Source organism: Limnohabitans sp. 2KL-1, from assembly GCF_003063435.1.
Taxonomy (GTDB): domain Bacteria; phylum Pseudomonadota; class Gammaproteobacteria; order Burkholderiales; family Burkholderiaceae_C; genus Limnohabitans_A.
In genome coordinates this window covers 114,502-161,732 of the sequence record NZ_NESL01000007.1, presented here as the reverse complement: position 1 = coordinate 161,732, position 47,231 = coordinate 114,502, and the positions used below count along the sequence as shown (strand labels likewise).

Genomic DNA, 47,231 nt, shown 5'->3' with positions numbered 1-47,231 from the left:
TACAAATGTTGGTCAAACACGAATTCATAACCAGGCCAATCTGATCAGAACACGTGGCGGTCAACGGCGCTGGCCTTCGCCGAGGCCAGGCACAGGCTTGTCTGCAGTTGTTGTTCTTTCACGTTAAAGCCGTTCTATGACCCACGGCATGGGGGCAAAAAAAGGGGCCTCAGGGCCCCTTGTTGGGATGCGGCAAGCGCCTCTCAGCCTTTGAGGGCCACCAGCACCTCGTCGAGCATCTTCTTGGCATCGCCAAACAACATGCGGTTGTTCTCTTTGTAGAACAACGGGTTGTCCACGCCCGCATAGCCGCTGGCCATGGAGCGCTTCATGACGATGCTGGTGCGGGCCTTCCAGACTTCGAGCACCGGCATGCCGGCGATCGGGCTGGTCGGGTCGTCCTGCGCGGCAGGATTCACAATGTCGTTGGCACCAATGACCATGACCACATCGGTGTCCGAGAAGTCGTCGTTGATCTCGTCCATCTCCAGCACGATGTCATAGGGCACCTTGGCCTCGGCCAGCAGCACGTTCATGTGGCCGGGCATGCGACCCGCCACCGGGTGGATGCCAAACCGCACGGTCACGCCCTTGTCGCGCAGTGTCCGTGTGATTTCATTGACCGTGTGCTGGGCCTGGGCCACGGCCATGCCGTAACCGGGCACGATGATCACGCTCTTGGCATCGCGCAGCAGCTCGGCCGTGTCGATGGCACTGACGGGCACCACCTCGCCTTGCGGCTCGGCAGCCGCGCCGTCGGCCTTGGGCGCAGCGGGTGCGCCGCCACCAAAGCCACCTGCGATCACGCTGATGAAGTTGCGGTTCATCGCGTTGCACATGATGTAGGACAGGATGGCACCGGACGATCCCACCAAAGCGCCGGTCACGATCAGCAAGTCGTTGCCGAGCATGAAACCGGTGGCCGCTGCAGCCCAGCCTGAATAGCTGTTGAGCATGGACACCACCACCGGCATGTCAGCGCCACCAATGGCCATGACCATGTGGATGCCGAACAGCAGTGCGATCACGGTCATGACGATCAGCGGGGTCATGCCGCTTTGCACGTCGTGCGCGTTCACGAACTCACGGCCAAACCAGATCACGACCAACAGGCCCGCCAGGTTAAGCCAATGCCGCGCAGGCAGCAAAAGCGGCTTGCCGCCGATCTTGCCGTTGAGCTTGCCAAACGCGATGAGCGAGCCCGAGAAAGTGACCGCACCGATCAGGATGCCGATGTAAATCTCGACTTCGTGGATGGCTTTTTCAGCGCCAGTGAATTGAACCGAAGTGTCCACGTAACTGGCAAAGCCCACCAGGCAGGCCGCCAAGCCCACCAGGCTGTGCATGAGCGCGACCAGTTCGGGCATCTGGGTCATCTTGACGGTTTTGGCCGCATAAAGGCCAATGCCGCCACCGATCACCAAGGCCGCCACGATCCAGGGCACGCCTGCGGCGGCCACACGTGGGCCCACGATGGTGGCGATCACGGCCAGCGCCATGCCGATGACACCGTAGAGGTTGCCACGGCGCGAGCTTTCCGGGTTGGACAGGCCACCCAGGCTGAGGATGAACAGGATGGCCGCGCCAATGTAGGCAACGGTGGCCAGGCTGGGAGAGATGAGACTTTGTGACATGTTCGTTATTCCTTGTTCTAGTGGTCTCGGTTCACTTGCGGAACATGTCGAGCATGCGGCGGGTCACGGCAAAGCCACCAAACATGTTGACGGCCGTGAGCACGATGCCGGCAAAAGCCAGCCACTGGATCAGCTGATCAGGTCGACCATTCATGCCGGCCTCGGGCGGCAGGATTTGCACCAGCGCACCAATGACGATGATGCTGGAGATCGCGTTGGTCACGCTCATCAGCGGCGTGTGCAGCGCAGGCGTCACGTTCCACACCACCATGTAGCCGATGAAGCAGGCCAGCACGAACACCGTGAAGTGGCCCAGGAAAGCGGCCGGGGCGTAAGCGCCGATAGCCCAGAAAGCCAAAGCGCCCACGCCAAACACCATGGCCAGCGTTTTGACCGGCATGGGGCCGCTGCTGCCATGCCCGTGTCCGCCTTTTTTCTCGGCCACCGCTGCTGCCGGCTTGGGGGCGGGTTTGGGCGGCACCACCAGCGGTGGCGCGGGCCAGGTGATCTCGCCATCCTTGATGACCGTGAGGCCCCGAATGGCGTCGTCTTGCATGTTGACGTTGATGATGCCGTCCTTGGTCTTGCACAGCTCTTCGATCAAGCGGAACAAGTTGGTGCCGTACAGCGTGGACGACTGGCGCGCCATGCGCGAGGCCAGATCGGTGTAACCGACGATGGTCACGCCATGCCTGACCACGGCTTGGCCGGGCTCGGTCAACTCGCAGTTGCCGCCTTGTTCGGCGGCCATGTCAACGATGACGCTGCCGGGCTTCATGCTTTGCACCATCTCGGCCGTGATCAGCTTGGGCGCGGGTTTACCGGGGATCAGCGCGGTGGTGATGATGATGTCGCACTCTTTGGCCTGCTTGGCGTACATCTCGCGCTGCGCGGCCTGAAAGCCTTCGCTCATGACCTTGGCGTAACCGCCACCGCCCGAGCCTTCTTCTTCGTAGTCCACTTTGACGAACTCGCCGCCGAGTGAAACGACCTGGTCAGCCACTTCGGCCCGGGTGTCGTTGGCGCGCACGATGGCGCCCAGACTGGCGGCCGCGCCAATGGCGGCCAGGCCTGCCACACCGGCACCGGCGATGAACACCTTGGCCGGGGGCACCTTGCCCGCGGCCGTGATCTGGCCATTGAAGAAACGGCCAAAAGCATTGGCCGCCTCGACCACGGCGCGGTAGCCGCTCACACCCGCCATGGAGGTCAGCGCGTCCATCTTCTGGGCGCGGCTCAAGGTGCGGGGGAGTGCGTCAATGGACAGTGCCGTGACCTTTTTGGCCGACAGCTGCTGCATCAAATCCGGGTTTTGGGCAGGCCATAAGAAACCGATCAAGGTCTGGCCTTCGTGCATCAACGCGACTTCGTCAAGGGTAGGCGCACGCACTTTGAAGACGATGTCGCTGCCGCTCCACAGCGCAGCGGCGCTGGGTGCCACTGAGGCACCGGCCTCGACATAGGCCTCGTCCGACAGATCAGCAAGCGCACCCGCGCCTTGCTCCACGACCACCTCAAAGCCAAGTTTGACCAGTTTGGTCACCACATCGGGCACGGTGGCCACCCGTTTTTCACCGGGGTATATCTCTTTGGGCACGCCTATGCGCATGGCTTATCTCCTGGGAATGATGAAATCAGTGGACTCGCCGGTCAGGGTGCAAGTCGATGACCGAATATATACCGAAACTTACACACGCCGCCCGACCTGCCCCGAGCACACATTGCGGGCGCAGCACCGATAATCACCAGATGGACACACGCTGGAAACCCAATGTCACCGTCGCCGCCATCATTGAAAAGGATGGCCGATACTTGTTGATTGAAGAGCACACCCAAGAAGGATTGCGCTTGAACAACCCTGCGGGGCACTTGGACCCAGGCGAATCGCCTGCCGAGGGTTGTGCACGCGAAGCGCTTGAAGAAACCGCCCACCCCTTTACCCCAACGGCGTTGGTGGGCATTTACCTGTCACGCTTCCAACGCCCGGCGACACAAGAAGACATCACCTATGTGCGCATGGCTTTTTGCGGCGAAATCGGTGAGTTGCAAGCACATTTGCAGCTGGATGAGGGCATCGTGCGCACACTGTGGATGACGCCCGAAGAAATACGAGCCAGTGCCGAACGCCATCGCAGCCCCTTGGTTTTGCGCTGCATTGAAGACCATCTGGCAGGTCAACGCTACCCTCTGAGTGTGATCCACACCGATCCGGCTGTCGCCCATCTTGCGCCTTTGCAAGGATGAGCGGCCCCATCCTCCCTGAAGCCGTTTGGTTGCTCACCGGAGGGGCTGCCTTTGCCGCTGGTGTGCTCAACGCCATCGCTGGAGGCGGCAGTTTTCTGACCTTTCCCGCACTGGTTTTTGCCGGCGTTCCGCCCGTGTCGGCCAACGCCACCAGCGCCATGGCGGTCAGCCCCGGTTATCTGGGCAGCCTGCTGGGTTTTCGAGAAGAATTGAAAGCCTTGCCGCGCGCGCTGCTGTGGCGGGAAGTGAGCATTGCGGCTGTAGGCGGTCTGATCGGTGCCGGCTTGCTGCTGGTGACGCCATCCCGGGTATTTTCAGGCTTGGTGCCTTGGCTGTTGTTGCTGGCCACTGCACTGTTTGCTGCAGGCCCCCACATGGCCCAACGCAACGGAAACAAAGGCCAGCCCGCCTGGCGTTTGCCCGGCTTGATGGGTGTGGCCATTTATGGCGGCTACTTCAATGGCGGCCTGGGCATCTTGTTGATGGCGCTGTACACCCTGACGGGCGAAACCCGGTTGAACACCGTCAATGCGCTGAAAAATCTCAATTCGTTCGTGTTGTCCTTGCTGTCAGTGACCGCTTTTGCAGCGGCTGGCGTGATTGTCTGGTCACAAGCGATCTGGATGATGTCACTGGCGACAGCAGGCGGCTGGGCAGGTGCCCGACTGGCCAAACGCATGCCCGCGCAGAAGGTGCGCTGGCTCGTCATCGCTGCCGGACTGACGATGAGTGGCGTATTTTTTGCGCGCTTGCCCTGACATCAACGCCGTGCAGGTGGGGGCCCACTTTGAAACAACTCGGCATTCCACCCCAGATCCTGCGCCATCAGTTGCGCCAGCCGCTGGTAACCGGGCACGGTGAAATGGATCAGATCCCGCGCCATGAGGGGAGGGGTTTGACGCGCCCACCGGTAGGCACCACCGGCTCCGCCCATGGCGTCGAACATGCTCCAGAAATGACAGCCGTGGGCCCGTGCGACCTGTTTTTGAACACGCCCGATCTCGGCATGCACACGGGTAAAGCGCAAGAAATCGGGTGCGCGCGAAGGTGGCGACCTGTCGGCACCTTGGCCAGCAGGCTTTGACGCGCGCGGCACCAAGACCCCTCTGTCCCCGGGCGCGATCAGCAAGCAAGCCGTCCCCGGAAAAGCTTGACGCCAGGATGCCACCGCCGCTTGCAGCATATGGGTATAGGCCACGCCATCAAATGGCTGCACATTGCCTTCATTGGTGCCAAAAGCCAACACCACCACGTCATAAGCCGATGGTTCGCGCCAGGCCAACAGGTCTTGTGCATCGACTTGACGCCAACCGGCCACCGTGGCCCCCGGATAACCGAAAACATCCATCTGCAAACGCACCTCCGAGGGCACGGCCCACTCCAGACCATGCAAGCGCCATGGCCCCTGAATCACCCGCACATAAACGGTAGACAAGGGCTCGTCGCTGACCAGGTCCAATTTGGCCGGACCCGCCGTACCTTGCAACTCAACCCGCTGCTCGGCCGCATCGTCCACCCGAATGGCCAGCAAGATGGGTTGGGCAGTTTGCTGGTACAAAAAACGCACGCTTTTCTTGTCGGACTGACCCGCAGCATTGCGGACATCCAAAGACAACCAAGCCCCGTCATGACGGGTCGACACATTGACCAGCCCCGGCCCCGGCTGGGCGGCGCCCATGGCCCCCGCATGCGCAGGCTCGTACTCCCAATTCGGACCCAGACAGCTTTTGCGCAGAGGCAAACGCACCCCAGGGCGATTCATGCTGGCCGGGACAAACCGGGACCGCATCTGCTCAGAGGAGAGTTTGGACAAGCGCTGCAGCTCCTGGGTGAAAAACGCAGCCGCCAAATGGCTGTCACCCCAAATGCCGACCCGCAGTGGCTGACCGCGTAGCGATGGCCAGATGCCCCGGTCTGCCGTCTGACTCGAACGACTGGATCGCCCTTCAGGGGAAGCAAGAAACGCCTGCAACTGGCTTTTGACGTCCTCTTCGTCCGGCACATCGGGCGTGTCCGCCTCCGCGGGGCGCTGGGGACGGGCGGGGGGGCGTTTGACCTGGCACTGCAAATCGGGCGCCCCCTCATTGGCCTGCACCCGCAAGGTGGTGGTCTGCAAGGGTAAGTTTTGCGCATGCGCCGCCACCCCGAAGCAGACAAAGACCCACACCACAGCGCAACGCAAACGAGGGTGAATCATGGTGGTGTCGCCTTTTGAATGTGTTCAAGCAAAGCCTGCTTGATCAAGCGCAGCCCCGATGGGGTCAGGTGAATGCCATCTTCGGCGCGCAAATTGAGGGCTGTTGCCCCGGGTTCTTGCTTGAACTTTTTGAAGGGTGCCGACAAGACGCCAATCAGGGGTTCGGTGGCCAGATAATCGGTCCCCCAATTCAGGGCTCGTTCATGAAAAATGTGGTTTTGCAAAACCGCGCCATCCCTGACACGTCCCTCACGCATGGAGGGCAAACCCATCCAGATCACCCGAACCTGGCGCTCGGCAGCAGCTGACACGATTTCGTCCACTCGCTTGGCATAGTGCAAAGCCCAACCTGACGAGGGAAACACATGACGCTGACCATCGACCACCATGTCCCAAGGGTCGTTGGGGCCCAAAAAAATCACCACCAAAGTCAAATTTCTGGCATCCATTTCATCCACGATCCGTGCCGGCCAGTCAAAGTAACGGCGCACGGTCAAACCCGTGCTCTGGCGGCTCAGGTCTTGCACTTCCCAATCGGGGTGCAAACGCGACAGGTCGTGCATGAGCAAAGGCGCAATGCCCTGCATCATGGAATCACCCGCCAGCAAAATACGCTGCGACCCCGGTCTCAACTTTTGCTGCGCCAGCGTGGGCAAAAACTGTCCACTCGACAAGGCCTCGGGCAAAGGCTTCATCTGAGGCGGCATGGGTGTTTTGGCCACCGGCTTGAACAGCGGTACTTCATCGTCTGCCGTGGGCCAGGCCAAGCGGAACAAGGGCCGAGTGCCTCCGGAGCGAACGCGGTCATCCAGCCAGCGCGAAGGAGCAAACAAGGCCTGCGCCCAATCAGGGGGCAAAGCGGCCTCCAAGCTCACGTGGTAGCGAACCCCCAGGTACTTTTCAAGTGAGGTCAACCAGCAAAGGGTCACCAGCAGGGCAATGCCCGGCAAAAGCCAGCTGAGTTGACGCGCAGACAAACGATGAAGCATTTCAGAACCGGTAATAGATGAAGTTGGGCACGCCTTCGGGCCCGAAATAAATCACGGCACACAGCACAAGCGCCAACAACAGGCCTGCTCGCCCAGCACCCAGACGCCCCAGACCGGCCACAGCAAAACGCTCCCACACCAATGCCCATGGACTCAAGCCAAAAACCAAACCGGTGATGGTCAGCAAGCCCCCCCATGGCAATTGGTCAGACTGCCAAAATCCACTGGGGCTGTGCCACAAACCTTGCAGCATCTGCAGTGCCTGAGGCACCGAGTCGGCCCTGAAAAAAACCCAAGCCAGACTGACAAACAAAAAGGTCAGCGCTTGCGCTGCCCAACGCGGCCAAACGGGCATGCCCGCGCGCTGGGCCCCATTCATGACCACCACCCCCAGGCCATGCAACAAACCCCAAACGACAAAAGTCCAATTGGCGCCGTGCCACAACCCACTGATCAACATGCCCGACAGCACATTCAGCTGCGTGCGCCCCCAACCACGGCGATTGCCCCCCATGGGGATATAAATGTAGTCACGGATGAAACTGGACAAAGACACATGCCAGCGGGTCCAGAAATCCGACAAGTTTCGCGCCAGATAAGGTTGACGGAAATTCACGGGCAAGCGGAACCCCAAAAGCAAGCCCAAGCCCGTGACGATCAAGGTATACCCGGCGAAGTCCAGAAAAATCTGCAAACTAAACCCCAACATGGCGGCGGCCAGAGACACGCTGGCGTACTGGTCGGGCAACCTGTAAACCGGGTCCACCACCTGCGAAGACAACCAAGAAGCCAAAACCACTTTTTGCACCAGGCCCAGCGCAATCAGGTACAAAGCCAGCCAAGCTCGGCGAGGCCGCCCCACCCGCCGGGTCACACCAGAGTCATCGAGCTGCCCGAAAAAATTGTCGGCTCGCAAAATCGGACCGGCAAACAAAGTCGGCCAAAAACTCAGAAACAACATCACATCGGGCCACGAACGGGCCGATGCAGGCTGACGCCCCACCATGACCAGGTAAGTCACCGCCTGAAAAGTGAAAAACGAAACGCCCACCGGTGCCACCACATCCAGCACCGGCAACAGCGAAACAAAGCCGGTGTTTTGCAAGACCACCTGAAACGTTTCCCGAACAAACTCATAGTATTTGAGCGACAGCAGGAACGAGCCCGCCAGCCACAGGCCCAACAGCAAAGGCAGGCGGGGGGACAAGGCATGGCGCATCCAGCGCCCCAAAGCCCAGACCACAGTGCTGTAAACCGCCAAAATCGCAGCGAAAGCCGGTACCCATGTGGCGTACAGGCCGTAGCCCGAGATGATCAACAAGCTGCGCTGCACACGCGGGTGTTCAGCCAAAGACCAATACAGCGGAAAGAAGAAGAGACAAAAAAGAACGAATTCCGGAGAAACAAAACTCATGAAAATCAGCTCATTGAATGGGCACGTTCACGCCAGCCGCCACTTGGTCCAGGCGGGCTTGCTCCGCCAGCACTTTGGCGACATAGCCCCCATCATCCGTCACGGCATCACCGCCCAAATAGAACTTGAGACCCTCCTCCAGGGAGCCCCCTTTGAGCTTGATCGAGTCAACCAACACACTCACGCCGACCCTCAAATTGGTGATCGGATCAAAAGCTGCCAATTTGCCACCATACGCTTCGTAGCGCTGGGCGTGAATGCCGGTCATGACCTGCATCAACCCCTGCGCACCCGCATGGCTTTGCACATAAGGATGGAAATTCGACTCGATGGCCATCACGGCCAAAATCAGGTGAGGTGCCAGCCTGGATTTTTTGGACAGGACATGCGCCTCGGCCACCAGTGCCGCCAGGGGTTCGGGGGCAATTTTGTATTTGCGACCCAACCAGACGGCCACAGCCGCCTGGGCCCGGGGCAAATCCTTCAAATCAATGGCGGTGGCACGCTCAGCGGTGTTTTGGGGCAACCAGGAAATCAGCACCTGCCGCTCGCGCAGCCAGTTGAACAAAGTCTCCTCGGCACGGTGCAACCATTGGGGCTGCCACCACAAAGCCAGGACCACGGCGGCCACAGACAAGCCCACCATGGCCAAGCCACTGTGGGTCACGATGAACAAGCCCTGCACCATATCGCGCAGGATCGTTCGGATGGAAAGGCACCATGTGCAATGAAAGGGCATGAATTTGAACCAGTTCAACATTATAAATTTGCCCGGCGCACAAGGACAGCCAGGCTCACGGGATAATCTGAGCATGTCCCATCTTGCACGTGTGGTCGTCGGTCTGTCCGGCGGCGTCGATTCGGCCGTGACCGCTTACCTGCTCAAACAGCAGGGGCATGAAGTCATTGGCATTTTCATGAAAAACTGGGAAGACGACGATGACAGCGAATACTGCTCATCCAATGTCGACTTCGTCGATGCCGCGGCCGTGGCCGATGTGTTGGGCATCGAGATTGAGCACATTAATTTTGCAGCCGATTACAAAGACCGGGTTTTTTCAGAGTTTGTGCGCGAATACCAGGCCGGGCGCACCCCCAATCCGGACATCCTTTGCAATGCCGAAATCAAGTTCAAGTCCTTTCTGGACCACGCCATGCGCGTGGGTGCTGAAAAAATAGCCACCGGCCACTATGCACGTGTCCGGCAAAACACGGCCACCGGACTGTTTGAGTTGCTCAAAGGACTGGACCCCTCCAAGGATCAAAGCTATTTTTTGCACCGTCTGAATCAGCAACAGTTGTCCAAGACCCTGTTCCCTGTGGGCGAGTTGCACAAGACCGAAGTGCGCCGCATCGCCGAGGAGATTGGTCTGCCCAATGCCAAGAAGAAAGACTCGACCGGCATCTGTTTCATTGGCGAGCGTCCCTTCCGCGAGTTTTTAAACCGCTACATCTCCAAGGAGCCCGGTCCGATCAAGGACCCGACAGGCCGCACGATTGGTCAGCATGTGGGCCTGAGTTTCTACACCTTGGGACAGCGACAGGGCCTGGGCATTGGGGGCATCAAGGCCAAGGGCGCAGAAATGAAAGCGCTGCAAGCACGTGGCTTGCGTGGTGCAGGCGAACACACCCCCTGGTTTGTCGCCCGCAAAGACATCCCTCACAACACCTTGTGGGTGGTGCAAGGCCACGACCACCCTTGGCTGCTGTCACCTCGTCTGCAGGCCACCGACGTGAGTTGGTGCGCAGGCCAGGCACCAGCGCCCGGTGCGTGCGCAGCCAAGACACGCTACCGGCAAGCCGACGCACCCTGCCTTTACAGCCCTTTGGTGCAACCCAATGGTCAGGCAGGCTTTGTGCTGGATTTCAGTGAAGACCAATGGGCGGTGACACCTGGCCAAAGCGCCGTGCTGTACGACGGCGAGGTGTGCCTGGGCGGCGGCGTGATCCACTCGGCCACCGCCTGCCCTGACTGAGCACCACAAACAGGACGCGATCCGGCCTGCGCGCTACGGCCTGACACGAATCACTCGCCGCCCAACCCCAACCGGTTGGGCTGGCGCTTTTCGATGGCAAAGCGCAGCAAGGCCGCTGTGCGGAAAATGCCATGTGCAAACTTGCCATAGGGCAGCGTCAGGAACAAAGCCATCACCGCACCCAAGTGCACCGCCAGCATCAAAGGCATGGCCGCCGTTGCGCCCAGCAGCCACAACAGCAAACCCGTCACGCTGACCAAAAACAGCAAAGCGATGAAGCCCCGGTCCATGGGCTTTTGCGCCGCATCGCCGTGCTCAGGATGACGGCGCAGGTTCAGTCGCCACAAACCTGCGGTGCCCACCGCCAGGCTCACCCCGCCAACGACACCCAGCAACTTGGGCAAAGTCGTCAGGTCATAAGGTGCAGGCCAACCCAGCACATAGTGGTACAGCGTGGCCACGCTGGTGGCGGCAAAGCACAGCATGAAGCCGTAAAACGTCAGGTGGTGGTAGCGCCTGCGGGCGTGCGTCCAGGCGTCATCTTCGTTGTGGCAGCCTTCGCCATGGCCACCGTCCAGGTACTTCAGGCGCAAGGCCGCGTGTGCAGCCTCGGCAGTGGCGGGTGGCGTCAAGGCCGCCCCACTGGTGGCGGGCGTCACATCGCGCCAAAAGCGCCGCACGCCCAGGGTCAGCGCCAGAACCGCAAACAAGAAGATGGGCGCAAACAGACTGACCATCAGGTTGTGGGGGAACACCGCGTAAAAGCCCCCAGCCACAGGGGTTGACCACAGCGTGCTTTGGCGCAGCATGGCCAGCGCCAAAAACAACGCCAATCCGAACGCCAAAGCCACCGACAAGGTCAGGCCGTTGCGTTGGTACAGGCTGCCCAAGGCGGGCGGCCAAGCGTATTCGGCATAGGTCTGGCCGCGCACCTGGGCCATGGCCTTGGGCACGTTGATGGCAAAGTCGTGCGGCGGCGCGTACTGGCAAGCGTGCAAACACGCCCCACAGTTATGGCACAGGTTGGCCATGTAGTGGATGTCCGCCTTACCAAACTCCAATCGCCGGGTCATGGCGGGGAACACCGCACAAAAGCCCTCGCAATAGCGGCAGCCGTTGCAAATTTGCATTTGCCGCGCCACCTCGGCTTCGGGCGCGGTCATCTCGCCACGCGCCAACGCTCGGGCATCTTGGGTCAGGGCTTCAAGCGTTTGCATGGGAATCTCCTTGCTTTTGCGCTTGGACGGCTTTGGCCGCCTGCTCGCCCGCGATGCGACCAAAGGCCGTGCCAATCGTCATGCCCACCCCGGCGGTATAGCCCTTGCCCAGCACATTGCCCGCCATCATCTCGCCCGCCACAAACAAGTTGGGGCTGGGCTGGTCATTGAATCGCACTGCCGTCGTGTCATCGGTTTTGAGGCCCAGATAAGTGAAGGTCACGCCCGGCCGCACGGCGTAGGCGTAATAAGGCGCAGTGTCCAGCGGACGCGCCCAGTGGGTTTTGGCCGGGCTCACGCCCTCGGTGTGGCAATCGTCGAGCGCCGTGTGGTCAAAAGTGCCTTCTCGGCAAGCCGCGTTGTAGTCATTGAGCGTTTGCATGAAGGTCGCCTCATCCAGGCCCAGTTTGCGGGCCAGCTCGGGCAGGCTGTCCGCTTGCGTGCCTTCAAACACCGGCGGCATGAAGCGGCCCACCGCCTTGGCATCGATGATGGAATAGGCCACCTGCCCGGGTTGCTGGGCCACCAGACGCCCCCAGATCGCGTAGCGCTTGGGCCAAAAGTCTTCGCCTTCGTCGTAAAAACGCCGCGCTTCGCGGTTGACCACCACACCCAAAGACACACAGTCAATGCGGGTGCAAATGCCGCCGTCGTACAAGGGCGCACGGGCGTCGATGGCCACCATGTGCGCTTGCGTCGGGTCACCAATGCGGTCGGCGCCTTGCGCCAGCATGTGCTTGAGCAACACGCCTTGGTTGAAACGTGTGCCGCGAATCAAAAACTGATCAGCTGGGTACTCACCGCGCTCGTTTTGGCCCCAAGCTTCACGCAGCCACTCGCGGTTGGACTCGAAGCCTCCCGCGGCCAACACGCAAGTGCGGGCCTCGATGCGTTCACGCCGCACGCTGCCGTCGTCCTGCTTGTGCATGACCGATGCGGCCACAAAGCGACCTTCGTCCAACTCAACCGTATCGACTTCGGCGTTGTAGTGGATTTGCACGCCCAGCTTTTCGGCGCTGCGGTAATAGGCATTGACCAGCGCCTTGCCCCCGCCCATGAAAAACGCATTGGTGCGGGCCGTGTGCAAAGCACCCGACAGCGAAGGCTGAAAGCGCACGCCGTGCTTGACCATCCAGGGCCTGCAAGTGGCCGAATGGCGAATGACCAGACGGGCCAGGTGCTCGTTGGTCAGCCCCCCCGTGACCTTGAGCAGGTCTTGCCAGAACTCTTCTTCCGGGTAGGCCTCGACCAAGACATCCTGCGGGGCATCGTGCATGCAGCGCAAATTGCGCGTGTGAGTCGAGTTGCCACCACGCCATTCGCGCGGTGCCGACTCCAACAACATCACGCTGGCCCCCGCTTCGCGGGCCATCAGGGCCGCGCACAGGGCGGCGTTGCCGCCGCCTATCACCAAGACATCTATCGCCAATTTAAATTCTCCAATCTGGAAGAAGTATTGACGATTATTTATTGATCAACAAATGAGAATCGCGCATTCACTATTTCGTTAATCGAAACAATTCATCTGCAGTGCAACGACATGATCGCAGCACATCAACCCATCAGCAGCGTGCGTTCATCACTGGTGCCAGACGAGCTTCATGCTTTGCACGATATCGACAAAGGCCTGTGCAGCAGGCGACAAACTCGATCCTTTTCTCTTGATCAGCACGATCTTGCGACGCACCACAGGAGACTTCAAAGGAATTCGGATCACACCTGGCCGATCCCCATCACCGCAAATGGTGGCGGGCATGATGGCACAGCCGACATCGGCAGCCACCAAATTGAGGGCGGTCGCATGGTGCTGGACTTCGTAGTTACCTTGTAGTTCGATGCCTTTTTTGGCGAGCTGATAATTCATCACGATACGCGTTCCAGTGAAGCTGCTGACGACGATGAGGTCTTTGAGGTTCATGTCTGACCATGTCACGAAAGGCTTCTCACTCAAAGCATGGGATTGGCGGCAATAAAACATGAGAGGATCGTCAAAGAGCGGGACCTCCTCCAGATCAGGATGCCGGGTGCCTTGCACGGTCAAGCCGATTTCCGCGTGCTGACTGAAAATGGCCTCCCGTATTTCATACGCACTTGCATCCACCAACTTGATGCGATTGCCGGGGTATTTGTCTCTGTACTGCCGTATCAGTGCAGGCAGGACCGAGGTGGCCATGGTAGGAACACAGGCCAATGTGAAGTGTCCTTTAGCGCTTCTGGAAACGTCCTTGAGCTGGTTGAATGTGCTGGCCATGTCCTGCACCAGAATGCGTACCCTGGGCAGCAAATCCTTGCCCACGCTGCTCAAAGCCACGTGGCGCGTGGTGCGCTCAATCAAACGCAGCCCCAGATAATTTTCGAGCTTCTGGATTCGGCGGGTCAGCGCGGCTTGCGTGATGTTCAGCTTGTCAGCCGCTTTGTTGAAAGCACCCAACTCAGCCACTGTAACGAAAGCCTGCAAGCCATCAAAGTCGATTTTCATGGGGTTCCTGCTGCCGCGAAGGTGGGGACGGTTGTGAGGGTCAAAATCGGATTATTCCCGACTCTCGCTTTGACAGCGTCATCAACAACGCCCATTAAACACCTTCGCTCGCCTGATCACCCGTAGCAAGGCCCTGCGCAAGCGCCATGAACCTGCGCTGGATTGCACCGCCGTCCTTCGACAAGGTCAGATCGAACTTTCGGCAACATCGGCCACATGGAAGGTCGAAATGATGCCCGCCCAACGCGCCAACTCGGCTTGTACATGCTGGTGCAATTCATCCGGCGAGCTGGTCCTGACCTGTACGCCATCTTCAAGCAAGCGACCGACGGTTTCGACGTCCGAGAGCACTTTATTCAAGGTCAGATTGAGGATGGAAACCACCGCAGGTTCAGTGGACGCAGGCGCAAAAAGACCATACCACTGCGTCAAATCGAGTGCCTGAAGGTCAAGCTCGTCAAAAGTAGGGACATCCGGCCACCAGGAAAGTCGCTGTTTTCCCGCCACGGCCAAGGCGACCAAATTGCCTGTTTTTAAATACGGTAATGCACTGAACAGACTGGGCACCATCCACTGCGCCTGACCTCTCACCACCGCATTGATGGCGGGTGCAGCTCCGGCATGCGTGACGCCTTCTGCCACGACCCCGTTTTGATGGAGCAGGATTTCGGCCGCCAGATGCGGAACCGTGCCCTCTCCGGCAGAAGCGTAGTTCATGCGTTGCGGATGCTGGCGGATTTTTTTCAAGAAATCACCGACCGTTCGCAATCCAGAACCCGCATGAACCACCAACACGCTTGGCGAATGACCAATCAAGCCAATCGGCGCAAAATCCTTGAGCGGGTCATAGCGAACTTGCTGCATCACAGGGTTGATGCCGTGCGTGGCGATATAGCCAAACATCAGGGTGTAGCCATCCGAACGCGCCGCACAGACATATTCAGCCGCCACGCTGCCGTTGGCACCCGCACGGTTATCGACTGCAATCGACTGGCCAAGTTCCGGACCGAGCTTCCTGGACAAAACCCTGGCCATGTTGTCATTGCCGCCACCGGCACTGGTGGGCACGATGATGGTGATTTCTTCTGATGGGTAATTCGCGCTGCCTGGCCGCGAGGAATCACCTGGTTCGGATGGAAATACATAGTGGGGCAAGTGCAACTCGCCTTGCATGATCTTGCGAGCAGTCCGCACCAGGGCAGCCTTGCTGACCAGGGCCTGCTCACCCTCTCCGACCAGTTCAACATCAATATCAATCTGACCTTGGGGGTGAACGACCGACAGCAGATGACGCCCGGCCGAACGCAAAACACCCGAAGCAACCGTTCCTGGCAATGCAAAAGCAGTACTGACGCCGATGGCCCCCGTCACAGCATGCGAGGCATGGCAGCGATGCGGGGTGAAATACCGGGACACGATGCTGTCAACACCATCCCCCATGCTCACGATCACCGGCTTGGGCACCACACTGTCAGAAACATCCCCAAGCCCCATGCGATGCCCGGCCTCCAAACGCATGGCTTCTATTTTTTTGAGCAGATGGCCATTGGCGTCCAGCTCTACCGGTCTCTCTCGACCTGACAAGCCCAGATCGCTCGCGCGCAGGATCATCAACGGCATGGCAGCATCAATGCAAGTGACTTCCACGCCCTGAATTTTCTCGGTCCGGTTGCCCGTCGGAAACAACTGCCCCGTCACTGCACCCCAGGCATCCAGAAAATTCAACAGGATCGGGGCTGCCGTACCCGCGACACCATCAATGCGTGCCGTACCTTCGTAGGTCACATACCCGCCGGGGGTCTGTACCGTCGCATCAATCTTGGCCCCCGTGTTGACGTTGTAGATGCGCACAGTCGTGACGCCATCATGCGCATTGATCAAACCCTGTTCGATGGCAAACGGGGCAACGCCCGACAACATGTTGCCGCAATTGGGACGGGTATCCACAGACTGGTGCCCCACCCCCACCTGTGCAAACAGGTAATCCAGATCACAATCGGGCTGCGACGAGCGTGAAACAATCGCCACCTTGCTGTTCAGTGTGCTGTTGCCACCCAAGCCATCGAGCTGCAAAGGATCAGAAGCGCCAATGGCACCAATCAAGGCCTGATCACGCTCAGCCGGATCAGATGGCAACCATTCCTTGAGAAAAAATGGGCCACGCGATGTACCTGCACGCATCAAAACGCAAGGAATTTTCCGATTCAAACTGAACATCTCAATCGGCCTGCAATTTTGCTTTTTGCACGACTTGACGCCACTTGGTCAAATCCTTGCGAACCATATCGCCCAGTTGGTCTGGTGTGCTGGTTTCAACATCCGCACCATGACCCTCAATGCGCTTGATGATTTCCTTGTCGTCCAGCACTTTGTTCAGCGCCTGATTAAGTTTGGCGATCACATCTTTGGGCGTTTTGGCCGGTGCAAAAATGGCATACCACTGATCAACCTCGACACCTTCGACACCCTGCTCCTTGAGCGTCGGGACATCCGGCAACATCGGCGATCGTTTATGCCCAGCTATCGCCAGTGCCTGCAAACGACCGGACTTCACGAATGGAACGCCTGTGAACAGGCTGGGAAACATGACATGTGTTTGTCCACCAATGGTGTCATTGATGGCCGGCGCCGAGCCCTTGTAGGGCACGTGAAGCAACGATGTTTGCGTGGACAGTTTGAACAGTTCCGCCGCAAAGTGTGGCGCAGTGCCATTGCCGGCAGATGCCACGCTGAACTGGTCTGGTTTTTCCTTCAGGACACGCACAAGGTCTTTCACATCCTTGACCTTCACAGACGTATTGACCACCATCAGCGTAGGCGAATAGCCCACCAACCCGACAGGCTCAAAGTCTTTTACAGGGTCATACCGTAACTTCTGCAGCGCCGGATTCATGGCATGTGTGGCGATATAGCCGAACATCAGTATGTTGCCATCGGGGGCCGCTTTGGCCACGAATTCTGCGGCCAATGCCCCGTTAGCCCCGGCCTTGTTATCCACAATCACCGACCTGTTGAGCAGCACACCCAGTTTCTGACCAATCGTTCTGGCCATGGCATCGTTGCCCCCGCCTGCGGCAGTCGGCACCACAATCGTCAATGGTTTTTCCGACTGCGCCAAAGCCAAACTGCAAGCAACCCACATGGCCAAACCTGCCATCCATTTACCGCTGAACTTCATATACACCTTTCGATTTGCTGTGCTTGTTTTCAAAGTCCGCGAATGGTGCAGGAATTCCCGCTTTTATTGAATTGCAATTTTTAATATCATTGATGCATGAGACACATCAATTTCGATTTGCAGCAACTTCAGGCTTTCATTGCTGTCGCAGAACGTGGCAGCTTTCGAGCAGCCGCTGACCACATCCATCTGTCACCACCCGCACTGAGTCGTCGCATCGAAAAATTGGAGTCGATCATCGGGAACCGACTTTTCAACCGAACGACACGCGAGGTGGAACTGACCAGCATTGGTCGCATCTTTCTTGAAAGAGCACGGGCAGCGATTGACGATCTGGAGTCTGCCATTCTGGGCATTTCGGACATTGCTGCCACACGCAGCGGAAGGGTCACGGTGGCCTGCGTTCCTTCGGCAGCCTTGTATTTCTTGCCTCATGTCATCAGCAGCTTTTCAGTCAAATACCCCTCTATCCGGATAAGGGTAATTGACGAATCCATGAATCAGACACTTCAAAGTGTATTGACGGGAGAATCGGACTTTGGCATTGGCTTCATGAACACACTGATGCCAGAAATCACATTTGAAGGCATCCACAACGATCCATTTGTGGTGGCCATGCGGCGAAACCACCCTCTGGCCACTCGAAAGTCTGTCAATTGGTCGCAAATTGAAAACGAGCGCCTGATTTCAGTAGCGCGCAGCAGTGGCAATCGCCAGTTGCTGGATGACGTCATGAGCAAAGTGGGTTTGAATCCCAACTTCGCCTTCGAAGTCAGCCACATTGGCACATTACTGGGGATGGTGGAAGCAGGACTGGGCATCGCAGCCGTACCGCGAACGGCGCTGCCAACCAATCACCCTGTCGTGATTGGCATGCCGCTCAAAAGCCCGTCCATCTCTCGGAGTCTGGGTTTATTGCGCAAACAAGGCAGCACACTGCGTCCAGCCGCAGCCATGTTTCATGAACATTTATTCGATGCATTGCGCAAGCGCAAAATCAATGGTCATTGATCGCATGCGTTCAGCTGGACCTGACCATTTCACGATAACGGCCAACATAACTGCTTGCGCTCACATGCCATGCCGCGAGGACAACATATGCTGAACAGGGCGCTTCTCAGAATTGGTATCTGCGCAAACCACCATCCACAGGTATCACCGCGCCAGTGATGTAACTGGCCAAAGGCGATGCCAGAAATGTCACCAAATTGGCCATGTCTTCGGGTTCGCCATAGCGTCCCATCGGAATTTCGTTTTCGCACTGCCACTGGCGGTATTCGGGTGTGTAGTTGCGAAAAATCTGCTCGGAATGGATGCGCCCCGGTGGAACACAATTGACGGTAATGCCGTGTTTTCCAACCATGCGGGACAAACCTTTGGCCCAACTGTGTATACCCGCTTTGGCACAAAAAGCGCCATTGGTGTGCTCGGGCTCACTCTTACCCGTGATGTTGATGATCCGACCCCACTGGCGCTCAATCATCTGGTCTATCAGGGCATCGGCCACCTGACGGGGGCGGTGAAAATTCAATGTGATCGCTTCCTGCCAAGCCTCTTCACTCACATGAAGCTCCTTGAAACTGCGCGAGCCACCGGCATTGTTCACCAGAATATCTACACGGCCCAAGCCCGCCAACGCAGCTTGAGCCAAGCGGGCCGCAGCATCCTCAAGGTATAAATCCGACTCGATGATCACTGGTGCATGCCCGCCCGCAAGCACGATTTCCTCGGACAGCTCCTTCAGCTTGTCCACGCGGCGAGCCGAAACGGCAACCCGGACCCCCTCTGCTGCCAGCGCTTTGGCAATGCCACGACCAATGCCTACACTGGCACCTGTCACCAAGGCGGTTTTGTCTTTCAGTCGCAAATCCATTTCCACTCCTTTTCAATGTCAAACCACACGATGTGGCAAAGCCTTGATTTCAGCTTAGCACACCCCCCTTCAGTGATCTTTCACCTTGGCAACAGTTCCGCAAAGGCATGCATGGATCGCCGCCACACTCATGCCCTACGCAGTCATGCCAAAGAACGTGAACAGGAATTGGACGTTCCATATGCCATTTCAGCCCTGAAGGGTCTGAATGCAGACTACACACTTCTGAAATATGACGCCAATGTCATCGAAAAATTTCAGGGCATCACAGGTGTTGCCCTGAAAAACTATCGCCGTGACCATCGCATCTATCTGAATTACACCCATCAGTTCTTCAGACAAACGACAGCGTCAGAACCTCGCCCCCTTCCAACAGAAGGCGGGGTGATTTCACTGAAGGCTGCCATGTCAGTCAGTGCTGTGAATCCGAGCATGTATGCGCTGCACAGTGGCGTAAACGCCCCACAGCACCAGCGGAATTGACAAGCCAGCCGTCATCTCGGGTTGCAAAGATAGGCCAAGGTTGTTCAACGCCTTGGCCGCATACAGCACCAAGCTCACCACGTAATAGCTGATGGCGGCAATTGACAAACCTTCCACGGTGGACTGCAGTTTGAGCTGCAAGTCCTGCCCCCGGGTAAGTTTTTCGAGCAACTGCTGGTTTTGCGCCTCGGTCGCAATGTCCACCCGCGTGCGCAACAAGGCACTGGTGCGGGAAACCCTCTCGGCCAAGGACGCCAGCCGCTTCTCTGTGGCCTGCACCGTGGCCATGGCCGGCGACAAACGCCGCTGCATGAACTCACCCAAGGTCTGGGTGCCCGAAATCGGTCGCTCTCGCAACTCGGCCAGACGTTGGCTGACCAGCGCGTCATAAGCACGCGTGGCAGAAAACCGGAAACCATGCTCGGCTGTCGCCCGTTCAATGCGGGCAGCCAAAGCCACCAGCAAATCAAGCAACGCCTGATCGCTTTCCCCCTTGCGTTCCAGCAAACCGGTGATGTCGGCCAACTGCGCTTCAGCGGCAGACAGCATGGACGAGAGATTTTTGGCCACAGGCAAACCCCGCAATGCCATCAGGCGGTAAGTTTCCAGCTCCAGCAAGCGTTGCGAAATGCGGCCCGCACGCGCCTCGGTTGTGCCGTCGGGAGCCACCACCAACATGCGCTCGAAACCATCGTTGCCAATGCGGAAATGCGTCAGGATGCACGAGTGCGGCAGCCCCTCGGTGGTGTTGCCCATGCGCGAGCCCAGCACCACACCTTCACCCAGCCAAGCCTGCGCCGTGGGTATCAGCTCAGGTGTGACCATCTCTGCTTGCACCATGCCCAGATGGATCGCGGCCATGGTTTGCCCAGGCAGGCCGCGCAACCACTCGGTGCCCGTGGCCACATGCTGGGCCAACTCCGGCAGCTCGGCCCCCCAATGGGCGTGTGCGGGCAAAGACTGCACGATGGAGTAGCGGGTGAACTCGGTGTGTCGTTCCCACTTGACGGTGAAGTGGTCACAGCGCAGGCGCAAAAAGTTGCCTTGCAAACGTGCCAACTCCAGATCAGCATGACCGGGCAACTGCCGCAAATGCGCCCATTCCTGCTCACGCGAAATGCCATCGTTGAGCACCGCCACGTAGACGATCAGGGCTGGCAGCCGCACGCGGGCCGAAGGACGTGCGTGCACTTCGTTGTGCAATTCACGCCGCTGCACGTCCTCTTGCGGCAAAAAACGGGATGTGATTTCGTTCATGGCCCCATTCTGACCGAGCTTCGCCGTCCGGTCACGCGTTGGCTCACGGCTGGCCCCGATCCGGGGTTGCGCCTGGTGCCTGGCCTGCGACTTCGGGCACCAGCAACTGGCCCCGCACCAACCCGCGCAGCGTGGCCAAGAGCAAGGCACCGATGACACCGGTGACCCACGTCAACCACAACACAGCCACCCACTTCACCCCCCCTTGCACCGGCGACAGGTGCAAGCCCAGTGCCGCAGAGGCCGCCAAAGGAAATGACATGGCCCAAAACGACATGCCAAAAGGCTGCTGCAAGCAGCGTTTCATGACCGTCAAGGACACCAGCGTAAAAAACAAGGCCACGCCGGCAAGCATGTGCACCAGCACTTCGGGCGCGCCCAACTGGTGGCCGGACAAGGCCAACACAGAAGGCGGAGCGATGGTGATGAATGTGGCAGGCAACATGCGCAGTGGCCACAAACCGACCATGCCAATGCGCACCAGAACCAGCACCAAGGCCACCGGCCACAACATGGCCGCCAACCCGAACTGTGCAGCGGCCCACACTGGATGCCCCAGACTCACGCCAGCCAGAGCGGGCAACACATTGCCCACCACAGGAATGAACAATGCAGGGGTCATCGCGGACCAAAAGTCCTGCGCGCTCAGTGCAGGCTGCAGCCAACGTCGAACCACCCCCAAGGTGACCACCAGCAAACCCACAGCGCCCAGCATCCACACCGCATCAGCCCATGGGCTGTATCCCCCATGCACCACCGACACCGTGGGCAGCAAAACCAAGGAGGAAGGGATGGCGGCCACAAACACATGCCGCAAGGGGTGGCTTGCATCCGCCAGCACTGCCGCCGGAAAACACATCACCCGCCACAGTTTGCCCAGCAGCAGCACGCCACACACCCCGCCGGCCAAAATGCCCACAGCGAAAGAGATCTGCAAGGCCACCGCACCCAAGTGGGGTGTCGCACGCGCCCAAGCCAATGACAGCCCGCACAGGCCCATGACCATGGCGAACCAAGCAAAACCCAGATGCTGTACCGATGAAGCAGAGGTGCGGTCGGTCATGGAAAATTTTTGTCGTTAAAAAACCCGCAGCACAGACTGCGGGTTAAGGGCCGGAAACCGACTTCAGTCCGTCAAAACGGGATGTCGTCGTCCATGTCATCGAAACTGCTGGCTGCCGGTTTGGGTGCAACAGCCGGGCGCTGGGCGGGTGCGGCCGCAGGGCGGGCAGCGGGGGCCGACTGGCGCGGGGCATAGCCACCGCCGCCACCACCTGCATCGTCCGACGGCCCGCCCATGCCTTGGCGGCTGCCCAGCATCTGCATGCTGTCAGCGCGGATGTCGGTGGCGTATTTTTCAACACCGTTCTTGTCGGTGTATTTGCGGGTGCGCAGGCTGCCCTCGACATAGACTTGGCTGCCCTTGCGCAGGTACTGACCAGCGATCTCGGCCAGCTTGGCAAAAAAGCTGATGCTGTGCCACTCGGTGGCTTCGCGCATTTCGCCGGACTGCTTGTCTTTGTAACGGTCGGTGGTGGCCACCCGAATGCTGGTTACCGCATCGCCAGACGGCAGGTAACGGGTTTCGGGGTCGGCACCCAAGTTGCCGACGATGATGACTTTGTTGACGGATGCCATGAAAACTCCTCGATGATGTTTGAATTATGGGGCCATTCCCCTGCCGCTCAGCCGGGTGACCCGCGTCTCAGGCTGCCTGCCCGACCGGCACACTGCGGCCCGGCGTTTGCATAGGCCAGGCCAGCAATAACCAGGCCAGCATGGCCGCCCCGCAGCACAAAAACAACGCTGGACTACCCCAGGATTTGACCAGCCAGCCGCCCATGAGTCCGCCGACAAAAAAGCCCAGCGACTGCAAAGTGTTGTACACCCCCATGGCCGTGCCGCGCATGGCACGGGGGGCAATGCGCGAGGCCAAACTGGGTTGCGTGGCTTCCAGCGCGTTGAAGCCACAGAAAAACACCAGCAGCAAGCCCGACACCCCCCCCAGGCTGGTGGTGCCCATGGACTGCAGCAGCAAACCCGCTTGCACCAGCATGATCAGGCCGATCGAGACCAAAAACACTTTTTTCAGATGCCCGCGCCGCTCCAAGGCAAACACCACACCCAAAAACAAAAACGAGACGAGCACGGCGGGCAAATACACCCGCCAGTGCTGTGCCGTCTGCAGCCCGGCCTGCACCAGCAAGGCGGGCACAGCCACCCACATGGCCAGCTGCACCGCGTGCAAGACGAACACCCCCACATTCAGCCGCATCAGGTCGGCATGGGCCAGCACCTCGCGCAAGCGCCCGCGGCCCTGCCCTGGCACAGGCGCGGGCGCAGCCGGTGCGCCCCAGATGATCACGCCCACGCCCAACAGCGCCAACAGCCCGGTCAGCACAAACAAGCCGTGCAGGCCAATCCAGGCCGCAAGCAAAGGCGACACCACCAAGGACAGCGCAAACATCAGGCCGATGCTGCCACCCACCAGAGCCATGGCCTTGGTGCGCACTTCGTCCCGCGTCAGGTCGGCCAGCAAGGCCGTGACAGCCGCCGACACAGCCCCTGCCCCCTGCAGGCTGCGCCCGACCAACAGCCCGGTCAGATCAGTGGCCGCAGCCGCCCAGAAACTGCCCAGGGCAAAAATCAGCAGACCCAGCACAATGACACGCTTGCGGCCAAACCGGTCCGAAGCCATGCCAAAAGGCAGCTGCAAAAGGCCTTGGGTCAAACCGTAAATGCCCATTGCCAAACCCAGCCAGACCGGGTCTTCGCCACCGGGGTACTTGCGCGCCTCTAGGGCAAACACCGGCAACACCAGAAACAGACCCAACATGCGCAAGGCGAAAATGCTGGCCAGCGAGGCACTTGCACGGCGCTCGGTGGGCGTCATGTTCAAAACGTCAGAAGCAGAAGAAGGCGAAAAGTCGGCCACACAAGACCCCAAAAAAACCCCGGTGGGGAAAAGGCAAAAGCCCGGATTGTCCCTGATTGACGCTCACCGGTGCCCAAAACCGTGTCAGCGGGGATAATCAAAGGTTTTGCTGATCTGACCGCCCAACGTGAAACTTGCTGACTCCCCTCTCTTGCCCGAAGAACCCGAACAAGCGCGGTATCTGGCGTCAGCGCTGCGGCAAACCCACATCAGCGTGCGCGGTGCCCGCACCCACAACCTCAAAAACATCGACCTCGACATCCCGCGCAACCAGCTGGTGGTGATCACCGGGCTGTCGGGCTCGGGCAAGTCGAGTCTGGCTTTTGACACGCTGTACGCCGAAGGCCAGCGCCGCTATGTGGAAAGCCTGTCGGCCTATGCGCGGCAGTTTTTGCAGCTGATGGACAAGCCCGATGTGGACCTGATCGAGGGCCTGTCGCCCGCCATCAGCATCGAGCAAAAAGCCACCAGCCACAACCCGCGCTCCACCGTGGGCACGGTGACCGAGATCCACGACTACCTGCGCTTGCTGTATGCCCGCGCTGGCACGCCGTATTGCCCCGACCACAACCTGCCTTTGCAGGCGCAGACCGTGAGCCAAATGGTGGACGCCGTGCTGGCCCTGCCCGAAGACACCAAACTCATGATCCTCGCGCCCATTGCGCGTGAGAAAAAAGGCGAGTTTGAAAAAGTATTTGAGCAAATGCAGGCCCTGGGCTATGTGCGCTTTCGCATCAATGGCCAAACGGTGGAAGTGGAAGACCTGCCCACGCTCAAGAAGACCGAGAAACACAACATCGACGTGGTGGTGGACCGCATCAAAGTCCGCTCTGAGGAGGATGCCAAGGCCAGAGACGCCCTGCGTCAGCGTCTGGCCGAAAGCTTTGAAGCTGCGCTGCATTTGGCCGAGCACCGCGCCGTGGCACTGGAAATGGACACGGGCAAAGAACACCTGTTCAACGCCAAATTCTCCTGCCCGGTATGCACCTATTCCATCAGCGAGCTCGAACCGCGTCTGTTCTCATTCAACTCGCCCATGGGCGCTTGCCCGACTTGCGACGGCATTGGCAGTATGGCGTTTTTTGACCCCGAGCGGGTGGTGGCCTTCCCCTCGCTCAGTTTGGCCAGCGGGGCCATCAAGGGCTGGGACCGGCGCAACGGCTTTTACTTCAGCATGCTCGAAAGCCTGGCCAAGCATTACCAGTTCGACATCGAAACCCCGTTTGAAAAACTGCCCGCCAGTGCACAACAAGTGCTGTTACACGGCTCAGGCGAGGAAGAAATCAAGTTCAGCTATGTGATGGAATCCGGAGCCTCGCAGGGCAAGAAGGTCAGCAAGAAGCACCCGTTTGAAGGCATCATCCCCAACATGACGCGGCGCTACCGCGAGACCGACTCGGCCGTGGTGCGCGAAGACCTGGCCCGCTACCGCAACACCCAGCCCTGCACCAGCTGCCAAGGCACGCGTTTGCGGCGTGAGGCGCGCCATGTGCGCATTGGCGAAGGCGATCAAGCCCGCGCCATTTACGAGATCAGCCACATCACGCTGGGCGAGTCTCAGCAGTATTTTCAGGGCCTGAAAATGCACGGCGCCAAGGCCGAGATTGCCGACAAGGTGGTACGCGAAATCGCACTGCGTCTGAAGTTTTTGAACGACGTGGGCCTCAATTATTTGAGCCTGGACCGCAGCGCTGACACCCTGTCGGGCGGCGAGTCGCAGCGCATTCGCCTCGCCAGCCAAATCGGCTCGGGCCTGACGGGTGTGATGTATGTGCTGGACGAGCCCAGCATTGGCTTGCACCAGCGAGACAACGACCGCCTGATCGGCACCCTGCAACACCTGCGCGACATCGGCAACAGCGTGCTGGTGGTCGAGCACGACGAAGACATGATCCGGGTGGCTGACCATGTGATCGACATGGGGCCGGGCGCGGGCGTGCACGGTGGGCGCGTGATGGCGCAAGGCACTTGCGCCGACATCCTGGCTGCACCCGACTCGGTCACGGGTCAGTACATGTCGGGCCGCAAAAAGATCGAGATTCCCAAACGCCACAAGGCGGGCAAGGACTTCATCGAGATCATCGGAGCCAGCGGCAACAACCTGAAAAACGTGAATGTGAAATTTCCGGTGGGGCTGCTCACCTGCGTGACGGGTGTCTCAGGCTCAGGCAAATCCACCTTGGTGAACGACACGCTGTACACCGCAGCGGCGCACCAGATCCACCGCGCACACGACGAGGCCGCCAAGCACGAAGCCATCTTGGGGCTGGAGCACTTCGACAAAGTCATCAACGTGGACCAGTCGCCAATTGGCCGCACACCCCGCAGCAACCCCGCCACTTACACGGGCCTGTTCACCCACATCCGCGAGCTGATGGCCGAAGTGCCTGCTGCACGCGAGCGCGGCTATGGGCCAGGGCGCTTTTCCTTCAACGTGACCGGTGGCCGCTGCGAAGCCTGCCAAGGCGACGGCATGGTGAAGGTGGAGATGCACTTTTTGCCCGATGTGTACGTGCCCTGCGATGTGTGCCACGGCATGCGCTACAACCGCGAAACCCTAGAGGTGCAATACAAGGGCCAGAACATTGCACAGATTTTGAACATGACGGTAGAGGTCGCGCACCAGTTCTTCAGCGCCGTGCCCAACATCGCCCGCAAACTGCAAACCCTGCTGGATGTCGGCCTGACCTACATCCGCCTGGGCCAAAGCGCCACCACCTTGTCGGGCGGCGAAGCGCAACGCGTCAAGCTCGCGCTGGAACTGTCCAAGCGCGACACGGGCCGCACGCTGTACATCTTGGACGAACCCACCACCGGTCTGCACTTTGCCGACATCGATTTGTTGCTGAAGGTGCTGCACCAGCTTCGTGATGCGGGCAACACCATCGTCATCATCGAACACAACCTCGACGTCATCAAAACCGCCGACTGGCTGATCGATATGGGGCCTGAGGGTGGTGCGGGTGGCGGCACGGTGCTGGGCGAAGGCACACCGGAACAACTGGCTAAAAACAAGGCGAGCTTCACAGGGCATTATTTGGCGCGATTGCTCAAGGAGTAAAAAATGGGCGACATAAAAATGATTTGGCGTGATTCACTCGAATCCGTGGACTGGAGCGAACTGTCTGCCTTGTATCTGGCTGCCCCACTTGGAATCAAGCCAGCCAACAACCTGAAAACTGTGTTCAGCAACAGCATGTTTCGATGCTTTGCATACGACGATGGACGGTTGGTTGGTGCAGGTCGTGTTTTGGCGGACGGGGCAGACTGCGCTTACCTCTGCGATGTGGCAGTTTTACCCAGTCATCAAGGTACGGGGCTCGGCAAAGCCATCGTTCGTCGGCTGGTAGCGCTCTCACAAGGCCACCAAAAAATCATTCTTTACGCCGTCCCCGGAAAAGAAGACTTTTACCGTGGACTGGGCTTTCATTCAATGAATACGGCCATGGCGATTTTCAAAGACGAAGCCGCTGCCATTGCCAAGGGCTACATTGCTGTTCGTTAGCACCGTCATCGAACACCCGCAATATGATGAAAGCCCTGTGTTCGCCCCCATCTGACCCCATCTCGAAAACTTAAAACACCCATGAAAACCGTGATCCGTACTTTCTTCAGAACCCTGCGCGTTGTGCTGGGTCCTGTCATGCTGCTAAAAGAGCGCCTGACCCAACCGGCTGGTGTGCAACGCGCACCAGTCGCTCAAGCGGCGGTCGACCAGCAATGCCAAAGCCTGGCGCTGTACCAGTTCAGCACCTGCCCGTTTTGCATCAAGGTGCGCCAGGAAATGCGCCGCCTGTCGCTGCCCATTGAAAAGCGCGACGCGCAACACAACGCGGCCAACCGCGAACAACTGCTGCAAGGCAGCGGCGCAACCAAAGTGCCGTGTCTTCAAATCACCGAGGCCGACGGACAAATCTGCTGGTTGCAGGACTCGGGGGCCATCGTGGCCTATCTGCAGGGGCGCTTTGCAGCGCCCGCCGTTTAAAGTAGCAGGTCCTCTTCAATATCTGCTTAGAGCCTTGCGTGCGTCAGCATGAGACCGGTACCACGGCACAAACCGGCATACTGTGGGCCGCTCACCTGACACCCTGAACGAGACCACCATCAACGGGCACTTTGTCAACATCGAACAAAGCGCGGTCACCACCCATGGAGGGAGGACCTCACGCTTTTCTTTTCTTGCTCAAAGCGGATGACGGTGCACTCTTGGCCACACTCATGCCCAGAAGCACAGCAAAGTCCAAGGTTTCCTCGATGGGTTCCGGCGTTTGAATCGCTTTTTCCACGTGGTTCAAATGGTGCAGCAACAATTTCTCAGCGCCAGTGGCATTGCCTGCCTCAATGGCTTTGACAATCTCATCGTGTTCGTTCTCGGGACAAGCGCTTTGGTCGGCGTCGAACTGAGCAATGACCAAGCCGGTCAGCGCCACCAATCGACGAACGCTGTCGGCAAAAATGTGGTTATCGGTGGCCTCGGCCAAGCGCACATGAAAAGCACCGGTCAAATGCGCCAGCGTAGCGTGATCCCCGGCTTTTCGAGCACTGGCTTCGAGCGCAAGATGTTGGCGCAAGCTGGTGGCTTTCTGACCTTTGAATTTTTGCGCCAAGGCTTGAACGACCGCACGTTCCAAAGCACAGCGGACGGCAAATACCTTGTGCAGATCTTCCTGGCTCGGGCTGGCTACAAAAGCTCCCCGATTGTGGTGCGTCTCCACAATCAATTCCTGATTCAAACGCATCAACACTTCTCGAATCCGGGTCCGACTGGTGGAGAACACCTCCGCCAGTTTTTCCTCACTCAGCTTGGTGCCCGGCAACAGGCGGCGCTCACTGATGGCCGCATAAATGCGGTCGTAGATGTCTTGGATGCTGAAGGATTTGGGTGCAGTCACAGTGTCATTTCCAGGTTAACTAATCCTATCAGCCTCCGAGATACAGGCGCCTGACATGGTCATTCGTCATCAGTGCTTTGGAATCACCCTCCAGTGCGACGTGCCCTGTTTCAAGGACATAGGCGTATGAGGAAAGCGCCAAGGCCATCCGACTGTTTTGCTCCACAAGCACAATGGTGATGCCATCGCGCTGGTTAATTTCGATCAAGCTGCGACCGATCAAACGGATCACCTGCGGTGCAATGCCCAAAGACGGTTCATCCAGCAGCAGCAATTTGGGTCTTGCCATCAGTGCCCGGCCAATGGCCACCATTTGCTGCTCGCCACCCGACAGACTGGAGCCTTGCTGGTGAAAACGTTCTTTGAGCCTTGGAAAACGCTCACAGACCTTCTCCAGATCGATGGCTATTTCTGCTTTGTCGTTGCGGGTGTAGGCCCCCATCAGCAAGTTGTCCTTGATGCTCATGTAGGGAAACACATGCCGACCTTCCGGCACCATGGCCACACCTTGCCGAACCAACTCATGTGTTGCAACAGTGTGTGTGGCGCTGTTGATCACCTGGCCGTTGATCTTGACCTCCCCGGCCACCACAGGCCGCAATCCTGTAATGGCACGCAATGCCGATGACTTGCCTGCGCCGTTGGCACCGATCAAGGCAACGATGCTGCTGCGCGGCACTTTGAGGGTCACGTTTTCAAGCGCACGCACTTCACCGTATCGCAGCGAAACAGAGCTCAGCGCCAGATGCGGTTGCTCGCTGCTGCCAGCATGGGCTGATATTGGCAATGGTGTGATCACAGGCCCAACTCCTCATCTTCTTGGCCCAGATAGGCTTCAATCACCTGGGGATTGTTTCGAATCTCTTCAGGTGTGCCTTCTGCAATTTTCTTGCCGAAATAAAGCACGTGAATGCGGTCGCTGATGGCCATGACCGCTTTCATGTCATGCTCCACCAGCAACACAGTCACCCCAGAAGCAGCGATCTTGCGTGTGATGGCCACGGCGCGATGGGTTTCTTCAGGATTCAATCCAGCATAAGGCTCGTCCAGCAACAAGACTTTGGGCTTGGCCGCCAATCCCATGGCAATACCCAGCAATCGCAGCAAACCCTGGGGCAGATAGCGCGCCTGGGTATCGGCACTGGCCGACAGTTCCATCAGCGCCAGAATGTCTCGTGAACTTTGTGCCAGGACTTGCTCATCCTGTCGCGCACGCGGCAAACGCAACACCACCTCCAAATCAGAGGCGGTGCGGTGCAGTTGATGCGCCAAAGAAACATGCTCCATCGCGGTCAGGTCAGGAAAGATGGTGGTTTCCTGAAATGTGCGAACCAACCCCAGTCGGGCCACTTTGTGCGGGCTCATGCCCGTGATGTCTTGCCCAAACAGCAAAATCTGGCCGCTGCTCGGAGTTAAAAAGCCCGAAAGCATCTTGAAAAAAGTACTTTTACCGGCGCCATTGGGTCCAATCACCGACACCACCTGACCAGGATCACCCGTCAAGTGCAAACTCACATCTTCATTGGCGGTAAGCCCTCCAAACCGCTTGGTGATGTGACGTGCCTCCAAAATGGATGTACTCATTTCCGGACTCCTTCCTGTCGGGCGCGGATTGACATCAGGCCATTGGGCATGAGCAAAATCACGGCAATCATCAAGACCCCATACACCAAGGTCTGGTATTGCTGGAACTCACTCAGCAGTTCAAACAGGATGGTCAGAGCAAACGCGCCGATCATGGCACCACTGGCGTATTCCAGCCCACCCAAAAAACAAAAGAGCATGTAATAAATGCTGTGCTCAACCGTGAAGCTTTGGGGGTAAACACTCTGTGTGAACACGGCAAAGTAGCTTCCACCCAAACCACCCAAACCGCAGGCCATGGCAAACGCCAGAACCCGGTAGCGCCACACATCCGTGCCAAAACTCTCCGCCAGGTCTTCATTCAAGCGCATGGCGCGGAAGATACGCCCCAACCTTGAATAGTGCACACACCACGTGATCAAAAGCGCCACAGCCAACAGTGCCAACGCCAGGTAATACATGGGCAGGGGCGAATCGGTCGCAAAGGGTTGCGCCAGACCGGTGATACCTTTACTGCCTTGCGTGAGATCGCCGCCATTCAGAAATGCCAGCCGGATCGACTCGGTCAGACAAATCGTGAGCATTGAAAAATAAATCCCCTTGAGCTTGAGGATGGCACTGCCAATCACGGCACCCAACAAGGCAGCGACCACGGCGGACGCGGGCAAAGCCAACCAGAAACTCCATCCCAGCTTTGACAACACGATGGCCGTGGTGTACCCCCCAATCAAGGCGAAACCTGCCTGCCCAATATTGATGCGCCCGATGGTGAAAGTGATCCACACCCCAAAAGCAATGATAGACAGACCCGCACAGTTCATCAGCACTGACAACATGTACCGCGAATCACCCACAAATAACGGCAATACCGCCAGCAGTGCCAAGAAAGCAATGGCGATGACACCATCGCGTTGGTTCAGAATTTTCATCTGTATCTCTCCCTCAACCCCAAGGCTTGCCATAAAGCCCATTGGGCTTGAAGATCAGGAACACGATCATCCCGACAAAAATCAGTAAGTACGTCACACTGCCTGGCAACAGGTCATAACCAATCGCCTCAGCAAACCCTAACAGGATGCCCCCCACAATGGCACCGGATGTGACGCCTGCACCACCGATCATGATCATGATGAAGGCCTTGGTGGAGTAACCTGTTCCCACCCCGGAATTCACACCATAGACCGTGACCAGCAAGGCCCCCGCCAAACCCGCCAGCGCAGCCCCGATGGCGAACCCCAATGTGGTGGTGGCTTTGACATTCACGCCTTGCAGCCGCGCAGCTTCTTTGTCTTGCGCCACAGCACGCAACGCCCGGCCTGGTCGGCTGTATTGCACAAACAAGAGCAACGCCACAATGAAGACCGCCGATAAAGCTGCAACCAACGCATTCGCATGCGTCAGGATCACGCCGCCTTCAGCCACATCGCCAAACACCCAGACACCATCCGCCACAGCAGGTACACCACGCTGTTTTTCACCAAAAACTGTCAACGCGAGGTTTTCCAGCAACAAGGCCGTTCCCACCGCCATGAGCATGGAATTTTCTTCACGGGTGGCGTTGGCCAAAACCGGTTGAAAGAAAAACCGGTTGAACGCTACACCCACCAACGCCAATGCAGCTGCTGCGCTCAGCAGTCCGAACCAAAAGGGCATACCGAATTGGCCATACACGTAATAACAAATAAATGCACCAAGCATGAACATTTGCCCGTGGGCAAAGTTCACGACGCGCATGATTGAAAACACCATGGTCAGTCCAAGAGCAATGAGTGCATACACACATCCCAGGACCAATCCATTGACCATCACTTGGAGCATGGTTTAAAACCCTAGCGAGTGAAGAGAGATAAAGTTTTCGAATCGGCCTGTAGCAGGCGCGATTCGAAAGCAAGCGAATGGACTCGGGCGTGCGTCTGAGTCCATGGAAGTCGCCGCCTGTCAGTTCTTGATTGTTCCAACAAACAGTGTCTGAAATTCCTTGCCGTCAAACTCGTTCACAACCAAAGGAACGCCAACCTGACTGCGACGACCAAAGTCTGCATTGCCGGTGAATTCCAGTTTGGTTGCGCCGCCTTTGACAAAAGGATTGGTCATCGAGAACGTTGCCATTTCTTTCTTGAACACCTCAACGTCATTGACCGCAGCAGGGTTTTTCTTGAGCACAGCCAAGATCAACTCAAGCGCGTAAACCTTGGTGCCGGCTTCGTCGTTCCATTCGCCCACGCGCTTTTTATAAGCGCCTATGAACTCTTTCATGTAATCCGACTGAATCGACGGGGTTGATGCGCCGCCCACGCTCATGAAACCTTTGGCTTTATCGCCCGCCACTTGCGCCAATATCTTGGAGTCCTGACCTGTTTCAGTGGAAATGGTGCCCTTGAAACCCAGATCACGCGCGGCCTTGTTCAACAAAGGTGCATCGGCTGGTGCCACACCCGACAGCACAATGTGATCTGGCTTGGTCTTGATGATCTTGGTCATCACTGGCATGAAGTCCTTGGTTCCGGGTTCATAGCTGTCCTGCTCGGCAACCACCTTCAAACCTAATTTTTTAGCGGCCTCTACGCCTTCGACCTGTTGGTTCTTGGCATCTGATTCATTGCGTGCCAAGAAAGCGATTGATTTGGCACCCTTTTTGGTTTTCAGGTATTCGTAGATGATCGGACCGACTTGGTAACTGGCCACCATGCCCAACACCGATGCGTTGGCCGGTGCTTTGTACAGTTCCTTGGCAAAGGCATAGGGGAAGTGCAATGCCTTGGCACGTTCCATCACCGGCTTCACAGCCAAGGCCGTGGTGTCAATGTTCGGACCAATGATGTATTTGATGCCCTGACTGGTCAGCTTCTCGGCATTGGTCACCGAAACTTTGGGATCATTTTTATCGTCCAAACCCACCACTTCGATTTTGTACTTCTTGCCACCGATTTCAACACCACCTTTGGCGTTGTACATGTCCGCTGTGGTTTCTGCGCAGTACTTGTTGACGAGCCCCCAGGATGCGGCTTCGCCAGACATCACACCGTTCACACCTATTTTGAGCACTTCTTGTGCTTGCGCAGCAGCCACGAACCAAATTGGTGCAATGGCAGCCACCGCCACAAGTCGCAAAGTCGAACGTTTTTTCATATCTTCAGTCCTTTAAGAGTGAGAGAACAACAAATTGATCGTCAGCCAATCCAACGCATCGAAATAATTTATGCAAACAACATGCCAATATTTTTGTGTGCATAAATGATTTGCGATCGTATGCAATGTAGCCTACACTTTTGCAAACGAGACAAGTATTTACCCTAACCCAGCCACATTCAAAAAGAGAACTTCGCATGAAAATCAAGGTCATCAACCCCAACACCACCGCCTCGATGACCCAGCTGGTCGCTATGGCTGCGCAGAGTGTGGCGGGAACCGGCGTACAGATTCAAGCTGCGCAACCTGGCGATGGGCCGGTGTCAATCGAAGGTTTTTATGACGAAGCGATGGCCACTGTGGGTTTGCTGGAGGAAGTTCGCAAAGGCGAGGCAGAAGGTGTAGATGGTTATGTGATCGCCTGCTTTGGTGATCCGGGACTGGATGCCGCACGCGAAATCGCGAAAGGCCCCGTGGTTGGCATTGCAGAAGCAGCCATGCGTACAGCCAGTTACTTGGCCACGGGTTTCTCCGTGGTCACCACCCTCACGCGCACGGTGATCATTGCCGAACATCTGGTCGATAAATATGGGGTTCGCAGCCACTGTCGCAAAGTGCGCGCCTGCGACATTGCCGTGTTGGAGCTGGACAACCCCTTGAGCAATGCTTATGCCACCATCCTGGATGAATGCAAAACAGCATTGATCCAGGACGGCAGCGCGGCCATCGTCCTGGGCTGTGCCGGCATGACCGATTTGTGCAACCGCTTGTCGGAAGATCTGGGGGTTCCCGTGATCGATGGCGTGACATCGGCTGTGCTGATGGTCGAATCTCTGGTGCGTCTGGGGTTGAGCACCAGCAAAAAAGGAGACTACGCTCTGCCTCTTCCCAAACCCTATACTGGCAAACTTTGTCACCTGGCACCACAGGCCAAGCCGTCCTGAAATGCCTATGCGAAATGTGGCTCAACTGCTTCGCAAGACTGTCTAGAGACGTGATTTGAGGTGACAACCACTGTCGCTTGCCCACACATTGACACGGCTCGCCAGACCTGCGGCCCCCACAGGTTCGCCCTGAACCGAACCTTGACTAACTCACGGCCATCACGTGATCGTTACCTTCGTGCTGGGGCCTGAGCCCTTTGGCCATGAAATATGTCAAGGACTGGATCCCGCCACGCGTTGAGACAACGTGGTGCACGAATCACGGGACATACCGGTGAAGCCCTTGGCTTTGGCTTTGATGGGCCTTTTGTGGCTGGTGGTGCGCCCAGTCAAACCGCGTCTTGGTCTGTGCCCTTGAGTAACATCTCTGCCCATGGAAACCGAACTCAAACTCAGTCTGAACGCGCAAGACCTGCCGCGCCTGCTGGCCCACCCGCTGCTGGCTGGTGCGGGCAGTGTGCAACGTCTGCTCAACACCTATTTCGACACGCCCGAACTGGCCCTGCAACGCCGCCGCATGGCGGTGCGCGAACGACTGGCGGGTGAGCAATGGCTGCTGACGGTGAAGACCGCGGGTCACAGTGAGAACGGCCTGTCACGCAGGCAAGAGTGGGAAGCACCGACCACGCGGGGTGATTTGCAGTTCGACACGCTGGTGGACGACGCTGACCTGTCGGCCGAACTGATGGACCTGCGCCCCACATTACAAGCGCTGTTTTGCACCGATTTTGAACGCCAGCGCTGGGTCATCACCCACGATGGCGCAGACATCGAAGTCGCCCTCGACCAAGGCCGTATCCATGTGCCCGGCACCGATGTGAGTGAGCTGCTGCTGGAGCTGGAACTTGAACTGCTCAGCGGCCCAGAGTCAGTACTGCTGGCTTTGGCCGACGTGCTGCGCCAGACACCCCAAGGCCCCGTGGCGCTCACGCCCAGCGATGCGAGCAAGGCGCAAAGGGGCATGGCGCTTTGGCAGCGTTTGAACTGACGCGACTACAAGCCCGATCGCACACAGCAAGCGGACCGCTCACACACCGGACTCGCGCAACAACGTGGATTCCTGCCAAAAAGTATCAAGCAGGCGCTGTGCAGGCAAAGACAAGGGCGCATCTGTGCGCGAAAAAATGTGGATGGTGGTCGCGGGCAAAGTCTCTTGCAAACTCAGCGCCACCAAACCCATGCGCGGGCCGTGGGTCGCATAAAAGCGCTCGGGCACGATGGCCAGGGTGTCCATGCTGGGCAGCACGGCCAGCAAAGTCGAAAACGACTCGCAGTCCACCGTGACCTTGGGCGCAGCAAACCCCCGCTCCTCAAAGCCGAGATGAACAGGATCCCCCGGCCCCAGTCGTGGCCCTGAGAGCAACCACGAAGCACCGGTCAAGTCATCCAGCCGCCGCGCTTGGGCCAAGGGGTGTCCCTGCTTGGCGACGATGACCGATGGGCTGTCGATGAGTGAAGCCGCTTGCAGATCCCGCCCGATGCCTGCAGGCGGCAGGGGGCCGAGCGCCATGTCCAGCTCACCCGAGCGCAGTTGCTGCAAGGCTTTGGGGTACAGGGCATCGACCAGGTGCACGCGCACATGGGGCCAGCGGGACTGAAACGCCGACACGGCGTTCGCCGCCAGCATGAGCGCCGCTGCGGGAGACACCCCGACGCTGAGGGTGGTCTGAGTGTCGCTGGTCAAGGCCGCCACCTCCTGGCGAGCGCGCTCGATCTCGCGCACCACCGTGGCGGCACGCGCGGCCAACATTTCGCCTGCCGGGGCCAGCCGAACGCCTTTGGGCGAGCGCACCACCAAGGTGGCTCCGAATTCGTCTTCCAGTTGCTTGAGTGCCTTGGTCAAGGCGGGCTGCGTCACGTTCATGGTCGCAGCCGATGCCCGCATGCTGCCGGTCTGGGCCAGGGTCAGCAGCAGCTGAAGTTGTTGCAATCGCATCGAAAAACCTCTTTTTCTGATAACCCATGGTAATCGTCTTCACCAAATGCGATTGGCGGTCTGCTGGCTGCGCCGATAGCATGATTTTGGGTGGCTTAGCGCGTGTGTCCAAGCATGGCACAAGTCAGACCCAGCGCCTCACACACAACAAGGATGGAGACATGATCCAACGCAGACAACTGATCGGACATTTGGCCGCTGCACCGCTGCTGGCCTGCCTGCCCGCACGGGCACAAAGCTACCCCGACAAACCGATCCGAATGATCGTTCCCTTGCCCCCGGGCAGCCCGCCAGACGTGCTGGCACGCCACCTGGCCGATGCCGTCAGCCGCAATTGGAAGCAGACCGTGATTGTGGAAAACCGGCCCGGTGCCACCGGCATGATCGGCCTGCAGGCCCTGTCACGTTCGGCCCCCGATGGGTACACGATGGGCGTGATGTTTTTGACGCACACCGTGCTGCCCGAACTCATTGGCCCATTGCCCTACAACACGGCCACCGACTTTGCGCCCATCGCCAACCTGGTCTGGCTCTACAACGTGTTGGTCGTACCCGCATCGTCGAGCATCCAAACCTTGCAAGACCTGGTCAACCGTGCACGAGCCGAGCCCAACGCGCTCAACTACGGCTCGGGTGGCAACGGCTCCCCCGCCCACCTGGTGGCGGAGTCCTTCTGCCAAGCCAGCAATGTGAAGATGACGCATGTCCCGTTCAAAGGCCCGGCCGAAGCGGTGTCGGCCCTGATGGGCAACCAGATCAACGCCATGTTTGCCACGGTGCCCACAGCCGCCGCACTGGTGCGCTCAGGCAAATTGCGTGCGATTGCGGTGACCAGCCCACAACGCCTGAGCGCCCTGCCCAATGTGCCCACACTGGCCGAGGCGGGCGTGTCCGGGGTGGAGCTCAAGGAATGGGAAGGTCTGGTCGCACCGGCAGGCACACCCAAAGCCATCATCGACAAATGGAACCAGGAGTTGTTCCAGGTGCTGGCTTCGAGCGAGCTGCGCGCCAAGCTGGCCGATCTGGGCATGTCGGTGGTCCCGCCCCACCCCAGCAGTGACTTTGCGGACCTGATCCGCAAAGAGCTCGATCACTGGGGCAAGTTTGTGCGCACCACCGGGTTGCGGCCAAGCTGATCTCCACAAGTGGCCCGACAGAGCCGGGCCACTGGCATTAATTGGCCGATGAAATCGGCGGCTCGAACACCACCCCGAATTCCGGCGAGATTTCTGTCACCTTGCGCGGGTTGGCGATGTTGTGAATGCGCCGGTACAAAGCGGGCAACTCGCCTGCAGGTTCAGCCCAGAAAATGGCTTGCACCACCTTGCCACTGTTGTTGTAGAAAGCATGTGGAATGCCCTTGGGCAGGTGACCGACTTCACCCGCGTGCACCGTGCTGCGCACACCGTTGATCACCACATCCACCGAACCATTGAGCGGACTGAGGTACTCGTCCTGCTCGGGGTGCGTGTGCGGCGGCACAAAGCTCTCTTCCGGGAAGGTGGCATGCCAGACAAACTGCTGGTCGTCGTACTGTTTGGGCGTGTAGACCTGGCCCATGATGTTCCAGGTCACCCCATCGATGCCGGTCGGGGAATGGTCGCAATCGGGCAATAGATCGGGCAATTGAGCAGTTGGGCTCATGGGTGTCTCCGGTTTCAGGCTTTTTCGGTGGTGACGTGCTGGCCCGTCAGGCGGTCGAGCGCCTCCTTGACCAGCGGGTTGTGGCTTGCATAACGGGGTTTGAAGGTCTGCCGCTGCGCCCGCAAATCGTCTTCGTCGGCATAGCCGATCAGGATGCCGTTTTCGGCAATGCGTGCCTGGATTTCGGTGTTCTCGATCATTTCGTCCGACACCGTGACACGCTGGCGTGGACGCCGGGCCCACTCGAACAGGGCTTCGTGCAAACGCGCCCGTTGGCGCACATGCTCGGGATCGGCCGAGGCACCCAAATCGTTCAGCTCATGGGGGTCGGACTGCAGATCAAACAGCATCGAACGGTAACCTTCGCACAGCACGTATTTCCAGCGGCCATCAAAAGCCATCCGCATCCAGGAATCAATCGGCGGCTGCTGCAATTCGATGCGGGCATCCTGGAACGCGTAGTCGCATTCGCAGACCGCGATCTCGCGCCAATCGGGGGGCGTCTGGCCAAACAGCCAGGGACGCAGAGAGCGGCCATCCATGATGTGGGGCACGGGGTTGCCACCGTACACATCGAGGAATGTGGGCGCGATGTCCACCGCCTCCACCAGGGCCTGGCAGCGCGTGCCCCGGGTGGCGTCTGCACGGGTATCGGGGTCGTAAATGATGAGTGGCGTGCGCACCACTGGCTGATGGAACAGTTCCTTGTCGCCCAGCCAATGGTCGCCCAAAAAGTCGCCATGGTCTGCGCAGAACACGATCATGGTGTTCTCCATCAGGCCGCGCTCTTCCATGAAGGCGAAGAGCTTGCCCATCTCGTCGTCGATCTGCTTGACCAGCCCCATATAGCCCACCATGACCGCATCGCGCACGCCGGGCTTGGCAAAGGTGCGCGAAACCCTGTGATGCGTCATGGCGGCATAGACCGGATGCGGATCTTTGAGCTCGCCCTCGGACCGCACCACGGGCAGGGCGTCCTCGGGTTTGTACATGCCTGCATAGGGCTTGGGCACCACGTAGGGCCAGTGCGGCTTGATGAAAGACAAGTGCGCGACCCAGGGCTGATCGCCCGCCTCGCGCATGAAGTCCATGGCGCGGCGCGTGGTGTAGGGCGTCTCGGAATGTTCGTTGGGGATGCGGGCAGGCAAATGGCTGTACTTCAGGTACCAGCCCGAGCGGAACTGGCCTTGCTCGTCCACCACCGTGTTGGCCCACTCCTCCCAGGGGTTGTCACCCCCGAAGCCTTGCTTGCGCAGGTAGAGGTTGTAGTTGGGGTCGGGGTCATGGCCAGAAAACGGGTGAATGCCATCGTCGCGCTCGTAGGGGTCAAAACCGCACTCGGCGATGCGGACACCGATCTGGGACTCGGGATCGATGCCCAAACGCGACATGCCAGAGGAATCACCACGCATGTGCGTCTTGCCAATCAACACCGAACGCACACCCAGCGGCCGCAGGTGGTCACCCAGTGTCATCTCGCCTGCCTTGAGCGGCACGAAGTTCCAGCTCACGCCATGCGACTGCATGTAGCGACCGGTGTAATAGCTCATGCGTGAGGGCCCGCACACGGGCGACTGCACATAGGCGTTGTCAAAGATCACGCCCCGCTGCGCCAGACCGTCCAGGTTGGGCGTGTGCAGCTTCGGGTGGCCATAGCAGGACAGGTGATCGGCACGCAGCTGATCACACATGATGAAAAGGATGTTCTTGACGCGTTTCATGACGGCGGGGCCTGGTGCAGGCACAAGTGAACGATGGCCCATCCTAGGCAGAGCACGGCCCGCCATCCAATCGTATTTTTTAAAGCCGATTACCAAGGGTTATCGGCTTGAATTTCAATCAGGCCCAAGGGTAGCCCTTGCGCCGGCTCAACTGAATACACTGGCACCCATGCACCCCAACACCGCCGAATTCCAGTACGTCACAGGCCAGATGCGCGAAAGCTTTGGCGAGTTGCTGGCCCGCTTTGAAGCCCGTAATGCCCAAGCACTGACGATGCCCGGCTGGGAACTGGACCTGCCTTATGGCCGGCATGCACGCGAAGTGGTGGATGTGCACTCCAGCGACACCAAGGCGCTGGGCACCGTGGTCTACTTTCATGCGGGTTACTGGCAGTCACGCGACAAATCGCAGTTCCGATTCCTGGCACCCGCCTTCAACGCCATGGGCTGGGACATGGCACTGGTCAACTACCCCTTGTGCCCCGAAGTGAGCGTGGCGAACATCGTGGCCTCGGCTGCGCAGGCTTTGCAAAAAATCGCCACCCATCAAACCGAACGAGGGCGCACCGGCCCGATCGTGCTCTGCGGTCATTCCGCAGGTGCCCACCTGGCGATTGAGCTGGCTTTGCTGCAAGCCTCTGTCGCAGCGCCGCTGCCAATTTCAGGTGTCGTGGCCATCAGTGGCGTGTACGACCTGCAGCCCCTGCTGGACACCACGCTCAACACCCGGCTGCAACTTGATGCCAACTCGGCACGGGCCTGCTCACCCACACACCGTGTGCGGCCAGGCGCCACCCCGGCCTTGTTCGTGTGGGGCGACGCCGAAACCCCAGCGTTTCATGCCCAAAGCCAAGACATGGCGCGTTTGTGGCAGCTTCAGGGCAATCTGGCGCAGTGCTCGGCGGTGGCCCACGCCGACCATTTTTCGGTGCTTGAACACGTCATAGCAACCGATGGCCTGGTCGCAAAAACACTGCAATCGTGGGCTGGGGGCTGAAGCGACGCGCAAAGGGGGACGGGGCTTGGGAGTGAGTTATTTCAAGACTCTCATCAAAGGCGATTGCCTTCGTTCAATCTGCTGGGGCTTGCATTTGAAGGCAAATAAGCCTGCCATTTATGGTTGGGTGATTCTGGATACAAGAATGACAACTCTTTTGCCTGCACCATGGGCGTGAGGTGCTTGTTGCGCAGGTATTTCTTGTCTTTGTGCAGCAATGTTGCCAACTCATCTGCCCGCAACGCTTGCCAAGAGCACAAGTCCAAAATCAACTGACGCAAGCCTAAAGTCCCCATTCGCTTGCCGGGATCAAGCAAACGAAGAGCTAAGTTCTCAGGTAAGGGCGGCAAAGCTTGCATATTCGACGAGAGCTCTAGGTTGCCACCTTCAGGCTCCAGCTTGCCACCTTCAGGCTCCAGCTTGCCACCTTCAGGCTCCAGCTTGCCACCCACACCGCCAAAAAGATCACCCATTCCAGGGTTATCCCTTGCTCGTTCCAGTAATACATAGTGCGTCCGATTTCCAGCCCCCTGCTTTTCCAGTAATCCCTTATCGCGTAATCGACGCAACAAATTACTGGCCTGCAAAGTATCCAAACCGGAAAAGTCCCGACAGGCGGTGTTGTCGACAGCGCCGGTTTCTCGGGCGTAAATCAAAACCTTGGCCTCATCGGCAGACACAGAGTCACCCGACAAATTTTTGAGCCAAGCAAAATCCTCTTCCGTCAGCAAATGATGCAAAAACAGCGTTGCCCTGAACTCATTTCTTTGTCGATCTGACGAAAACTCAGGAAGTTGCAGTCCTGCGTCTGCCGCCAACCGCCGCATGGTTCGAATTCCTGAACCTTTTGTTTCGGCCCAATTGATCTCATGCAATACAGCTGCAATGGCCGGATTGCGCAGTCTTGAACCTGGAGCCCCCAAACTGCTCATATCCTTCAGCGAGAAGCCCGGATTCAAAATCTCGATCCGATTGCTGTAGCGCACGATCTGCACAGGACTGTGGTCTTGGTAACTTCGGTGCATCACTGCATTGGCAAGTGCTTCACGAATCACCTTGCGCGGCAACAAAGGCACTTGTTGACTTTGTAACTCGCCCTCAGGCAAACGAAAACCGCGAGGCAAGTCATCCACAATCGCCGCCTCCATCTTGGGCAAAGCCAGCATGAGAGGTTGGCGAATATCCACCGATGTGAATCGTGACTCCGGGTCATCAAGCCACTGCGTACCCACCACCCGCACATAGTCCATCCGCAACGCCGGAAACAAGCGCTGCAAAGCCATGGGCTTGCCAAAAAGCACCACACCGGCCAGCGTCGGCTTGACCTCGTCCCCTACACGCCGCACGGCTGACAAAGCCTCCAATTTGCGGCTGACTGGACCCCCGCAATATCCACAGATCTTCATCTACACAACGTTGATCGGTAGAACCAACGCGGCGATACGCCCCCTTAGGCAAACCTGTCGCCGTCAAATAGACAGGTTTTTGGCTGACATCGGCTTCAGGGACAAACACCACAATCACCGTCCGCTCATCCAACCGCTCGACTGCGATCTCTGGCCGCAGCACCACATTCAACGTGCTGGCACACATGGTGGCCAAATCACGTTGCAACTTATCCGGATCAGGCACACCTTCGGGCCAATAACGAACATCGCCCTTTTCATTAACGGCCCAATCCACACCCAGCAACAAATACCCACCGCCCAGACCTGGTTCGTTGGCAAACGCAATGACCGTTTCCAAAATAGATTTACCCATTTCACGGGCACGTTTGGCTTCAATGCGCGTCGACTCATCGCTGGCATTGAGTTCAGTGAGCAAATCTTGAGCTGTTCGCATAGTGCTTTTGTGTTTGTCGAATGCTGGCTGATTATGGCTGCGGAGTTTCAAGGCCGCAGGCCAAAGTGGGAAGACGCGACAATGTCGGGTGCCGTTTGAAAGCCCGCCAATTGAGCCCACGCCCGATAGACCCAAAACGCTTCTTCATGGATGAAGCCATGGCGCAAAGCCTCGGGGCTGAACCCGGTGATGCGGCGAGTCTCTCGGATGAAATGGCTCTGGTCTGAAAACCCGTTGTCCAGCGCAATCTGCGCCCAATCGAGTCGCTCTTCGAGCATGGCTTCCATCACCGCGAAAAAAGCAGACTCGCCCCTGACGGAGCCTTGCAATTTGCGCAAAGACCAACCTGTCCACTGCTTGATGCGCCGCTCCGACTGCCGCAAGCTGCGGCCCCATCCAGTGGCTGCGGCCCGCATGGCCAAGGCTTCCATCCACGGCGCAAGGTTCTGTCCCCATTCACGGGGCTGTCCGTTGTGTTCAGGCAGATCCTGCGCACGCTGCTGCCAGAGGGGCAACAGATCAGCAAACAGCCGCTGCACACCGAGGTCAACATCACCCGCCTCGAACAAGCGCTTGCACACTGCCAACAAGGCCGGAGGCAATACGCTGTGCGCATCGACTATCTGATCACCCAGGGTCTGCGGTGGCACACCGGTCATGGCCCAAAAGGCATCCGGGTACAAAATGAGCATCACGCCTTCTGCTTCTGGGCCATAAAAAGCGCTGCGGGGCAAACTGTGCGGCCCCATCACAGACATGCGTGGCACGGGCTGGCGTGCAGAAAAGGCATCATGGCCCACACCTGCAGCCAGCACGTCGATGCTGCCCTGAAGCAGGTAACTGATGGTGCACACGGGGCCTGCAGGGTAATGCCCCCAGCGCTGCGATTCGGTCAAACCCATGCCCACGGTGCTGCGCCACATCACTGCTCGCACACAGGCATGCAGCCCCCAGGGCGGCAACCAGTGGCGGACAGGCGAAAACCGGGGTGAAGCATGAACAGACAACATGGCCAAAGTATAGGTAAGCGGTCATCCACGCCAAACGGATAAACCCAAAGTGTCGATTCGATTCAAGACGCCGCACCCGTACGACACGCAAGATCGCGCCATGAACACACAAACCCAAGCCTCGCACGCATTACCCCCCGGCCCTTCTGCCCCCCTGTGGGGACTGAACCTCCTGCGCACCATGAAAGCCGACTACCTGGGCTTTGTGGCTGACTTGCAGCGCCAACTCCCGGACGCGGCCCATGTGCAGGTTCTCAACGAACACATCACCCACGTCTTTCACCCTGAATGGGTGCGCGAAGTGCTGGTGGACCAAGCCGACGCACTGATCCGTTGGGAACGCGCCACCGATGTTTTCAGTGTCTCTATGGGGCAAAGTGTGCTGGTGACCGAGGGCGCACTGTGGCAGCGCCAACGCCGCATGCTGCAACCCGGCTTCACGCCCAAGCGGGTGGCGGGCTATGCCGCACTGATGGCATCAGCGACCTCGGACGCTCTGAACACACTGGCCTTTAGCCCGTCTGAGCTAAGCGTGGACATGGACACCCTCATGACGGACATGACGCTCGATGTGATTTTGCGTGCGCTGTTCGGTGCTCACCACGTCACCGATGCCCGTCCCATCTCAGAGGCCATACAGACTTTGAGCCATTCGGGCATCGCGGAACTGTTCAAACCATTTTCCTGGCCCTTATGGATGCCTCTGCCATCGGTGCGCAAAGTGCGCCATGCCAAACGAACGCTGGACCAATTGATCCAGCAACACATTCAGGCACAACCACCAGCCACCGAGCACGGTGGTGAAGAGCTACTGACCATGTTGCGACAAGCCCGCGACCCCGAGAACCCAGACCAAGGTCTGAGCGCGCAAGAGCTGCACGACCAGACCATGGTGATGTTTCAGGCCGGCCATGAAACCACGGCCACCGCCATGACCTGGTGGAGCGGCCTGATCGCTCGTCACCCCGAAGTGGCCGATCGCATCCACGCCGAAATAGATGCGGTGCTGCAAGGCGAGACGCCAACACCGGCCACTTTGCAGCAACTGCCTTGGCTGCAAGCGAGCCTCAAAGAAGCCATGCGCCTTTACCCGCCAGCCGCAGTCTTGATGACACGACGCACAACCCAGGAGGTGACAGTCGGGCCGTGGACCGTGCCCCAAGGCCATTTGATCGCCTTCACGCCCTATGTCATCCAGCGCGATGCACGGTGGTTCGAGTCACCCGATGAATTCAAGCCAGAGCGCTTTTTGCCCGGTGCACCAGACATCCCACGCGGCGCATGGATGCCCTTTGGCACGGGCCCACGGGTCTGCATCGGTCAGCACTTCGCCATGCTTGAAATGGCTTTGATCGGCGCCATGCTGATGCAGCGTTTTCGATTGGAATGGCCTGAAGGTGAACCATGGCCCGAAGGTGATCTGGCTGTGACTTTGCGGCCTGCGCAAGCCATTCGACTGAAACTGCATCAAAGGGCCGCCATCACACCCCCACAGATCGGTTGAGTCGCTTACTGGTAATGCCCCCGACAGGCAATCACGGTCAGCTCCACATCGTCCACGGCATAGACCAGCCGATGTACATCATCGATGCGTCTGGACCAATAGCCAGACAGATTGCCCAGCAGGGGCTCGGGCTTGCCAATGCCTTCAAAGGGGTCGCGCCGAGCGGCATCGATCAACAGATTGATGCGCTTGAGTGTCTTTTTGTCCTGTCCTTGCCAGTACAGGTAATCCGCCCATGCATGCGAGGTGAAGGCAATCCCCCGGCTCATGAAGCGAGCAATTCGCGTCGTTTGGCTTTGCCGGCTTTGTGCTCGGCAATGGATGCTGCCAAGTGGGCTGCATTGGCCGGACTGGACAGCAGGTGCAGGGTTTCGGCCATGCTCTGGTAGTGCGCCATGGACATCACCACCGCATCGCCGCCGTCGCGGCGGGTGATGATGGTGATGTCGGCATCGTCTTCTACGCCGTCCAGCACTGACTTCAGTCCGTTACGTGCTTCGGAATAACTGATGATTCGCATGGCTCATACTTGTTCAATATATTGGACAAGTATTGTAGCTTGACCCATCCCGGTTTGCACAGCTCACCTTTTCGGGTGCTTTGGGTGATAAGCCCGTAGCGAACACTGGTGTACAAAACACCCTTGTTCTGGAGCCCCTCAATGACCACCAACCACACTCCTCTTGCCCATGCCCTCCCTGCTGAAGTGGGCTTGTGCCCTGACCGCACCCAGCGCCTGATGGACGTGCTGCGGCGCGAAGTGGACAGTGGGCGACTTCCCGGTGCCGTTGCCATGATTGCTCGGCGCGGTCAGATCGCCTTGTTCGAAGCCGTGGGCCAGCAAGACCCGGCCAAGGGCACGCCCATGCAGACCGACAGCATTTTCCGCATCTATTCGATGACCAAGCCGGTGGTTTCGGTGGCGGTGATGATGCTGGTCGAGCGCGGCCAGTTGCTACTCTCCGAACCGGTCAGCCGCTGGTTGCCTGAATACGCCAAGCAGCAAGTAGCGACCGCCAACGGGCTCGAACCGGTCAAGCAAGAAGCCACGGTGCAAGACCTGCTCCGCCACACGGCGGGACTGACCTATGAATTTTTGGGCACATCGCCCGTGCAGCAGCAGTACGGCCAAGCGAAAATCGCCTCCCGCGAGCGGACCAATGCCGAGTTTTCGCAAACGCTGGCGGCGCTGCCTTTGCAGTTTCAGCCCGGCAGCGTGTGGGCCTACAGCCGCGCCACCGATGTACTGGGGCGCTTGGTTGAGGTGGTCAGCGGGCAGGGCCTGGGTGCATTTTTGCAAGCCGAGATTTTTGGCCCACTGGGCATGGTGGACACCGGCTTTGCCGTGCCGCCCGAGCAGCATCACTGCATTGCCGAGCCCTTTGCGCATGACCCCGATGGTGGCGTGCCGATGAAGGTGCTTGAACCCCGCGATGTGCCCGCCATGGAAGGCGGCGGCGGCGGCCTCATGTCCACGGCCATGGACTACACCCGCTTTTTGCAGTGCCTGCGCAACCGGGGCGAGCTGAACGGCGTGCGCCTGCTCGGCCCCCACACGGTGGACTACATGACCGCCGACCACCTGGGCGGCATGCCAGCCGACGGCACTTTGCTGCCGCCGGGTCACGGCTTTGGTCTCGGGTTTGCGGTGCGCACCCAGCTGGGCGTGTCGCCCGTGCCCGGCTCGGTTGGCTTGTATTACTGGGGTGGCATCGCGGGCACCACCTTCTTTGTGGACCCGGCGCTGGACATGTATGCCATGCTGATGATCCAGGCACCCAACCAGCGGGATTACTACCGGCCCTTGTTCCGCGATCTGGTGTACGCGGCGCTGGTCTAAATCAGGTCGGTGGCTTTAGCCCCAACATGAAGGTCTAGGCACAGGCTGCATGTCGGGGCTAAAGCCGCTGACCGGGGTCACGGTGCAAGCATTCCAGACTTCAGCGTGGCAGATCAACGAGACAATCTCAAGCATCGCGCGCACGGGCATCAAACTGGTCACGGTACCAACGTGAGAATGCGCTCGGTGCCGAAAACCCCAACAAGCTGGACACCTGCGCCAGCGGTCTGGATTTGTCTTGCAGGTACTGCCCCACGATGCGGCGGCGGTGGTCATCGACCAACTGATGAAAGCCGTTGTCTTCGGCAGCGA

General features: G+C 58.7%; 45 protein-coding genes (1 of these 45 running past the window's edge). 14 read left to right on the top strand and 31 right to left on the bottom strand.

Annotation, left to right across the window (positions count from 1 at the left end; all coding sequences use genetic code 11):
- Positions 1–203: 203 nt before the first annotated feature.
- Both pntB and B9Z47_RS14275 read right to left on the bottom strand, forming a co-directional pair.
- Positions 204–1,619, bottom strand: a complete 1,416-nt coding sequence (gene pntB, locus B9Z47_RS14280) for a Re/Si-specific NAD(P)(+) transhydrogenase subunit beta (protein WP_108331920.1) — start codon at positions 1,617–1,619, stop codon at positions 204–206.
- Positions 1,620–1,665: 46 nt separating this feature from the next.
- The gene (locus B9Z47_RS14275) at positions 1,666–3,243 is read right to left on the bottom strand and encodes a Re/Si-specific NAD(P)(+) transhydrogenase subunit alpha (RefSeq protein WP_108331898.1); all 1,578 of its coding nucleotides are present in this window, start codon (positions 3,241–3,243) and stop codon (positions 1,666–1,668) included.
- 140 nt (positions 3,244–3,383) lie between these two features.
- Here B9Z47_RS14275 and B9Z47_RS14270 point away from each other — a divergent pair, with 140 nt between their 5' ends.
- A complete protein-coding gene (locus tag B9Z47_RS14270) occupies positions 3,384–3,878 on the top strand; it encodes an NUDIX hydrolase (protein WP_108331897.1) in 495 nt (164 codons plus the stop codon).
- The gene (locus tag B9Z47_RS14265; protein ID WP_108331896.1) at positions 3,875–4,636 is read left to right on the top strand and encodes a sulfite exporter TauE/SafE family protein; all 762 of its coding nucleotides are present in this window, start codon (positions 3,875–3,877) and stop codon (positions 4,634–4,636) included. Before B9Z47_RS14270 ends, B9Z47_RS14265 begins: the two co-directional genes overlap by 4 nt.
- Positions 4,637–4,638: 2 nt before the next feature.
- Here the strand turns inward: B9Z47_RS14265 and B9Z47_RS14260 are convergent, their stop codons facing one another.
- From B9Z47_RS14260 to B9Z47_RS14245, 4 genes are read right to left on the bottom strand one after another with little or no spacing between them, the layout of a single operon-like run.
- Positions 4,639–6,075 (bottom strand): GDSL-type esterase/lipase family protein, encoded by a 1,437-nt coding sequence (locus B9Z47_RS14260; protein ID WP_108331895.1) that lies wholly within the window; start codon positions 6,073–6,075, stop codon positions 4,639–4,641.
- Positions 6,072–7,064, bottom strand: coding sequence for a DUF459 domain-containing protein (locus B9Z47_RS14255; protein ID WP_108331894.1), 993 nt, complete (start codon positions 7,062–7,064; stop codon positions 6,072–6,074). Before B9Z47_RS14255 ends, B9Z47_RS14260 begins: the two co-directional genes overlap by 4 nt.
- Position 7,065: 1 nt before the next feature.
- Positions 7,066–8,478, bottom strand: a complete 1,413-nt coding sequence (locus tag B9Z47_RS14250) for an MBOAT family protein (RefSeq protein WP_108331893.1) — start codon at positions 8,476–8,478, stop codon at positions 7,066–7,068.
- A gap of 10 nt (positions 8,479–8,488) precedes the next feature.
- Positions 8,489–9,217, bottom strand: coding sequence for a lytic transglycosylase domain-containing protein (locus B9Z47_RS14245; protein ID WP_108331919.1), 729 nt, complete (start codon positions 9,215–9,217; stop codon positions 8,489–8,491).
- Between B9Z47_RS14245 and mnmA the strand changes: the two genes are divergently transcribed.
- Entirely contained in the window at positions 9,216–10,454 is a 1,239-nt protein-coding gene (mnmA, locus tag B9Z47_RS14240) for a tRNA 2-thiouridine(34) synthase MnmA (RefSeq protein WP_255418464.1), read from the top strand. The genes B9Z47_RS14245 and mnmA overlap by 2 nt on opposite strands.
- A gap of 50 nt (positions 10,455–10,504) precedes the next feature.
- On the opposite strand, the gene tcuB is transcribed toward mnmA, so the two are convergent.
- The 5 genes from tcuB to B9Z47_RS14215 form a co-directional block, all read right to left on the bottom strand.
- Positions 10,505–11,671, bottom strand: a complete 1,167-nt coding sequence (gene tcuB / locus B9Z47_RS14235) for a tricarballylate utilization 4Fe-4S protein TcuB (RefSeq protein WP_108331891.1) — start codon at positions 11,669–11,671, stop codon at positions 10,505–10,507.
- Positions 11,658–13,100, bottom strand: a complete 1,443-nt coding sequence (gene tcuA, locus B9Z47_RS14230; RefSeq protein ID WP_108331890.1) for an FAD-dependent tricarballylate dehydrogenase TcuA — start codon at positions 13,098–13,100, stop codon at positions 11,658–11,660. Before tcuA ends, tcuB begins: the two co-directional genes overlap by 14 nt.
- A gap of 150 nt (positions 13,101–13,250) precedes the next feature.
- Complete coding sequence (locus tag B9Z47_RS14225; protein WP_108331889.1) at positions 13,251–14,150, bottom strand: LysR family transcriptional regulator; 900 nt, start codon at positions 14,148–14,150, stop codon at positions 13,251–13,253.
- Between the two features lie 186 nt (positions 14,151–14,336).
- Positions 14,337–16,367 carry a 4-oxalomesaconate tautomerase gene (locus tag B9Z47_RS14220; RefSeq protein ID WP_108331888.1) on the bottom strand — a complete coding sequence of 677 codons (2,031 nt, stop codon included), beginning with the start codon at positions 16,365–16,367 and terminating at the stop codon, positions 14,337–14,339.
- Position 16,368: 1 nt separating this feature from the next.
- Positions 16,369–17,328 (bottom strand): tripartite tricarboxylate transporter substrate binding protein, encoded by a 960-nt coding sequence (locus tag B9Z47_RS14215; RefSeq protein ID WP_108331887.1) that lies wholly within the window; start codon positions 17,326–17,328, stop codon positions 16,369–16,371.
- 96 nt (positions 17,329–17,424) lie between these two features.
- Here B9Z47_RS14215 and B9Z47_RS19120 point away from each other — a divergent pair, with 96 nt between their 5' ends.
- The gene (locus B9Z47_RS19120) at positions 17,425–18,339 is read left to right on the top strand and encodes a LysR family transcriptional regulator (RefSeq protein WP_108331886.1); all 915 of its coding nucleotides are present in this window, start codon (positions 17,425–17,427) and stop codon (positions 18,337–18,339) included.
- A 106-nt stretch (positions 18,340–18,445) separates the two neighbouring features.
- Here the strand turns inward: B9Z47_RS19120 and B9Z47_RS14205 are convergent, their stop codons facing one another.
- Entirely contained in the window at positions 18,446–19,201 is a 756-nt protein-coding gene (locus B9Z47_RS14205; RefSeq protein ID WP_108331885.1) for an SDR family NAD(P)-dependent oxidoreductase, read from the bottom strand.
- A gap of 111 nt (positions 19,202–19,312) precedes the next feature.
- Between B9Z47_RS14205 and B9Z47_RS18450 the strand changes: the two genes are divergently transcribed.
- The gene (locus B9Z47_RS18450) at positions 19,313–19,684 is read left to right on the top strand and encodes a hypothetical protein (RefSeq protein ID WP_146185808.1); all 372 of its coding nucleotides are present in this window, start codon (positions 19,313–19,315) and stop codon (positions 19,682–19,684) included.
- Here B9Z47_RS18450 and B9Z47_RS14200 read toward each other — a convergent pair.
- From B9Z47_RS14200 to B9Z47_RS14185, 4 genes are all read right to left on the bottom strand, one after another.
- Positions 19,610–20,941, bottom strand: coding sequence for a DUF3422 family protein (locus tag B9Z47_RS14200; RefSeq protein WP_108331884.1), 1,332 nt, complete (start codon positions 20,939–20,941; stop codon positions 19,610–19,612). The genes B9Z47_RS18450 and B9Z47_RS14200 overlap by 75 nt on opposite strands.
- Positions 20,942–20,984: 43 nt before the next feature.
- Positions 20,985–22,004, bottom strand: coding sequence for a C4-dicarboxylate ABC transporter (locus tag B9Z47_RS14195; protein ID WP_108331883.1), 1,020 nt, complete (start codon positions 22,002–22,004; stop codon positions 20,985–20,987).
- 71 nt (positions 22,005–22,075) lie between these two features.
- A complete protein-coding gene (ssb, locus tag B9Z47_RS14190) occupies positions 22,076–22,579 on the bottom strand; it encodes a single-stranded DNA-binding protein (protein WP_108331882.1) in 504 nt (167 codons plus the stop codon).
- A 67-nt stretch (positions 22,580–22,646) separates the two neighbouring features.
- Positions 22,647–23,834, bottom strand: coding sequence for an MFS transporter (locus B9Z47_RS14185; protein WP_108331918.1), 1,188 nt, complete (start codon positions 23,832–23,834; stop codon positions 22,647–22,649).
- A gap of 169 nt (positions 23,835–24,003) precedes the next feature.
- On the opposite strand from B9Z47_RS14185, the gene uvrA reads away from it, so the two are divergent.
- The 3 genes from uvrA (at position 24,004) to B9Z47_RS14170 (ending at position 27,861) form a co-directional block, all read left to right on the top strand.
- Complete coding sequence (gene uvrA / locus B9Z47_RS14180; protein ID WP_369912348.1) at positions 24,004–26,937, top strand: excinuclease ABC subunit UvrA; 2,934 nt, start codon at positions 24,004–24,006, stop codon at positions 26,935–26,937.
- A gap of 3 nt (positions 26,938–26,940) precedes the next feature.
- Complete coding sequence (locus tag B9Z47_RS14175; RefSeq protein WP_369912346.1) at positions 26,941–27,381, top strand: GNAT family N-acetyltransferase; 441 nt, start codon at positions 26,941–26,943, stop codon at positions 27,379–27,381.
- Positions 27,382–27,462: 81 nt separating this feature from the next.
- A complete protein-coding gene (locus B9Z47_RS14170) occupies positions 27,463–27,861 on the top strand; it encodes a glutathione S-transferase N-terminal domain-containing protein (protein ID WP_108331881.1) in 399 nt (132 codons plus the stop codon).
- A gap of 178 nt (positions 27,862–28,039) precedes the next feature.
- On the opposite strand, the gene B9Z47_RS14165 is transcribed toward B9Z47_RS14170, so the two are convergent.
- From B9Z47_RS14165 to B9Z47_RS14140, 6 genes are all read right to left on the bottom strand, one after another.
- A complete protein-coding gene (locus B9Z47_RS14165) occupies positions 28,040–28,768 on the bottom strand; it encodes a GntR family transcriptional regulator (protein ID WP_108331880.1) in 729 nt (242 codons plus the stop codon).
- 28 nt (positions 28,769–28,796) lie between these two features.
- On the bottom strand, positions 28,797–29,567 hold the full coding sequence (locus B9Z47_RS14160; protein WP_233253815.1) for an ABC transporter ATP-binding protein: 771 nt from the start codon (positions 29,565–29,567) through the stop codon (positions 28,797–28,799).
- On the bottom strand, positions 29,564–30,352 hold the full coding sequence (locus tag B9Z47_RS14155; protein WP_108331879.1) for an ABC transporter ATP-binding protein: 789 nt from the start codon (positions 30,350–30,352) through the stop codon (positions 29,564–29,566). Before B9Z47_RS14155 ends, B9Z47_RS14160 begins: the two co-directional genes overlap by 4 nt.
- Positions 30,349–31,281: a branched-chain amino acid ABC transporter permease gene (locus B9Z47_RS14150; RefSeq protein WP_108331878.1), complete on the bottom strand. Its 933-nt coding sequence runs from the start codon at positions 31,279–31,281 to the stop codon at positions 30,349–30,351. Before B9Z47_RS14150 ends, B9Z47_RS14155 begins: the two co-directional genes overlap by 4 nt.
- A 13-nt stretch (positions 31,282–31,294) precedes the next feature.
- Entirely contained in the window at positions 31,295–32,158 is an 864-nt protein-coding gene (locus tag B9Z47_RS14145) for a branched-chain amino acid ABC transporter permease (protein ID WP_255418465.1), read from the bottom strand.
- A gap of 132 nt (positions 32,159–32,290) precedes the next feature.
- Complete coding sequence (locus B9Z47_RS14140) at positions 32,291–33,481, bottom strand: ABC transporter substrate-binding protein (protein ID WP_108331876.1); 1,191 nt, start codon at positions 33,479–33,481, stop codon at positions 32,291–32,293.
- 197 nt (positions 33,482–33,678) lie between these two features.
- On the opposite strand from B9Z47_RS14140, the gene B9Z47_RS14135 reads away from it, so the two are divergent.
- Both B9Z47_RS14135 and B9Z47_RS14130 read left to right on the top strand, forming a co-directional pair.
- Positions 33,679–34,425 carry an aspartate/glutamate racemase family protein gene (locus tag B9Z47_RS14135; RefSeq protein ID WP_108331875.1) on the top strand — a complete coding sequence of 249 codons (747 nt, stop codon included), beginning with the start codon at positions 33,679–33,681 and terminating at the stop codon, positions 34,423–34,425.
- 373 nt (positions 34,426–34,798) lie between these two features.
- A complete protein-coding gene (locus B9Z47_RS14130) occupies positions 34,799–35,413 on the top strand; it encodes a CYTH domain-containing protein (RefSeq protein WP_108331874.1) in 615 nt (204 codons plus the stop codon).
- A 39-nt stretch (positions 35,414–35,452) separates the two neighbouring features.
- On the opposite strand, the gene B9Z47_RS14125 is transcribed toward B9Z47_RS14130, so the two are convergent.
- Positions 35,453–36,361 (bottom strand): LysR family transcriptional regulator, encoded by a 909-nt coding sequence (locus B9Z47_RS14125; protein ID WP_108331873.1) that lies wholly within the window; start codon positions 36,359–36,361, stop codon positions 35,453–35,455.
- Positions 36,362–36,522: 161 nt separating this feature from the next.
- Here B9Z47_RS14125 and B9Z47_RS14120 point away from each other — a divergent pair, with 161 nt between their 5' ends.
- The gene (locus B9Z47_RS14120) at positions 36,523–37,497 is read left to right on the top strand and encodes a tripartite tricarboxylate transporter substrate binding protein (protein WP_158271699.1); all 975 of its coding nucleotides are present in this window, start codon (positions 36,523–36,525) and stop codon (positions 37,495–37,497) included.
- Positions 37,498–37,534: 37 nt separating this feature from the next.
- Here B9Z47_RS14120 and B9Z47_RS14115 read toward each other — a convergent pair whose 3' ends face one another.
- Positions 37,535–38,005 (bottom strand): cupin domain-containing protein, encoded by a 471-nt coding sequence (locus B9Z47_RS14115; protein ID WP_108331871.1) that lies wholly within the window; start codon positions 38,003–38,005, stop codon positions 37,535–37,537.
- Between the two features lie 14 nt (positions 38,006–38,019).
- On the bottom strand, positions 38,020–39,726 hold the full coding sequence (locus B9Z47_RS14110; RefSeq protein WP_108331870.1) for a sulfatase-like hydrolase/transferase: 1,707 nt from the start codon (positions 39,724–39,726) through the stop codon (positions 38,020–38,022).
- 169 nt (positions 39,727–39,895) lie between these two features.
- Here B9Z47_RS14110 and B9Z47_RS14105 point away from each other — a divergent pair, with 169 nt between their 5' ends.
- On the top strand, positions 39,896–40,723 hold the full coding sequence (locus B9Z47_RS14105; RefSeq protein ID WP_158271698.1) for an alpha/beta hydrolase: 828 nt from the start codon (positions 39,896–39,898) through the stop codon (positions 40,721–40,723).
- A 53-nt stretch (positions 40,724–40,776) separates the two neighbouring features.
- Here B9Z47_RS14105 and B9Z47_RS14100 read toward each other — a convergent pair whose 3' ends face one another.
- Genes B9Z47_RS14100 through B9Z47_RS14095 form a run of 3 tightly spaced genes read right to left on the bottom strand, consistent with a single transcriptional unit; the run spans position 40,777 to position 43,575 of the window.
- Entirely contained in the window at positions 40,777–42,006 is a 1,230-nt protein-coding gene (locus tag B9Z47_RS14100; RefSeq protein ID WP_233253813.1) for an ATP-binding protein, read from the bottom strand.
- Positions 41,936–42,616, bottom strand: a complete 681-nt coding sequence (locus B9Z47_RS19020) for a helix-turn-helix domain-containing protein (protein ID WP_233253812.1) — start codon at positions 42,614–42,616, stop codon at positions 41,936–41,938. The genes B9Z47_RS14100 and B9Z47_RS19020 overlap by 71 nt, the downstream gene beginning before the upstream one ends.
- A complete protein-coding gene (locus B9Z47_RS14095) occupies positions 42,613–43,575 on the bottom strand; it encodes an AraC family transcriptional regulator (protein WP_108331868.1) in 963 nt (320 codons plus the stop codon). The genes B9Z47_RS19020 and B9Z47_RS14095 overlap by 4 nt, the downstream gene beginning before the upstream one ends.
- A 100-nt stretch (positions 43,576–43,675) precedes the next feature.
- On the opposite strand from B9Z47_RS14095, the gene B9Z47_RS14090 reads away from it, so the two are divergent.
- Positions 43,676–45,079 (top strand): cytochrome P450, encoded by a 1,404-nt coding sequence (locus B9Z47_RS14090; RefSeq protein WP_108331867.1) that lies wholly within the window; start codon positions 43,676–43,678, stop codon positions 45,077–45,079.
- Positions 45,080–45,084: 5 nt separating this feature from the next.
- On the opposite strand, the gene B9Z47_RS14085 is transcribed toward B9Z47_RS14090, so the two are convergent.
- Together B9Z47_RS14085 and B9Z47_RS14080 are read right to left on the bottom strand one after the other, a co-directional pair.
- The gene (locus tag B9Z47_RS14085) at positions 45,085–45,348 is read right to left on the bottom strand and encodes a Txe/YoeB family addiction module toxin (protein WP_108331866.1); all 264 of its coding nucleotides are present in this window, start codon (positions 45,346–45,348) and stop codon (positions 45,085–45,087) included.
- On the bottom strand, positions 45,345–45,599 hold the full coding sequence (locus tag B9Z47_RS14080) for a type II toxin-antitoxin system Phd/YefM family antitoxin (protein WP_108331865.1): 255 nt from the start codon (positions 45,597–45,599) through the stop codon (positions 45,345–45,347). Before B9Z47_RS14080 ends, B9Z47_RS14085 begins: the two co-directional genes overlap by 4 nt.
- Before the next feature lie 141 nt (positions 45,600–45,740).
- Here B9Z47_RS14080 and B9Z47_RS14075 point away from each other — a divergent pair, with 141 nt between their 5' ends.
- Positions 45,741–46,919, top strand: a complete 1,179-nt coding sequence (locus B9Z47_RS14075; RefSeq protein ID WP_108331864.1) for a serine hydrolase — start codon at positions 45,741–45,743, stop codon at positions 46,917–46,919.
- Between the two features lie 127 nt (positions 46,920–47,046).
- On the opposite strand, the gene B9Z47_RS14070 is transcribed toward B9Z47_RS14075, so the two are convergent.
- Positions 47,047–47,231 carry the 3' end of an AraC family transcriptional regulator gene (locus tag B9Z47_RS14070; RefSeq protein ID WP_108331863.1) on the bottom strand. It continues 796 nt past the right edge of the window, so the window shows 185 of its 981 coding nt (coding positions 797–981); its start codon lies off the right edge, out of view; the stop codon is at positions 47,047–47,049.

Bases quoted from the DNA above. Each gene is read 5' to 3' on its own strand.
- B9Z47_RS14140 (WP_108331876.1), bottom strand. From the start codon at position 33,481: ATGAAAAAACGTTCGACTTTGCGACTTGTGGCGGTGGCTGCCATTGCA.
- B9Z47_RS14125 (WP_108331873.1), bottom strand. From the start codon at position 36,361: ATGCGATTGCAACAACTTCAGCTGCTGCTGACCCTGGCCCAGACCGGC.
- B9Z47_RS14220 (WP_108331888.1), bottom strand. From the start codon at position 16,367: ATGTTCAGTTTGAATCGGAAAATTCCTTGCGTTTTGATGCGTGCAGGT.
- B9Z47_RS14270 (WP_108331897.1), top strand. From the start codon at position 3,384: ATGGACACACGCTGGAAACCCAATGTCACCGTCGCCGCCATCATTGAA.
- B9Z47_RS14145 (WP_255418465.1), bottom strand. From the start codon at position 32,158: ATGGTCAATGGATTGGTCCTGGGATGTGTGTATGCACTCATTGCTCTT.
- B9Z47_RS14225 (WP_108331889.1), bottom strand. From the start codon at position 14,150: ATGAAAATCGACTTTGATGGCTTGCAGGCTTTCGTTACAGTGGCTGAG.
- ssb (WP_108331882.1), bottom strand. From the start codon at position 22,579: ATGGCATCCGTCAACAAAGTCATCATCGTCGGCAACTTGGGTGCCGAC.
- B9Z47_RS14275 (WP_108331898.1), bottom strand. From the start codon at position 3,243: ATGCGCATAGGCGTGCCCAAAGAGATATACCCCGGTGAAAAACGGGTG.
- B9Z47_RS14150 (WP_108331878.1), bottom strand. From the start codon at position 31,281: ATGAAAATTCTGAACCAACGCGATGGTGTCATCGCCATTGCTTTCTTG.
- B9Z47_RS14200 (WP_108331884.1), bottom strand. From the start codon at position 20,941: ATGAACGAAATCACATCCCGTTTTTTGCCGCAAGAGGACGTGCAGCGG.
- B9Z47_RS14155 (WP_108331879.1), bottom strand. From the start codon at position 30,352: ATGAGTACATCCATTTTGGAGGCACGTCACATCACCAAGCGGTTTGGA.
- B9Z47_RS14185 (WP_108331918.1), bottom strand. From the start codon at position 23,834: ATGACGCCCACCGAGCGCCGTGCAAGTGCCTCGCTGGCCAGCATTTTC.
- B9Z47_RS14110 (WP_108331870.1), bottom strand. From the start codon at position 39,726: ATGAAACGCGTCAAGAACATCCTTTTCATCATGTGTGATCAGCTGCGT.
- B9Z47_RS14130 (WP_108331874.1), top strand. From the start codon at position 34,799: ATGGAAACCGAACTCAAACTCAGTCTGAACGCGCAAGACCTGCCGCGC.
- mnmA (WP_255418464.1), top strand. From the start codon at position 9,216: ATGAATTTGAACCAGTTCAACATTATAAATTTGCCCGGCGCACAAGGA.
- B9Z47_RS14170 (WP_108331881.1), top strand. From the start codon at position 27,463: ATGAAAACCGTGATCCGTACTTTCTTCAGAACCCTGCGCGTTGTGCTG.
- B9Z47_RS14085 (WP_108331866.1), bottom strand. From the start codon at position 45,348: ATGAGCCGGGGGATTGCCTTCACCTCGCATGCATGGGCGGATTACCTG.
- B9Z47_RS18450 (WP_146185808.1), top strand. From the start codon at position 19,313: ATGGATCGCCGCCACACTCATGCCCTACGCAGTCATGCCAAAGAACGT.
- B9Z47_RS14205 (WP_108331885.1), bottom strand. From the start codon at position 19,201: ATGGATTTGCGACTGAAAGACAAAACCGCCTTGGTGACAGGTGCCAGT.
- B9Z47_RS14250 (WP_108331893.1), bottom strand. From the start codon at position 8,478: ATGAGTTTTGTTTCTCCGGAATTCGTTCTTTTTTGTCTCTTCTTCTTT.
- B9Z47_RS14135 (WP_108331875.1), top strand. From the start codon at position 33,679: ATGAAAATCAAGGTCATCAACCCCAACACCACCGCCTCGATGACCCAG.
- B9Z47_RS14195 (WP_108331883.1), bottom strand. From the start codon at position 22,004: ATGACCGACCGCACCTCTGCTTCATCGGTACAGCATCTGGGTTTTGCT.
- tcuB (WP_108331891.1), bottom strand. From the start codon at position 11,671: ATGCAAACGCTTGAAGCCCTGACCCAAGATGCCCGAGCGTTGGCGCGT.
- B9Z47_RS19120 (WP_108331886.1), top strand. From the start codon at position 17,425: ATGAGACACATCAATTTCGATTTGCAGCAACTTCAGGCTTTCATTGCT.
- B9Z47_RS14255 (WP_108331894.1), bottom strand. From the start codon at position 7,064: ATGCTTCATCGTTTGTCTGCGCGTCAACTCAGCTGGCTTTTGCCGGGC.
- B9Z47_RS14245 (WP_108331919.1), bottom strand. From the start codon at position 9,217: ATGCCCTTTCATTGCACATGGTGCCTTTCCATCCGAACGATCCTGCGC.
- B9Z47_RS14075 (WP_108331864.1), top strand. From the start codon at position 45,741: ATGACCACCAACCACACTCCTCTTGCCCATGCCCTCCCTGCTGAAGTG.
- B9Z47_RS14105 (WP_158271698.1), top strand. From the start codon at position 39,896: ATGCACCCCAACACCGCCGAATTCCAGTACGTCACAGGCCAGATGCGC.
- B9Z47_RS14265 (WP_108331896.1), top strand. From the start codon at position 3,875: ATGAGCGGCCCCATCCTCCCTGAAGCCGTTTGGTTGCTCACCGGAGGG.
- B9Z47_RS14120 (WP_158271699.1), top strand. From the start codon at position 36,523: ATGATCCAACGCAGACAACTGATCGGACATTTGGCCGCTGCACCGCTG.
- B9Z47_RS14215 (WP_108331887.1), bottom strand. From the start codon at position 17,328: ATGAAGTTCAGCGGTAAATGGATGGCAGGTTTGGCCATGTGGGTTGCT.
- B9Z47_RS14260 (WP_108331895.1), bottom strand. From the start codon at position 6,075: ATGATTCACCCTCGTTTGCGTTGCGCTGTGGTGTGGGTCTTTGTCTGC.
- B9Z47_RS14100 (WP_233253813.1), bottom strand. From the start codon at position 42,006: ATGGCTTTGCAGCGCTTGTTTCCGGCGTTGCGGATGGACTATGTGCGG.
- B9Z47_RS14175 (WP_369912346.1), top strand. From the start codon at position 26,941: ATGGGCGACATAAAAATGATTTGGCGTGATTCACTCGAATCCGTGGAC.
- B9Z47_RS14115 (WP_108331871.1), bottom strand. From the start codon at position 38,005: ATGAGCCCAACTGCTCAATTGCCCGATCTATTGCCCGATTGCGACCAT.
- B9Z47_RS14095 (WP_108331868.1), bottom strand. From the start codon at position 43,575: ATGTTGTCTGTTCATGCTTCACCCCGGTTTTCGCCTGTCCGCCACTGG.
- B9Z47_RS14080 (WP_108331865.1), bottom strand. From the start codon at position 45,599: ATGCGAATCATCAGTTATTCCGAAGCACGTAACGGACTGAAGTCAGTG.
- B9Z47_RS14090 (WP_108331867.1), top strand. From the start codon at position 43,676: ATGAACACACAAACCCAAGCCTCGCACGCATTACCCCCCGGCCCTTCT.